Here is a 54,986-nt window from a genome sequence, read left to right as displayed (position 1 = left end):
AACGCTTGCGCTTCCGAACCCGACGAATGACACTACCCATCTACGGCTCCTTTCGTCTGCGCCTGATGGACGCTTCGCAACGCCATCAAAGCACAGAGGTTGGAGCCGTTTCAATTTCCAACTAAGAATCGCACACCTTCGAGTACTGGGCGGGCGCGCGAAAGTTCCGGTATACGGCGCGTGGTCTTGTGGAGTTAGATGCCGCCGGGAAGGTCCTCGTGACGCAGGTTCCAATGGCGCCAAAGGTCGTGCGAGGCGAACGGGTGGTGTGCAGCGATTGCCGTAATCTTCCTCGGCGAGTCAAGGTCTGGATAACTCTCAATGCCGCAGGGATAATGCAGACGAGTGAATTCCCGGAGGATGTGCCGCTTGAGAGAGAGGTTGCCATGGCTGTCTACGAGGGGCTCCAGGCGTGGCGGTTCGAGCCGGATTCCACGTCGAGGGGACGACGTGGACCGTATGAGATTGAGGTGGAAGTAGTTGGGAAGAGGTAGGCTGGGTAGAGTGTACCGTGATGGTGTCCACCTGACACCCGCCCCGGATTCGGGATTCTGCTACAAGTACCGACTGGCACAGTCGGGCCGGCGTCGAGTCCAGGCGTAGGCCAAGAGAGAGCCGGAGGCGGAAACCCGCCTCCGGCATTAGCTTACGAGATCGAATGAACCATCGCAGGGATCACCCCGGCCCCGGACGGCTGGTTCCGCGGCCCTACATGGGCTTGAACTCCACCTTTCCGAGCGTCAGCAGGTCCTTCTCGATCTCCGCGCGCTTGCCCACCACCACCAGCAGCGGGCTGTCGCAGAAGTAGGTCTTCATCACCCTGAGGACGTCGGCGGAGCTGGTGGATCCCACCCTCTCCTGGAAGCCGTCCACCCACTTCGGGTCCAGCCCGTAGAACTCGATGCCGCCGATCACCCCGGCCAGGCGCTCCGGGGCCTCGATGCGCAGCGGGAACAGGCCGTTGGTGTAGTTGCGCCCGCGCCCCAGCTCCTCGGTGCCGAGCGGCACCTCGCGCATGTCCTTGAGGATCCCGAAGATGATGTTGAGCGTCTCGAGGGTGGACTTGTTCTTGGTGTTCACCGACACGTACGCGGCTCCGGCGTCCTTGTACCACGCCTCGCGGCTGTGCGGGCTGTACGAAAGTCCGCGGCGCACGCGGATTTCCGTGACCAGCCGGGAGGTGAAGCCGCCACCCAGGATGGCGTCGGCCACCTGCACCGGGTAGTAGTCCGGGCTCCTGCGCGGCGCTCCCAGGCAGCCGATGCGGATCTCGCTCTGCACCGCGTCCGGTTTGTCCACCAGCACGATGCGCAGGCCCTGCCGCGCGGGCGGCACGGCCCCCGCGACCGGCGCGGCCGCCTCGCCGCGCTCCCAGCCGGCCAGCGCACGCGTGACCAGCTGCTCGGCCTGCGCCGCCTCGATGTCGCCCACCACCGCCAGGATGGCGTTGTTGGGGAGATAGTGCCGGCGGTGGAACAGCCTCACGTCATCCGCCGTGAGCCCCTTCACCGACGCCTCGGTGCCCTCGAGCGGGTGCGCGTACGGGTGCGAGCCGAACAGCTCCGCGAAGAACAGGCGGTCGGCCATCTCGCCGGGCTGATCCTTGAGCTGCGCCAGGCGGCCCACGACCTCGCTGCGCGCGCGGTCGAACTCGGGGGGCGCGAACGCGGGCCGGGTCACCACCTCGCCGAACAGCGCCAGGCCCTGGTCCAGGTTGCGCTTGAGCACTTCCATGTCCACCGTGGACTGGTCGCGGTCGGCGCCGGTCTCCAGGCGCGCGCCCAGGAAGTCCACGTCGCCGGCGACCTGCGCGGCGGTGCGGGTGGCGGTGCCGCGCTTGAGCAGCGTCGCCGTCAGGTCGGCCAGGCCTTCCTTCCCGGAGGGGTCCGCGGTGGAACCGGACTTCACCACCAGGTGCAGCTGCACCAGGGGCAAACGGTGGTCGGGCATCACCAGCAGCACCAGGCCGTTGGGCAACACCCGCCGCTCGTAGGCGGGCAGTTTCAGCGGGCCGGCCGGGGCGAGCGCGGGGAACAGGAGCAGGCCCAGGAGGGCGAGCCGCGGGGCGAAGCAAACGGTGTTGCGCATGTCCCCTCCTAGCGGGCCGGCGCCGCGGCGGTTTCGGTCGGGATGAACGTGACCACCGTGCGGCGCAGCGGGTTGAAGTACCTGGCCGCGACGCGCTGCACGTCGGCGGCGGTGACGGCGCGGTAGCGGTCCATCATGGTGTTGACCAGCTTCCAGTCGCCCAGCATCAGCTGGTAGTTGCCCAGCACGAGGGCGCGGCCCTCGGTGGTCTTGAGCTCGCGCACCAGGTGCGCCTCCAGGCCGTTCTTGGCGGCCTCCAGCTCGCGCGCGGCGACCGGGATGCGCGCCAGCGTGTCCAGCTGCGCGTACAGCAGCTTCTCCACGTCGGCGGGGGCCTTGTCGGGCTTCACCGTGGCGGTGAGCACCAGCAGGCCGGGGTCCTTCATCCACTCGAAGTTCGCGCCGGCGTCCAGGCAGGTCTGCGAGCCGGCCACCAGCGAGCGGTACAGGCGCGAGCTCTCGCCGCGCGCCACGATGTACTCGAGCACGTCCAGCGCGGGCATGTCCGGGTCGGTGGCGGAGGGGCCCTTGTAGCCCACGTACACCAGCGGCACCTCGCCCTCCTTGCGGATCTCGGCCCGGCGCTCGCCCATCTGCTCGGGCTCGGGCGTGGGGATGCGCTTGGGCGGGTCGGAGGCCTTCAGCACCCCGAGGTATTTCTCCACCAGCGGGAGCACCTTCTGGCTGTCGAAATCGCCCGAGAGCACCACGGTGCAGTTGTTGGGTGCGTAGTAGGTGTGGAAGTACTCGCGGCAGGACTGCACCTTCATGCTGTCCAGGTCCGCCATCCACCCGATCACGTCCCAGTGATACGAGTGGGCGTTGAAGGCGGTGGCCCACAGCTGCTCCTCGCACGGCCCCTCGGTGGTGTTGTCCACCCGGAAGCGCCGCTCCTCGCGCACCACGCCCAGCTCGTGGTCCATGGATGCCTGCGTGAGGTTGAGGTCGCGCATGCGGTCCTGCTCCAGGTCCAGGACGGTCTCGAGCGCGCTGCTGGGGAAGTCCTCGTAGTAGGCGGTCATGTCGCGGCCGGTGAAGGCGTTGCTGTAGCCGCCGTTGCCCTCGAGGGTGCGGTCGAACATCTCGGGGCCGTACTTCTTCGCACCGTTGAACATCATGTGCTCGAAGAGGTGCGAGATCCCGGTGATGCCCTGCACCTCGTTGCGGCTGCCGACGTGGAAGAACACGAAGTAGGTCATCACCGGCAGGGTGTGATCCTCGACCAGCAGCAGCTGCATGCCGTTGGCCAGACGGTGCTCCTTGACGTCGAGGCGCTGCGCGCCGGCCGGGACGGCCAGCAGCAGCGCCAGCAGCGGAATCATCCACGGCGAGTGTCGCCGCATGCGGGATCCTCCCATTCCATAGGGGGTGCCATTGCGAATGCGGCCGCCGGCGGGGTGGCCGGCGGCCGCTCGGCCGAAACGACGCCGGGCCCGGACGGGGCCCGACGGTGAGTCCGGATGCTGCGGATCGGTCCTACCGCCCCCCGCGCCGGGCCGCCGCGGCCTTCTTGAGGTTGCGGCGACGCTTCCAGCGCTGGCGGATGCGGGTCTTGCGGACGCGCTGCTTGCTCTTGCCCAAAATGCCTCCTGGTGGATGGCCGGATTGTGGCCGGATCTGCATGCACCTTAGGCGGGTGGGGGCGGGAGGTCAAGGCGACCCCGGGGGGCATTCCCAGCCGTCCGCGGGCTGCTACACTGTCGCGGATCCGCGCCGCCCACCCTGGAACCCGGCCGCCCGACCCCGGAGGATCGCCGTGCCCACGCAGCCCAAGCACCCCCTTACCGTCGAGGACCTGTGGGCCATGCCCCGGGTGGCTCCCCCGGCGGTGTCTCCCGACGGCGCGAAGCTGGTCGTGCCGGTCACTACCTACGACATGGAGAAGAACCAGGGCCGCACCCGCCTGTGGTCGCTGCCGGCCGGCGGCGGAGCGCCGCGCGCGCTCACCGCCGACGACTCCAGCAGTCGCGAGCCCGCGCTGAGCCCGGACGGGACCCGCCTCGCGTTCGTGCGCGCGAGGGACAAGGAACCTGCGCAACTCCACGTGATGCCCCTGGACGGAGGCGAGGCCGAGAAGCTCACCGACCTGCCTCTGGGCTGCTTCGACCCGAAGTGGTTCCCGGACGGCCGGCGCGTGGCGCTGGTTGTGCCGCTGCTGCGAGAGGCCCCCACACCCGCGGGCACGCGGGAGCTGGCCGCGAAGCGCGAGGCGGAGCCGGTGAAGGCCCACGTCACCGAGGATCGAATGTGCCGCTACTGGGACCGCTGGCTCACCGACGGCGAGGTGCCGCACATCTTCGTGCTCGACACCGTCACCCGCGAGCTGCGCGACCTGACCCCCGACAACACCCGCTGGTTCGACCTGATGGACCCGGCCGGGCAGTACGACATCTCGCCCGACGGCTCGGAGATCGCCTTCTCCGCGGATTCGAGCCCCGCGCCGCACACGCTGATGAACTGGGACATCTTCACCGTTCCGGTCACCGGCGGGCCGGTGCGCAACCTGACCGCGGGCAACCCGGGGCACGACCTGCGGCCGCGCTACAGCCCCGACGGCCGCTGGATCCTGTACGGGATGCAGACGCTCCTGACCTTCTATGCCGACCGCGTGCGCCTGGCGCTGTGCGACCGGCGGAGCGGCGCGCACGCGGTGCTCACCGAGGCCTGGGACCGCTCCGCCGGCGGCTGGGAGTGGAGCCGCGACAGTCGCTCGATCGTGTTCCACGCGGAGGATCGGGGAGTGACGGCGCTGTACGAGATCCGCGTGGGCGCGGCGGCCGCGGGCGCGGAAGCCGCCCCGGCCACGCCCGTAGAGCTGCACCGCGGGGGGCACGTCGCGGGCATCTCGGTGTCCGAGGGCGCCATCCACTTCGTGCAGGACACGCTCCACGCGCCGCCCGAAGCGGCCGCGTGCGATCGCGACGGCGCGAACTTCCGCTGGGTGAGCGGCTTCAACCGCGACGTGCTGGCGAAGCTGGACCTCGGCGAATCGCGCGTGATGGAGTTCCAGGGCAGCGAGGGCCACCCGGTGCAGATGATCCTGGTGCTGCCGCCGGGCTTCGACCCGAAGAGGAAGTACCCGCTGGTGCACATGATCCACGGCGGCCCGCACGCGATCTTCGGCGACCAGTTCCACTTCCGGTGGAACCCGCACGCCTTCGCCGCGCCCGGCCACGTGGTGGCGCTGGTCAACTTCCACGGCTCCACGTCGTGGGGGCAGGAGTTCGCGCAGTGCATCCAGGGGGCGTGGGGCGACCGCCCGTTCCGCGACATCATGCTGGCCACCGACGTGCTGGAGAAGCTGCCCTTCGTGGACCGGGCCCGCATGGCCGCCACCGGGGGATCCTACGGCGGCTACCTGGTGAGCTGGATCGCCGGGCACACCGATCGCTTCGCCTGCCTGGTGAATCACGCCGGCGTGTCCGACACCCAGACCCAGTTCGCCAGCGACGAGACCGTGGACGATCCCGCCTCCCTGGGCGGGGCCCCCTGGGAGAACCTGGAGGGCCTGGACCGCTGGAACCCCGTGCGCCACGCCGCGGACTTCAGGACGCCGATGCTGGTGCTGCACGGCATGCGCGACTACCGCGTGCCGCACGCCCAGGCGCTGTCCATCTACGCCGCCTACAAGGCGCAGGGGCTCGAGGCCCGGCTGGTGGTGCTGCCGGACGAGGGCCACTGGATCCTGAAGCCCAGGAACTCGCGCTTCTGGTTCGGGGAAGTGCTGGGGTGGCTGGGGAGGTATCTCAAGTAGGGGAGATGGGGAACCGCGCGGGGGGCGCACGCAGGCGCGCCCCCCGCGGAAGCTAGGATTTCTGCACCACCACCGCCGTCCCGTACGCGATCACCTCGGTCACGCCGGAGAGCACTTCCGTGGCGTCGTAGCTCACGCCGATCACCGCGTTGGCGCCCAGTTGGTCCGCGTGCTGGATCATCAGCTCGTAGGCGTCCTTGCGCGTGCTCTCGCAGAGCTCGGTGAACAGCGTGATGTTCCCGCCGAAGATCGTCTGGATTCCAGCGCCGATGGTCCCGAACACGGAACGCGAGCGCACGATGATGCCGCGCACCACGCCCAGGTGGCGCTGCACGCGGTAGCCGTCGAGAAACGGGGCGGTGGTGACCATCGTGTGGTCCATGGGTCCTCCTCTGGGGGTGCGGGACAGGGCCGGCGCAAACTTCGCTCTTGGATTCCGTACCGGGAGTATGAAAGAATTGTCGCACAATTCACCCGCAGTCGCCCATCGGTGTTCGTCCGCACCGGCCAAGACGGCCGCCCTGGAGGTCGAGATGAACCGATCGAGGATCCTTGGCTGGGCCATGCTTGCCTACGCCGCGCTCACGTCGCGCACGCTCTTCCGCCTCGCCGCCGCCCTCGGCGCTCCCGACACGCACGACACCTGGCCGCTGTCCCTGGACGCCCTGCTGTGGGGGCTGATGGTGGTGGGCGGGCTGGGCCTGGTCCTGGACCGCGGGTGGAGCCGATGGGTGGCGATCTTCGCCAGTGCGTGCTCGCTGCTGAGCCTGGTGGCGGGCGTGATGGTGTCCGTCAACATGCAGTCCAAGTTCGGGATGCAACCGCTGATGCTGCGCTCCTCGCTGGTGTGGGCCATCGCGGGCTCGCTGCCGCTGCTGGTGTTCCTGGTGGCTTCGTGGAAGGTGCGCGTGGGGCCGCCGACCGCGGCGATGGTGGCGCGCGAAGGTGGCGGGCCGATCACCGACGACCGCCGCCAGCGCCTGGACATGGCCTACGGCTGCTTCCTGTTCCTGGACGCGGTGATCCTCTTCTTCTACGTCGTGTACAAGCTCACCGCCTTCCACAAGCCGGGCGACGACATGACCCCCATGATGGCGATCTTCGTGCTGGTGCCGGCCGCGTTCGGCGCGGCGCTCACGGCGGTGCTGATCTCGCTGATGATGTGGCGGGAGCGGACCCTGCCGCTGCTGGCGGTGGCCACCTTGGCGGTGCTGTTCCTGGTGGCGGGCCTCGTGGCGCGCGACACCGGGTACGTACGCGGGCCGGCGGTGGACACCGCCCTCCTGCTCTACCTGGCGGGCTCGGGCCTGCTGGCGGCGCGGTGGTTCCTGGGGTCGCGGCGAAGGCAGGTGTAGGCAGTCATCGGGCGGCCGCCTCTCATTACAGCGTGTTCCCCTGTTCCGGGCCTACTTCGCCAGCGCCGGCTCCTGCTTGCGCGCGGCCATGTTCCACAGGTGGGAGCCGAAGCGCTCCACGGTGGCCTTCGCCAGCGTCTCACGGTGGTCGGGGTGGGCGATCTCGATCAGCGCCCGGGCCCGCTGGTGCATATTCTTGCCGTACAGGTTGGCGACGCCGTACTCGGTCGCCACGTAGTGCACGTGCGCCCGGGTGGTCACCACGCCGGCGCCCTGCTTCAGGAACGGCACCAGGCGGCTCTCGCCCCGGCTGGTCGTGGACGGCAGCGCGATGATCGGTTTGCCGCCCTCGGACAGCGAGGCGCCGCGCACGAAGTCCATCTGGCCGCCCACGCCGGAATACTGGCGCGTGCCGATGGAGTCCGCGCACACCTGGCCGGTGAGGTCCACTTCGATGCAGCTGTTGATGGCGGTCACCTTGGGGTTGCGCCGGATCACCGAGGTGTCGTTCACGTAGGCGATGTCGAGCATGGTGACGATCGGGTTGTCGTCGATGAAGTCGTACAGCCGCTTGGTGCCCATCACGAACCCGGCCACGATCTTGCCCGGGTGGACCTTCTTGTCCTCGCCGGTAACCACGCCCTTCTCCACCAGCTGGATCAGCCCGTCGGAGAACATCTCGGTGTGGATGCCCAGGCGCTTGTGGTTGGTCAGCTCGCTCAGGACCGCGTCGGGGATGGCTCCGATGCCCATCTGCAGCGTGGCGCCGTCCTCCACCAGCTCGGCCACGTGCCGTCCCACGGCGCGCTCCACGTCCCCGATCGGGGGCAGGGCCACCTCGGGCAGGGGGTCGTCCACCTCCACGGCGGTGTCAATCTCGGAGATGTGCAGGAAGCTGTCGCCGTGGGTGCGCGGCATCTGCGGATTGACCTGCGCCACCACGTGGCGGGCCACCTGCACCGCGGCGCGGGCCACGTCCACCGACACGCCCAGGGAGCAGTAGCCGTGGCGGTCGGGCGGCGAGACCTGGATCAGCGCCACGTCCAGGGGCAGGATGCCCTTGCGGAACAGCGCCGGCACCTCGCTCAGGAAGTTCGGCACGTAGTCGGCGCGGCCCTCGTGCAGGGCCTTGCGCACGTTGGCGCCCACGAACAGGGCGTTGACGAAGAAACTGTCGGCCACCTCGGGCGCCGCGTAGGGCGCCGTGGCCTCGGTGTGCAGGTGCACGATCTCGACGTCGCGCAGCTCGGGCGCGCGGGCCGTCATGGCGTCAATGAGTCGCTGCGGCGCTGCGGCGACGCTGTGCACGAAGACGCGGTCACCGGACTGGATGACCGAGACGGCCTCTTGCGGTGTGACGAATTTTGTCATGGCTCGGGAGACTTTCTCTTCGAATGTAGACGCTTCACCGGGATGACGCGGGCCTTGTGCAGCGAAGCAAGTTCAACAGCGAGGCGGCCCCACAGCCTCCACCCAACCCCAGACCTCAGAGTAGCACAGAACTCGCCGTGGGTGCAGGGTGCCGGTTCTCACGACTTCCTCACCCGCACAACACCGCGCCGCCGTTGACGTTGATGACCTCCCCGGTCATGAACTGGCACAGGCCCGACACCGTGAACAGCACCGCCGCCGCAACATCCTCGGGCCGGCCCACGCGGCCCAGGGGGATGGTGGCGGTGACCTTCTTGCGCAACGCGCCGCGAAGGCCCGGGGCGGCCATGTCCGTCTCCACCCAGCCGGGCGCCACGCAGTTCACGTGGATGTTCCACGGCGCCAGTTCCGTGCTCAGCGACTTGGTCATGCTGATCACCGCGCCCTTGGAGGCCGCGTAGTGCGAGTGGTTGGCCTCGCCGCGCTGGCCGGCGGTGGAGGAGATGAACACGATCTGGCCGCTGCGGCGCCGCTTCATGCCGGGCACGGCCGCGCGGCACAGGTAGAAGCCCGAGTCCAGGTTGGCGCGCATGGTGTCCCGCCACACGGCGTCGCTCATGCGGTCCACGGCGCCCTCGGTCCAGATCCCCGAGTTGAGCACCAGGATGTCGAGGCGGCCCCACTTCTTGAGCGTGGTCTGGACCAGGTCCTCGCACGCGGAGCGTTCACCCAGGTCTCCGCGCAGCGCGACGGCCTCGCCGCCGGTGCCGCGGATCTCGTCCACCAGCTCCTTGGCGCCGCGGGTGTCGCGATGGTAGCCGAACGCCACGCGCGCGCCGGCGCGCGCCAGCAGCGCCGCGGAGGCACGGCCGATGCCGCGGGAACCGCCGGTCACGACGGCCACGCGGCCGTCCAGGTGCATGGTGACTCCCTTGGGCCGGTCCATCCCCGTCATCGCTCACCTCCCAGGTTGTATGCGCATGTGCCCTCGCGGGCTCGATCGGCGTCGAGTATCCCCGGGGGGGCGGTTGGGCGCAAGCGGGCTGCGGCGCAGTGTGGAAGCGCGGTTGCAGCGGGCTGTGGCGGGCTGCAGCGCCGCGCCGCGCCCGCCTTGCCGCCCTCCGGGCTGCATGATAAATTGGCTCCGATCAACCCCGCTTCCCCTCTCCCTGTCCCGCGAATCGGAGGAATCCGTCCCATGCGTCCAGAGTTCCAGAACGAGCCCTTCACCGACTTCTCGCGCCCGGAGGCGGTGGCCGCCCAGGAGACCGCGCTGAAGCTGGTCGAGTCCAAGCTGGGGCGCACGTATCCGCTGGTCCTGGGGGGCCGCCGCATCACCGGGGGTCCCACGTTTGACTCGCTCAACCCGTCGAACCCGAAGCAGGTCATCGGCAAGTTCACCCAGGCCACGGTCGAGCAGGCGCGTGAGGCGGTGGGCGAGGCGGCCAGGGCGTTCGAGTCGTGGCGGTTCATGCCATGGAAGGAGCGCGCCTCGGTGCTGTTCCGGGTGGCGGGCCTGATGCGGCGCCACCGCTTCGAACTGAACGCGTGGATGATCCTGGAGGTGGGCAAGAGCTGGCCCGAGGCCGACGGCGACACCGCCGAGGCCATTGATTTCTGCGAGTTCTACGCGCGCGAGGCGCTGCGCTACGGTGGTCCCCAGCCGATCACCCACGTCCCCGGCGAGGCCAACGAACTGGAGTACATTCCGCTGGGTGTGATCGCCGTGATCCCGCCGTGGAACTTCCCGTGCGCCATCCTGGCCGGCATGACCGGCGCGGCGATCGTCAGCGGCAACGCGGTGGTGCTCAAGCCCTCGAGCGACGCGCCGGGCATCGCGTGGCGGACCTTCGAGCTGTTCGAGGAGGCCGGCGTGCCCGCGGGGGTGCTCAACTTCCTCACCGGCGGGGGCGCCACGGTGGGCAACACCATCGTGGAGGATGTCCGCACGCGCGCCATCTCCTTCACCGGCTCGCGCGAGGTGGGCCTGCACATCAACGAGCTGGCCGCGAAGGCCCCCGGGGGCCAGAAGTGGATCAAGCGCGTGGTGGCGGAGATGGGTGGCAAGGACTTCATCCTGGTGGACCGCGAGGCAGACCTCGAGGCGGCCGCGACCGGCGTGTGCTCCGCGGCGTTCGGCTTCCAGGGCCAGAAGTGCTCGGCCTGCTCGCGCGCCATCGTGCACCAGGATGTGTACGACGAGTTCCTCAAGCTGCTGGTGCCCAGGGTGCAGGCGCTGAAGCAGGGCGACGTGCGCGACCGGAGCTTCAACCTGGGGCCGGTGGTCAACGCCAAGGCCGAGAAGTCCATCCTGGCCTACATCGAGGCGGGCAAGAAGGACGGGCGGCTGCTGTACGGCGGCGCCAAGGCGGCGGGCGAGGGCTACTTCATCCAGCCCACCGTGATCGCCGACATCCCGGCGGGCTCGAAGATCGAGCAGGAGGAGATCTTCGGGCCGGTGCTGGCGGTGATCAAGGCGCGCGACTTCGACCACGGCGTGGAAATCGCCAACGGCACCGATTACGGCCTGACCGGCTCGGTGTACTCGCGCAATCGCGCCACGCTGGCGAAGGGCCGCCAGCTCTGTCACGTGGGCAACCTGTACCTGAACCGGCGCTGCACCGGGGCCCTGGTGGGGGTGCATCCCTTCGGCGGGTTCAACATGTCGGGCACCGACAGCAAGGCCGGCGGGCGGGATTACCTGCTGCTGTTCCTGCAGGCCAAGTCGATCAGCGAGTCGGTCTAGCGCCGGCTCCGCCGCCAGGCGGGGGGCGCACCGGGCCCCGGGCATCGGCGGGGCGGGAGACACTCATGGATACCTTCCTCGTGCCCGACGGGCGCGGGGGCTGCGGGCAGCTCGCGCAAGCGGGCTGCCCGATTCGCCCCTGGCACCGCGTGTACGCGCCGGCGGCCGGCGAGGGCACCTCGCTCGCATGGGCCTCCCCGGGACTGGGACTGGAGATGGACGGTCGCGAGATGTGGCTGCCCGAGGACGAGGCCGGCCTTGCGATCTCGGCGGCCCGCTTCGGAGGCTTCGACGAGGACCCGCTCCCGCGCTGGCGCTGGCGCGTGGGGGAGACGCTCATCGAGGCCATCCTGGCACCCCAGCACGGCGAGCCGGCGGTGGCGCTGCGGGTGTGCGTCTCCGGTGCCCGCCCGGGCACGCGGCTGCTGTTCCGTCCCGCATTCACGCCGTGGGGACCGGTCGCCGGGCAGCCGGCTGCCGGGGCGCCGCCGGCCGTCACAGGGGAACTGCCGGTGGCCGCGCCGGAGCCCGCGATGGGAATCGTGGCCGGCGAGGCGCCGGGCAGCCTGCAGGCCTGGCGCACCGGCGACCGCGCTCGATTCGAGGTGCTGCACCCCGAGGCGAAACGCGTGCGCGGGCCGGCCTGGGACCGGCGGCACCATGGATCCGGCTGGTGGTTCCGGCCCGGGGGCCTGGCGCTGGCGCTGCCCCCCGGGGAGTCCACGCGGGATTTCCGCGTGGGGCTCGATTGCGCCGCGCCCGCGGAGGCGGCGGAAATCCTGGAAACCGGAGCGCGCAGGATCGCCGCAGTGCCGCGCGCGCCGGGGCTCGACTCCCCGGCAGCCGGGGCGCTGTCGCGCGCGCTGGACCGCTACCGCATCCGTCCGCGCGGCCGCGGCTTCGCCCTCCTTGACCGCCTGCCCGCCGATGGTCCCCCGGATCCTGGCGCGGTATGGCGGTCGCTGCCGGGGACGCTGCTGGCCTTCGGGATGCTGGACGAGGCCCGGGAGGTGCTGCGCGCGGGGGCGGACCCCGCGGCGGCCGTGCGCGGGCCCGCGGATTCAAAGCGCTCCGGCGCCGACGAGCCCTCCTGGGAGTGGGTGCTCGCGGGTCACCATTTCGCGCAGGTGGCGGGTGACCTGGGATTCGTGCGCTCGGAACTGTGGCCATCGTGGATGCGGCTGGCCCGCGGTGTGGCGGCCCCGGAGCCCGGGCCTTCCGGGGCCGGCTCCCTTCGCCTGGCATCCGCGCGTCATGCCGCGCTGCGCGCCATGGCCGCATGGGCGCCCCTCCTGGAACAGGAAGCGGACGCGGGGGCCCTGGGACACGCGGTGGAAATGGCCGCGAGCGCCGCGCGGGCCCACTACGATCCGCTGCGCGCCGCGCTGACCGAACGCCTGGGAGCGGGCCCCGATGCCAGGCTCACCGCCGCGGGCCTGCTGGCGCTCGACGCGCCGTTTCCGTTCCTGGATCCCGCGGAGGAGAAAGGCGTGCTCGGTAGCGCGCGCGAACTGCTCTGGACCCCCGCGGGCATCCGTGTGGTGGAGCCGCCGGGCGCCCCCGGCCCGGGGGACGTTCCCCTGGCGCTGCCCGCGCTCCTGGGGCCGTGGCTGCGGGCGGAACGACGCCTGGGAGCGGACCGCGGCGCCCTCGACGCCCGGCTCGAAGCTGCCCGCACCTTCGCGGTCGGGGCTCTCGCCGGGCCGGTACGCGGTCACGTCTGCCCGGTGCGCCAGGCGGAGGCTCCGCACGCCCCGGCCGCGTCGCTCGATTCGGACGAGGTGGAGCGCGCCGACCTGGAAGCGGACACGGCGACGCTTTCGATCTGCGCCTGAGGCCGGAAAGAGGCCCCCGGCCGGGCCGCAAGGCGGAGCGGATCGCCAGGCCGACATCGGGCGGACGGCCCGCCGCCCGAGGACCGATCCCCTGGTCCCTTCTCCAATCCCCCGCGAAACCCAATTGACAAGCGAGAAGAAATCCATTAGATTTAGTGCAGTTCGGATGAGAGACGTCAACCAAGGTGGATCAGGTTGTCAAAGCACGAAATTGCTATGAGTTAGCGATTCGCGCCCGAGGGTTGATCGGCGACTTTTCCCCCTTGACAGAACGGGCGCGCTGAGTATACTTAAGTCGTATTGCTCAGAAGAATTACCTTGGTTATCGTGCAGTCTGATCCGACGCCTTGAGTTCCCCCCTGGGCGGACCAGCATTGTTATTGGCACCCCTCGGTCAGAATTGTGCATCCAAGGGACTGATTCGGCCGCAAGGCCGGAGAGCGACTCCCGAAGGATCACGAAGAAGATGGGGCTACCTTTGTGGGGGGTAGTCAGGCGGCGCCGGCCTTGGGCTGGCGCAGTGCGGCAGCACCCTCTGCTTAGATTACCGGAGGTTCGGATGAGGAAGTTTGTCACTATTGCGGCACTGCTCGTGGTGGCGCTCATGGCCCCGATGGCCGCGTTCGCCCAGGAAGAGGCACACTACGAGGGCTACACCCGGTTCACCAACCCGAGCCTGCCCGGCACCGTGATCAACGGCCGCGGCCTGGTGACGGCGCTGTATCCGCCGCTGGTCAGCGCGTTCTCCACGCACGAGTACACCTGGGAAATGCTGGGACTCACCTCGCTGGGCTCGGTGCTGCGGGACTCGGTGTACACCACCACCTACTCGGTGGCGGGCTCGTCGTTCAGCATCTACGAAGACCCCAGCTTCGACGCCAGCGCGGGCTTCTACAACTGCCCGTCCACCGCGCCGGACGCCGCGTTCAACAACGGCGTGCTCTACCTGCGGGGTCACTTCACTTCGTTCAGGACCACGTTCGACATTCACTATGACGTCTACGGCCAGGGCACGTTCACCGCGCAGCTGAACTGGGACACCGGATCGCACATCGGCGATCTCCCGCCGGCCCGGCGCGGTGCCTGGACCTTCGGCGGAAGCACGGTCAGCAGCTATGCCTGCATCCCGCCGACCTATGACCAGCAGATGACGGGTCGCATCTTCCAGCTCACCACGCCGGTCAGCAAGACCACGTGGGGCCAGGTCCGTCGCCTGTACCAGTAGCATCCGGATCCCACGAATTTCGGACCTCCGGGTCCCGCGGCTGCCGCCGCGGGACCCGTTTTCTTCCCCCGCGGCTCCCTGGGATCCCCATCTGCTCCCCATTCGGGGTCAAGATGCCCTAACCCACGGAATAATATAATACTTGCTATTGATGACTTTTACTTGCAATTTCCCATCGCGTGCGCTATCATGCTGATTGCGCTGGACCCGGCACCCCGTGGGTCCGAGCGGCCCCGGGTGCCACGCGCGACGCGAGGAATGGCTCCCACGATGTGGGCGATGGGTGACGGGTCCGATCCCGCACCGCGGCGCTTCCCCAACGCCGCTTGCTCCCCACGGGATCCCCCGGCGCCGGGGTCGAGTTGGACCGTCCAGCAGATTCCACCGTGTGGAACACGGAAGGAGGGGTTGCGCACGCGAGGTCGCGGCCCCGAACGCACGAGCCTTGAGACTCCCGAAGGGAGGCCCCCATGCTGCGTACCGCCACCCTGTTTCTGATCCTGCTGCTGGCACTCGTTGTGGCTGCGCCGGTGCTGGCCCAGGAAGAAGCCCACTTCGAGGGCTTCACCCGCAACACCAACCCGAACATCGCCGGCACCGTGATCAACGGCCGAGGGCTGGTGACGGCCCTGTATGCTCCGCTGACCTCGAACTTCGTGGCCAACGAGTACACCTGGGAGATCCTGGGCCTGACCTCACAGGGCTCCGTGCTGCGGGACTCCGTGTACTACACCACCTACTCGGTCATCGGCTCGACGTTCTCCATCTACGAGGACCCGGCCCAGGATGCCCGTCCGACGTACTATTTCTGTCCGACCACGAACCCGGACGGGGTGTACAACAACGGCGCGGTCTATCTGCGCGGCCATTTCACCCAGTACTCGACCACCTTCGACATCCACGCCGACAGCTACGGCGTGGGCACGTTCCAGGGCATGGTGAACTGGGACAGCGGCACGCACCTGTTCGAGCTGCCGCCGGGGCGGCGCGGCTCGTGGCAGTTCGGCGGCAGCACCACCAGCTCGTACGCGTGCATCCCGGCGAGCTACGAGCAGGCGCTGACCGGCCGGATCTTCCAGGTGACCACGCCCGTGCGGAACAGCACCTGGGGTCAGGTCCGCCGGCTGTATCACTAGTCCACGATCCCCGATCCCGCGAGCGGGCCCCGCGGAGCACCGCGGGGCCCTTCGCATGTGTGCCGGGAACCGGGCGCGCCCGCCACTGCTACCCCGGCATTCGCGCATCCCCTATACTGGGGCGGTTCGCGACCCTCATCCTGCCCCGCACCGTGCCGGCCGCCCAACCACCGGAGACATCATGCCCGCGTTCACCGGCAGCGACTTCTACGACATGGACTCGCTCCTCACCGAGGAGGAGCGGATGGTCCGCGACTCGGTCCGCCAGTTCGTCGAGGACCGGGTGACCCCCATCATCGAGGCCCACTACGAGGCGGCCACCTTCCCGGCCGAGCTGGTGGGGGAGATGGCCGCGCTGGGCCTGTTCGGCGCCACGCTGCCGGCGGAGTACGACTGCGCGGGCCTGGGTGCGGTGGCCTACGGGCTGGCCATGCAGGAACTGGAGCGCGGCGACAGCGGGCTGCGCAGCTTCGCCTCGGTGCAGGGCGCCCTGGTGATGTATCCCATCTTCGCCTACGGCACCGAGGAGCAGCGCCGGAAGTACCTTCCGCGCATGGCGCGCGGAGAGCTGATCGGTTGCTTCGGCCTCACCGAGCCGGACTTCGGCTCGAATCCGGCCGGCATGGTCACGCGCGCCCGCGAGACGCGCGAGGGCTGGCTGCTGAACGGCGCCAAGATGTGGATCACAAACGGTACCGTCGCCGACGTGGCGGTGGTGTGGGCCAAGACCGAGGGCGATCACGTCCAGGGCTTCCTGGTGGAGAAGGGCACGCCGGGCTTCAGCGCGCCGGAGCAGAAGCGCAAGCACTCGCTGCGCGCCTCGGTGACCTCCGAGCTGGTGTTCCAGGACTGCCTGGTGCCGCGGGAAAACGTGCTGCCGGGGGCGAAGGGGTTGCGTGCGGCGCTGGGCTGCCTGTCCCAGGCGCGCTACGGCATCGCATGGGGCGCACTGGGCTCGGCGATGGCGTGCTTCGCGGCGGCGGTGGACTACTCGAAGACCCGGGTGCAGTTCGACCGTCCCATCGGCGGCTTCCAGCTGGTGCAGGCGAAGCTTGCCGACATGGTGACCGAGATCACCAAGGGCCAGCTGCTGTGCCTGCAGCTGGGGAGGCTCAAGGAACAGGGCCGCGAGAGCTTCGCGCAGGTCTCGATGGCCAAGCGCAACAACGTGGCGGCCGCCCTGGATATCGCGCGCGCCGCGAGGGACATCCTGGGCGCCAACGGCATCACGGCCGAATACCCGGTGATGCGCCACATGTGCAACCTCGAGTCGGTGAAGACCTACGAGGGCACGCACAGCATCCATACCCTGATCCTGGGTGAGGCCGTCACCGGGATCCCGGCCTATCGCTGAGACGATGACCCCCGCGCCGCGATCGATTTCCCCGGCAACTCATCTCGCGCCGGCCACGCCGCCAGCCGTATCGCCGGCCGCGCCGGCGCTCGCGGCCCTGGCGCTGTGTCTCGCGTGGGCCGTTCCCGCCGCGGGCGCCCCCGCGGCAGTCGCCGCCGCACGGCCGGCCGCCACACCCGCCGCCGACCGGGCCGCGGTCGCCCCAGTCGCCGATCCCCTCCCGCCCATCCTGGTCAGCCAGCGCGCGGCGCGCGCCTCCGGCCTGCGCGTGGGCGACGTGGTGCGCGTGAGCCCCGACCCGGGCCTCCGCGACGCGAGGCTGGCGCGCGTCGCCGGCATCATGCCGCTCAAGGCGGATCCCGTGGACGTGGGTCGCGGCACGCTCTGGGTGAAGATGCGCCTGAGCGACCTGGCCGCGGTGCAGGACCGGCCCGACGACGTGGACGAGATCATCCTCAAGACCCGCACGCCGGCGGACGCGGGCCTGGTCCGCGACCGGCTGAACAGCCTCGGAACCGGATACCGCGCCTACACCAGCGAGGAGCTCGCCCGCCGCACCACGCAGACCTTCGAGGTCATCTCGCTGTTCCACCGCGCGATCAGCATCATCACGCTGGTGGCGGGTGCGGTGTTCCTGCTGGCCATCCTGGTGTTCAAGGCGGAGGAGCGGCGCCGCGAGCTGGGCGCGCTGCGCCTGATCGGGGTGCACCGGCGCAGCCTGGTGCTGTTCCTGTGCGCCGAGGCGCTGGGCATCTCGCTGGTCGGCAGCGCCGTGGGGCTGGTGCTGGGGCGTGTCACTGTGGCGGCGCTCAACGCGTACTATCAGCGCTTCTATGACACCACGCTGGTGTTCGCCGCGCTCACCCCCCTGGTGGCGTGGGAATCGGTGCTGCTGGGCGTGGGCTTCGGGCTGGCCGCCGGGCTGGTGGTGGCGCTGCGCGTGGTGCGCGTGCCGCCGCTGAAGTTGCTGGGAAGGTGACGATGTTGACCCCCATGTTCGAGGCGACGGTCGCCCTTTCCAGACCCCGCGGGGCCTGCCCGTGATCGGCTTCCTGGCCGTGCGCAACCTGGTCCGCAGCCGCTCGCGCACGCTGCTGCTGTGGCTGGGCATCTCGGTGAGCGGCGCGCTGCTCTACGACATGGTGATGCTCTCGGGCGGGCTGGAGGCCAGCTTCCACTCCATCCTCAAGGAGATGAACTTCGACCTGCGTCTCACGCCCCGCGGCGTGCTGCCGTTCTCGGCCGGTGCCGTGCTGCGGGACGGCACGCGGGTGCTGGCCGTGGTGCGCTCCGATCCGCGCGTGGAGAAGACGCTGGGGTTCTTCGGCACCACGCTCTACATGCGCCGGGCGGGCGCCCTCCGGGGGGAGCCGGTCTCGACATTCGCCACCGCCGCCACGGGTGTCACCCCCGAGCTGTTCCGGGTGCGGGCCGGCCGGGCCGACTCCGTGACCGCGCGCACCTCGGTGCTGTTGAACCGGCATCTGGCCGCGCAACTGGGGGTCGGTGTCGGGGACACGGTGGAGGTGTCCGGCCCGCGGGACTCCGAGGTGCAGCGCGCCGCGCGCACGGCGCGGCTGCCCGTGGCGGCGCTGGGGGACTTCCGCTTCGACACCTCGCACCAGAACAGTTGCATCGTGCCCATGAACGTGGCGCTGGACCTGCGCGGCGCGCGCGAGGAGGACCCGCTCTCGCTGGTCACGGTGAACCTGCGGCGCGCCTCGGACGCCGACGCCGTGGCGCGCGACCTGCGCGCCCGGCTGCCGGAGGCGGAGGTGTACCGGGTGGACGACCTGGTGCGGAGGGTGCACGGACAGCTCAGCTACTTCACGCAGTTCTCCGCCATCCTGGGTGCGCTGAGCTTCGCGGTGGCGTGGCTGCTCATCTCCACGCTGCTGGTGCTGTCCCTCAACGACCGGCTGGGGGAGATGGCGGTGCTGCGCGCTCTGGGGATCCGTCCCGTGCGGCTGGTGTGGATGCTGCTCGCCGAGAGCCTGCTGTTCGTGGCTGTGAGCGTGCCCTCGGGACTGGTGTTGGGACTGGTCACCTCGCGATTCCTCGACCGGCTGTTGCTGAGCGGTCCGGGCCTTCCGGCGGACCTGCACTTCTTCGTCGCCACCCCCGCGGCCACGTGGCAGACCGTGGCCCTGCTGTTCCTGGCCGGGGTGCTGGGGGCGCTGGTTCCCATGACGCGCGTGGCGCGCCTGCCGATCTCCGCCACGCTGCACGAGGCCGTGACGTGAACGATTCCCCCGCCCGCGCGGGTGCCGTTCCGCTCCTGGAGGCCCGCCACCTGGCTCGCGACTACCCCGCGCCCGGGGGAACCGTGCACGCCCTGCGCGACGTGTCGCTCACCGTGGCGCGCGGCGAGTTCGTGGCCGTGACCGGCCCGTCCGGATGCGGCAAGTCCACCTTGCTGCACCTGCTGGGCCTGGTGGACCAGCCCACCTCGGGCGAGGTGTTCCTGGATGGACGCAAGGTCTCCGCGCTGAGTGATTCAGAACGCTCGGAACTGCGGCTGCGGCGCGTCGGGTTCGTGTTCCAGAGGTTCTACCTGCTGCCCATGCTGACCGCCGAGGAAAACGTGTGGCTGCCCATGATGGAGGCGGGGATGCGCTCCGCCGCCCGCCTGGAGCGGGCACGCGAGTTACTGCGCTACGTGGGCCTGGAGGAGCGCGGCCGTCACCGGCCCGCTCACCTCTCCGGCGGAGAGATGCAGCGCGTGGCGGTGGCCCGTGCCCTGGCCAACCGCCCGGAGGTGCTCCTGGGCGACGAGCCCACCGGCGAGCTGGATGCCGCCAACAGCGAGCAGATCGGAACGCTGCTGCGCAAGCTGGCGCATGACGGCACCGCTGTGGTGGTGGTGACGCACAACCCCGAGATCTCCGCGTTGGCGGACCGGGTGGTGAAGCTCCGCGACGGGCGGGAGGCGGGGTGAGGTCCATCCCGCGCGCCGGAGCGCCGACGCCCGCGGTGCCTGCCGTCCGCCACTCGCGCGGACCGGTGGCGCCGTGCTGAAGCTCCTCTTCCGCAGCCTCCTCGAGCGGCCGCGCCGCACCGCGCTGTTCCTGCTGGGCTACGCGATCGGGGTGAGCGTGGTGGCGACGCTGCTCTCGGTGGGCGAGGCGGTGCTGCGCGAGGCCCGCGACAAGGACCTGCTGGGTGGCGGGGACGTGATCCTGCTGCCCGCGGGCATTGACGTCGAGGCGCTCAAGGTGGGCGGAGCCACCGCGCTCTTCTACAAGATCGGCGGGCTGCGCTTCATCACCCGCAGCGTGCTCACCAGTCCGCGGGTGGCGCCGCACATCGCCGCGGTGTCGCCGCGCATCGTGGGCGGCCAGTTGTATCTCGAGGCCCGCGGGAGGATCACGCCGGTGCTGGCCATCGGCACGGTGCCCTCTCGCGAGCGGGAGGTGCTGCCGGGCTGGTCCTGGCCCGATTCGTTCGCCGATTCCCCGGAGGACCGCCGCCTGCTCGACCCCACGCCCGCCGAAGCGCTGGCCGACATGGACCGCTTCCACGCTCCGCCGGAGCGGGCGTTGGAGCGCCGCTGGGTGGAGTGGCACTACTTCGAGGTGTTCGAGCCCGCCAGCGGCCGGTTCGCGTATCTCTCATTCCAGGCGCTGGGGGACTGGCGCAGCGGGCGCGCCATGGGCCTGGCGTCGGTGCAACTGGGGGATTCCACGGGGCGCGTCGAGCGCTCCGCGGTGCCGGTGCCCGGTGCGCGGGTGCGGCCGTCGCTGGCGAGCCCCGATCTCGACCTCGGCGCGGCGCGGGTCACGCTCGAGGGCCGGCGCTACCGCGTGAGCTTCCGCACCCCGAAGGCCCGCGGGGAAGTGGTCTTCACCCCGGGCCCGGGCCAGGGATTCACCACCGGGGAGATGCGCGGCGACTCCGGATTCGTCACCGGCTACTCGGTGCCGTTCGTGCGCGGCACGGCCACCGGAGAAATCCGCGGCCGCGGCGGCGCGTGGCGCTTCGCGGACGCCCGCGGCTACCACGACCACAACTGGGGCGTGTGGCGCAACGTGTCGTGGAACTGGGGCAAGTTCGCGAGCGACACGCTCTCGCTGGTCTACGGACAGATCACCGAGGCCGGACAGCGCCAGCCGGGCTTTGCGGTGCTCTTCGGGCCCACGGGCATGATCGGGCTGTTCCGCCCGGAGAGCGTCGAGGTGGTGCCGGGCCGGGTGCGCGTGCCGACGCCGATGGGCACCACGGCCCGCCCGGACTTCGTGCGCCTGCGCGCCACCTCCGGCGAGCGCGACACGCTGAGCATGGACATCGAGGTGCGCAGCGCGGTGGCCACGCCCATGCCCGTTGATCGGGATCTCTCGCTGGCCAGCCTGGCGGCCGCCTCGCACGCGTTCGTGCAGCTGCGCGGCCACTACCGTGTTCATGCTATCCTGGACGGCAAATCCTTCCGGGCGGAAGGCCCGGGACCGCTGGAAACGTACGCGCCGATCCTGCGGCGCTAGCCGCACCATCCTGTTCGGAGGGCACCCGGATGCGCCGCACTCTCGGCATCGCGCTGCTGGCCGTCGCGCTGACGGCCGGCGCCAGTCTCGCCGCTCCCCGCCCGCCCGCCGCGGGCTCCACCGCGCTCTCCATGAGCGAGGACTTCCCGCAGCCCGACTCCGCGCAGATCCTGAAATCCGTGCGCCGGCTGGCTTCGGAGGACTTCGCGGGCCGCCGCACGGGGGACCCCGGCTGCGCGGCGGCCGCGGCGTGGATCGCGGCGCGCTTCGCCGAATACGGCCTCACTCCCCTGGGCGATAGTGGCACCTACCTCCAGAGCTTCGAGGCCACCGTGGGCGTGCGCGACGGAGGGCACAACCGGCTGGCCACCCGAGGGCCGGGCGGGTCGCGAACCTGGCTGCCCGACTCCGACTTCACCGCCCTGGGCTTCTCCGAGAACGATTCGCTGGCCGACGTTCCGGTGGTGTTCGTGGGCTACGGTGTCACCGCCGATGAGAAGGGCTACGACGACTACGCCGGCGTGGACGTGAAGGGGAAGGTGGCGCTCTTCCTGCGCTACCTGCCCGCCGACGAGGACTCCACCGCACCCTTCGGTCCCTCCGGCCGCTCCCGCTACGCCGACCTGCGCTACAAGGCCAGCAACGCGTTCAATCATGGGGCCCGCGCCGCCGTCGCGGTGCTGGGCCCGGCCAGTCACAAGGACGCACCGGACGTGGCGCTGCCGCTGCGCTCCGACCAGGGCGTGGGCGGCGGGCACATTCCGGTGCTGAGCGTGCGGCGCGAGGTGGCGGAGGAGCTGCTCAGGACGGCGGCCACGAACATGAAGGACCTTCGGCCGGACAGCACGGGGAGCCTGCTGGGGGCTCTACAGGGCCGGATTGACACTGCGCGCAAGCCCGGCCCGGTGGCGCTGGAAGGCCCGGCCGTCTCCCTCGCCACCGACCTGCTCCGCGACCGCCGCCGGGTGGCCAACGTGGCCGGCGTGCTGCACGGCGAAGACGCGGCGCTGCGCGACGAGTGCGTGGTGATCGGCGCCCATTACGACCACCTCGGAATGGGCGGGCCCGGCTCGCTGGAGCCAGACCGAAAGGCGATTCACTTCGGCGCCGACGACAACGCCTCCGGCACCGCCGGGGTGCTGGAACTGGCGCGATGCTTCAGCGGGGCAGGAACCAAGCCGAAGCGCAACGTGGTGTTCGTGTGCTTCGTGGGCGAAGAGGAGGGCCTTTTCGGCTCGGGGCACTTCGTGAACCACTCGCCGGTGCCCATCGAGAAGATCTCCGCCATGATCAACATGGACATGATCGGCCGGCTCAAGGACGACAAAGTGTTCATCGCCGGCGCGGGCACTTCGCCACTGTTCCCCGGACTGCTGGCGGAGGCGGCGAAGGCGCGCGGCATCGTGAGCAGCCCGCAGGCCAGCGGCTACGGGCCCAGCGACCACACCTCCTTCTACGCCAAGGACCGCCCGGTGCTGTTCTTCTTCAGCGGCGCGCACACCGACTACCACAAGCCCTCCGACACCTGGGACAAGATCAACGCCCCCGGCGAAGCGAAGGTGCTGGCCATGGTGAGCGACGTGGCACGCGCGCTGTGTGCGCGCGACAGCGCCATCGCCTTCACCAAGGTACTGGCGGACAGCTCCCGCGGCGGGGGTGGGGAGGGCTACGGCGGAGGCGGCTATGGCCCGTACCTGGGCACCGTGCCGGACTTCGGCGAGAACCCCGAAGTGAAGGGCGTGCTGCTCTCCGGCGTGCGCGAAGGCAGCCCCGCGGAGAAGGCCGGAATCCTGGGCAAGGACGTGATCGTCAAGTTCGACGGCAAGGTGGTCGGCAACCTGCAGGACTACTTCTACGCGCTGAGCGCCAGGAAGCCCGGCGACGTGGTGAAGGTGGAGTTGATGCGCGCGGGCCAGCCCGTGACCATCACCGTGACGCTGGGCAAGCGTCCCGGGAAGTAGGAGAGCGCCCATGGCCGCGCGCCGCCGCACCGTCCCCACCGTCGAGGATTTCCTGAGATTGCGCGACGGGTACCTGGCCGACATTGACGCGGCCGGCATGCTCGGCGTGGAGGAATTGCGCGAGCGGCGCCGCAAGGCCTACTTCGACCTGCTGGAGAGGGTCCCCATGCGCCTGCGGCGCGCGCTGCAGGACCAGGTGATGTGGTCGTGCTTCGGCATCCGCCCGCCCAAGCTTCCGGCGGTGCTGCGCAGGATCCAGCACGCCGTTGACGAGCGCCTGTGCCTGGACGCCGACTACTTCTCGGCCTACACCCGCACCCGGCGCCAGCGCATCCTGCACCCGCATCGCATCCTGTGCGCGCCGCTGGCGGACTACCTGTTCGCGCGCGATCCGAAGCGGCCCGAGCTCACCACCTACCGCGTGGACCGCATCCTCGGCTTCGAGGTGACGGCGGAGCACTTCAAGCGCTCCCCGCACATCGAGTGGGAGGACTACATCCGCCCCGACCTCTTCGCGCGCCAGGAACTCGCCTTCAATCTGCGCATGCGCTTCCGCGGAAAGGCCGCGGCCGAGGTGAAGCGCAACCGCGCGCGGTTCAAGGGCGCCCGGGCCCAGGCCGACGGCAGCGTCACCCACGTCTTCCGCGCCGCCAGCGACGCCTACTACATCCACCAGGCGCTCACTCTGTGGCGCTGGGACGCCGAGGTGCTTTCGCCCGAGACGTCCGCGGAGGCCTTCCGCACAGCCGTGAAGGCGCTTCCGGAGCCGCCGCCGAAGGACTTCGTGAAGTGGTCGCGCACGCTGGAATAGAGCGTCCGCGCAGTCCGAAGTACTGATTTCCCTCAGGAATACAGTCTCATTCGCGGGACCGTTGCTCCCGATGGCGTAGGCTATCGGGGTTGGGCAGGCATTCATGCCTGCCCGCGAGCAAAGGAGCCCCCATGGCCCACGACATCCAGCCCTTCCACTCCGCGCTCGACTACCTGGTGAGCCTCTCGCAGGTGATCGGGGCCCGCCGGGAGTCGGCGGGCGCGTGCGAGGCGCTGCGCCTGCACCGCGAGCGGGAGGTCCTCGGCCTTACCTCGGGGATCTCCCACGAGCGCGGCCCGCTGGGGCTGGCGGACAACTGCGGCCTCAACATCCTCGAGGTCCGCATCCTGGCGTACTTGTTCCTCTCCGAAGGCACATGTCCCCGCGTTCCGGTGTTCCTGGACGTGGAGGAGATGTGTCGGCTCATCGCGGACGGGGACGAAGCGCGAAGGCTCGCCACGTTCCTGGAGCCGGACGAGGTGTTGCTCGCCAGCGGCTGCGTGATGCGGATCCGAGTGGGGGAGAGGTGGATGGTGGCGTTGACGGACTCGGGGCGGGAGGCGTTCGTGAGCGGGGAGGTGGCGGTGGGAAGTCCCCTGGAGAGAGCGATGTCAGCGACGACAGTGCCTCAGACCCACTCCGACCGATGGTGACTGATCATCGCTGGCCCATGTTAAAATGTATCCCGACAATCCGGTCTACTGTACGGCAATTCCGTTCCTCATGAGCGAGTGTGGCATGGATCGCGCGAGAGCCTCGGGTGTCGCCAAGGGAATGCTCAGACGCCTCCGCAGAGGCAAGGTGATCATCCTGTACGTGCCCGAATCGCCCGTCCAGTCTGAAATCCCGAAGATGTACGTTCCCGAAGTCGGAAGGTTCGTGCCAGTCTACCAGTGGTAAGGTAAGCAGCGGGACCTGTGCCGAATGCGTGGAGTTGAGCGCGTCCCCGCTCTCTCCTCACCCATTAACCGAAAACCCCCCGTCCACCACCACGCTCTGCCCCACGATCCATCCGGCTTCCTCGCCGCACAGCATCGCCACGGTCCGGGCAATGTCCTCGGGGGTGCCGAGGCGGCCCATCGGGGTGCGGCGCAGGTTGTCCTGCAGCAGCGCCTCGCGGTCCTGGAAGCGCTTGAGCGAGTCGGTGTCCACCATGCCGGCGTGCACGCAGTTCACTAAGACCTTGTGGGGCGCGAACTCCACCGCCAGGAAGCGGACCAGCGACTCGATGGCCGCCTTGGCGGAGCCCAGGGCGGCGTAGTTGGGGATGTAGCGCACCGCGCCCATGCTGGAGATGGCCACGATCCGTCCGCCCTGGCCGTGCTTCTTCATCAGCTTCAGAGAGAGCTGGCCGGCCTGCATCAGGGAACGCACGTTCACTTCCATGGTGCGGTCCCAGTCGGCCAGGGTCAGCTCTTCGAGGGGCTTCATCACTCCCATGGCGGCGTTGGCCACGTAGAAGTCCAGGCGCCCGAGCTTCTCCTCGAGGTTCTTGAACATCTGTTCCACGTGCTCGGGATTGCCCACGTTGCCGCGCAGCAGGGCCACCCGGACCCCGTAGGACTCCAACTCCTTCTGAGCGTTCTGGGCGTGGGTGCGGTTGGTGAAGAACGAGATGGCCACGTCCGCGCCGCGACGGGCAAACTCCCGGGCGGTCGCCAGCCCGATGCCCCGGGTGCCCCCGGTGACGAAGGCGACCTTGCCCGCGAAGGGTTTCACAGCACTACCTCCAGTTATGTAATTCGAAAGGCGGCCAGCCTCAGGTGCCGGGAGATTGCCGTACCGGGGCGGGGGCGTCAAGTCAGCTATTTCCAATTGGCCCTTGACGTTGGAGCGGAGCCGGAGGATGATGGCGCGGTTGGCCGGCCGAGTTTTGTGCCCTGTAAGGAGCCTGCGATGCCCTACGTGATCACCGAACCCTGTCTCGGGGTGACTGATAAGTCCTGCGTGGAGGTCTGCCCGGTGGACTGCATTCACCCCGGGGAGAACCAGCTGTTCATCAACCCGGACGAGTGCATCGAGTGCGCGGCCTGCGAGCCGGCCTGCCCGGTGAACGCGATCTTTCTGGACGTGGATGTGCCCGACAAGTGGAAGGACTTCATCCAGAAGAACGCGGACTTCTATCAGAAGAAGCCGCAGCCTTAGATCGTCGTCAGGAACGCTGAAACACCCCGGTCGCGGAGGATCCAAGGATGGACCTTTTCCCCAGGGATGCGGGTTTCGAGCCGAAGCAGCCGGACAAGGAAGTGAGACGACGTCCCGAAGCGGTGCCGTGCGACATCTGCGGCTCGCCCATGCAGGAGCACCACTGCAAGCTGGTGTGCCACTCCTGCGGGTTCATGCGGGACTGCTCGGATCCATAGCGGGGCGGCCGCGGGGCCGCCCCGGGTTCGTTCACGGAGGCGCCATGCCCTCGCACGTCCTCGAGCCGCGCATCGCCGAATACCTGCTCCGCCTCGCGCAGCACGATCACCCGCTGCTGCGCGAGATGGAGGCCGTGGCCGCGGAGAAGAAGTTCCCCATCGTGGGCCCCGAGTGCGGTCGCGTGCTGTTCCAGGTGGCGCGCATGACCGGCGCGAAACGGGTGTTCGAGATGGGCTCGGGCTACGGCTACTCCACGCTGTGGTTCGCCCTGGCGCTGCCGCCCGACGGGCGCGTGTTCCACACCGACGGCGACGTGAACAACACCGAGAAGGCGCGCGAGTACCTGGCCCGCGCCGGCCTCGCCGACCGCGTGGCGTTCAAGACCGGCGACGCGCGCGAGGTGCTGCGCCGCACCCCCGGCGAGTTCGACGTGATCTTCGTGGACGTGGACAAGGAGCAGTACCCGGAGAGCTACGACCTGGTGCGGGAGCGGGTGCGGGTGGGCGGGGCGGTGCTGATCCACAACACGCTGTGGTCGGGGCGCGTCGCGGACCCGTCCATCACCGACGAGAAGACCACCGTGGGCGTGCGCGAGTACCTGCGCCGGATGTGGGCGGACCCGAACTTCACTTCCAGCCTGCTGCCGCTGGACGACGGGCTGGGGCTGAGCGTGCGGACCCGCTAGGCCGCCAGCGCCCGGCTCCTGCAGTGCGATTCGGCCAGACCGCGAGTTCTGGGGCCGGAATCGCGGTGGCTAGGCCGCCAGCGCCCGGGCCATCACCTCGGCCAGTTCCGCGGGGCGGTAGGGCTTCTGGATGAATCCGGCCAGCCGGTCCTCGGTGAACCCGCGGGCCACGTCCTGGGCGGCGTAGCCGGTGGCCAGGACCACCCGCACGTCCGGCCGGAGCCTGCGGAGTTCGTGGAAGGTCTCGCGGCCGTCCATCTCGGGCATGGTGAGGTCCAGCAGCACCCCGTCGATCGCCCCTGCCTGGGCCCGGAATGTCTCCACCGCCTCCCGGCCGTTGGCTGCCAGGAACACGCGGTAGCCCAGGGCCTCCAGTGCCATCTGCCCGCTCAACCGTATGGACTCCTCGTCGTCCACCACCAGGATGGTCCGGTGCGCGGGTTCGCCCGGCGTCGCCGGCCGGGAGTCCTCCACCGTCGCCACATCCCCGCCGCACGCGGGCAGGTACACCCGGAACGTGGTGCCCTCGCCCGGGCGGCTCTCCACGTGCACCGCGCCGTCGTGCGCGTGCACAATGCCCTGCACCGCCGCCAGGCCCAGTCCGCGCCCGGTGAACTTGGTGCTGAAGAACGGGTCGAAGATGCGCTCCAGGGTGGCCGCGTCCATGCCCCGGCCGGAGTCTGACACTTCCAGGACCACGTACACGCCTTCGCGCAGCTTGTCCGCGAGCCCCGCCGCCTCGAGAGCCGCCCGGCCGCAATCCTGCCGGTGCGTGGCCACCGAGATCACCCCCGGATCGCCCTCCAGGGCCTCCGAGGCGTTGAGGATCAGGTTCATCATCACCTGGCCCAGTTGCGCGCCGTCGCCCAGAACCGCGGGCAGGTCCTCTCCCAACTCCAGGCGGAACGTGGCCTTCTTCGACACCGACACGTCCAGGATCCCGGCCAGCTCGCGGGCGGTCGCGCTGACGTCCAGGGGGCGCTTGACGATCGTGCCGCCGCCCGCGTAGGCCAGCATCTGCCGGCACAGGCCCGCCGCGCGCTGCGAGGCGGCGATGACCTCCCGCAGGTGGTCGTGAGTCCGGGTGGACGGAGCGGTGGTGGCCGCGGCCATGTCGGCGTTGCACAGGATCGTGGTCAGCAGGTTGTTGAAGTCGTGCGCGATGCCGCCGGCCAGCACACCCAGGCTCTCGAGCTTCTGGGTCTTGAGCATCTGCGTCTCGATCCGCCGGCGCTCCTCCTCGGCCCTGCGGCGCGAGGTGACGTCGCGGAAGCTCCACACCCGCCCGGCGATCTCGCCGTCGCGCATCAGCGGGCAGGAGTAGCGCTCGAACACGCGCTCGTCTCGGAAGTGGATGGTGTCGAAGTCGGGCTCGGCGCTGGCGTACAGCTCCTCGACCCGCGCCACGAACGCGGCCGGGTCCTTCAGGTCGTCCCCTACGCGGGAGAGCAGCTCCGCGTCCGCCACCCGCGCCTTGTTGGCGAGGATGGTGCGCGGGATGCGCCACATATCCAGGAAGCGGGAGTTGACGCTGGTGACGAAGCGGTCCCGGTCCACCACCAGGATGCCGTCGGCGGTGGCCTCCAGCGTGGCGCGCAGCAGGGCCTCGCTCTCGCACAGCGCGGCGTGCGTGCGCATGCGCTCCATCTCGGCGGCGGTGCGCGTGGAGAAGACCTGCATCACCGCCTCCGCGCGCGCGGGTTGCGCCAGCGGCCGGCGGAACAGCGCCACCATAATCCCCTGGGGGGTGTCGTGGGAGTCGAACAGCGGCACGCCCACGTAGCCCTCGACGCCGATCTCGCGCAGCAACGTGTCCGCGGGGAACAGGTCGGCGACTCCGGAGGCGTAGGAGCAGACCTTCTTGCCGACCACGGTCTCGCAGGGGGAGCCGGCCAGCTCGTAGGTCATGTCCTCGAGGTGCTGGCCGTCCGCGAACAGCGACAGCGTGCGCACCCGGGCCGGAGATCCGGGGATCAGCTCGCCCACGAGCGCGAAGTCCGCCTGGATGGCTCGGGCGAGGCTCGACACCAGGGTGCGGAAGAAACCGGCCCCTGTCTCGAAGGTCATGCCTTCCGAGATGGCGTGGAACGCCTCGGTGGCCCAGCCACCCTGCTCCAGCTCGGCCCGGGTGCGGCGAAGCTCGTCGATCTGCGAAGACAGGTCCAGGGACGATTCGGACGGAAGGGTCGGATCCCTATGCATGCTGCGGGCTCCAGGGGCGCGCGGGTGCGCGAGGAGTCTGGGCGTGCGGCCCGATTCGGGGAGGCGCCCGGAAGCAACCCCCCCTCGGCCCCGGGGGCGGGGGGCGGTCGGCCGCAGGGACCGTCCCCGGGGGAGTTTACGGCCCCCGCTCGAGGGATCTTAACATCGACAAGACCGGCTGCCAGGTGTCGTCGAGGGCGATGAAGGCCAGGTCTCCCACGGGCGGCAGGTCACCCAGGAACACCGGGTGATTGCGCGTCTCGGAGTAGAATTCACTTCGGAAGGCCGGCTTCCACGCGGAGCGCTCCTGCTCCTTCTTCGCGTGCGTCAGCAGCTCGGGCAGCTTCCACGTGCCCACCTTCTCCTTCCAGTTCTTCTCGATGGTCCTGGCCTTTTCGGGCTCCGTCTTCTTCAATTCGGGTGCGTACAGCGCATACGAGTCCACGTCGTCGCGTGGCACGTACTGGGTGTAGATGGTGCGCGCCTCGGCGCGCGCGGTGGACGCGTCGCGTTCCAGGATCGCGCCGTCGCCGGTGTCCAGCGCCTCGACGTCGCAGCCCACGGAGACCGTGCGGTGCCGCAGCAGCACCTCCATGAGGTCCTCGACGAAGCGGTCCGAAGTGGCGCCCGACTCGTCCCGGAAAGTCTCGTGCCGCGCCACCGGCTGGCGGAAGCTGTCGTTGTTGGTGGTGGCATCCACGCTGTGGAACCTGCCGCAGATCACCACGTCGGCGCCCAGCTTGCGCCCGATACGCACCGCCTCCTCGCGGCTCAGGTGGCTCAGGCTGGATACCGGGACCTGCTGATAGACCTGCTCGCGGTCTATCAGCACCGTGAACCGGAAATCCTTCTGGGTGATGCGGCGCACCACCTCGCCGTACACGCGGTCCGAGATCTCCATGGACAGCCCGCGCACGTCCGTCTCGTTGGCGAAGGGCAGCAGCGCCACGTGAGAGACCGCGTTGTTGTAGGCCTGCCGGATCAGCGACTCCACGTCGCGGAAGCCCGGGAAGATGTCCCGGGCCACCAGGAAGTCGTCGTAGGCCTTGCGCGGCCGGCGGTCAGCCAGCTCGGCCGTCCCGCGCCGGTAGTAGATGTCGGCGGCGCCCCCGCGGATGGCGCGCTCGTCGCGGGCGAAGTCGTTGTCGGTGGGCAGGCTCACGCGGTACTCGGAGAGCTCGCGGCGGAAGGCGTCCAGGTCGCGGCAGCGCAGGCCGGCGCTCAGCGTGTCGGCTGAGGCCAGTGTGGTGATCTCGCGGCGCCAGCCTTCCATGAGCTTCGCCGCCGCGGCGGTCATGGCCTGGTGGGCGCGCTCGCCGGCGGGCTCCTTGTCGAGTGCCTTGCGGGCCTTCTCGTACGCCGTGTTGGCGTCCCCGCCCGCGAGAGCCTCCTCGCTCTGGCGGGTGAGCTTCTCGGGGCTGGCGCACGCCAGTCCCAGCAGGCAGACCATCAGCAGGGCGACTCGAAACGCGGAGCGGCGCATGGAATTCTCCTCCGGGTGACGGCGGCTCGGGGGTCACGGGGCCGGGGCCCCCGGCGCATTATAGACCGCGGGATGGGCATGGGCGAGACGTCACATGGGCGAGACGTCACATGGGCAAGACGTCGCTTGACCGGGATGTCGCTTGACTGGGACTTGCCGGCGCGCCAGACTTCCGGGACCCGCCATCCCCGCGTGGCCAACGCACATCCCCCGCACCCGGTTCCCGGCACCCCCGGCCCCACTTCGTCGTCCCCCGTTCCGAGGCACCTTCGTGTCCTTCACACCTGGTCGGCCCGCCGGCTTCCCGCCGGTGGGGGGCGCATCCGCGCGTGGCGCGCGGCTGCGGGTCGTGTTCCTGTTCCTGGCCCTCGCTGGTCTTGTCCGGTCCCCTGTCTTCCGGGCGCGCGCGGCCCATGCGGGTCCCGTGGTTCGCGACTCGGATCGCGTGGTCTTCGTCGAAGGGGAGAAGGCGGGGGGTGGGCGCGAGCGCATCTTCCTGCCGCTGCCGCCGCGCGGGCGCGGCTTGCCTCCGGCCCCGCCCGGCATGCCGGCCCTGCCCGGGACCGGACCGCAGATCACCGGGGTGTTCCCCGGCACGATCGGCAGCGCGGGCGACGAGACGCTGCGAGTCACCATCCGGGGCGCGAACTTCGGCGACGCCCCCGGCCGCGTCCGCTTCCCCGATTGGTTCGCGCGCCTGGACGGGCGCGTGCGGGCCTGGAGCGACACCGTGATCGTGGCCGAGCCGCCGGTGCCGGATGTCGCCATGCAGATCGAGGTCACGTCAGGCCCGGTGGAGGTGGTGGACCGGGAGGGGCGCTCGAGCCTGCTCAACGACGGCTGCGCCGACTACTCGTGCCGCCCCGCGAGCTGGCTCGAGGTGGTCTACAACTACCCGCACTGCCGCTGGCGGGACGAGTCGGTGCCGGTGTTCTTCCACGTGAACCCGGAGGGCCTGCCTCCCGGGTGCGGAGTGGACGCCGTGCGCCGCGGCGCGGAGGGCTGGAACTCCGTGGCCGGATCGCGCTTCTCCTTTCGCTACGCGGGGGAGAGCCCGGCGCGGCCGGGGGTGCTGGACGGCGTGAACGTGTTCGGCCCGTTGAACCCGTGGCCGTTCAGCGCCACGTGGGTGGCAGCCACTCTCTGCTTCGCGCACCACGAGGGAGATTCGCTGGTGCTGGACGAGTGCGACACCGGCTTCAACACCATGGGATTCCAGTACGTGTGCGAGCCGCGGCTCCCGTCGAGCTCCGCCGACGTGCAGACGGTCACCCTCCACGAGGCGGGCCACTGGCTACGCCTGCGCCACGTGAACACCGACGCCGAAATCCTCCAGGTGGCGCAACTGCTGGGACGGCGGCGGCCATGGTTGGGCCCGGGCGACCGCGCGGGAGCCTGCCACGTGTACCCTTCGTGGGGCAGCGCTCGCCTGGAACCTCCGGGCGGCTGGATGTGTCCGGCGGGCGATGCCGACACCGCGCGCTTCACCCTCACCGCGCTGGATCGCGAAGGCGCCCCGCAGGCGGGCGTGCCCGCGGAGAGCGTGTGGGTCGAGCTGACCCCCGGGAGCCCGGGCGGGGGGGCGGCGCCCATCCGGGTCCCGGCGGCGGCCCCCACAGACTCCTCCGGCGGGGCTCGGGTGGCCCTGGCGCGCCTGGCCGGGCCAGGCCCGTGGCGGGCAGCCCGGGCCCGCGCAGGCGGCCACGAGCTGCTTCCCCTGCCGGCCGGGGAGCTCCGGAGTCTGGATCTTTCGGGGGACGGCCGGGTGGGGCCGGAGGACTGGGTTCTGGTCCAGCCGGGCGACTCCGGGGCCATGCGCGGGCCGGACTCCCTCACGTTCCTGGCCCATCGCGGGCACCGCACCGGGCCCGCCGGGAGCCCCACTCCGGGGCGGCCGAACCCGCGCATCGAGGTGTCGCCAACACCTTTCAATACAATGCTTTACATACTACTCGAGGAGTTTGAAGCCGGGCCCCTGAACGTGGACGTCCTGGACGTCTCCGGTGGGGTCGTGCGGCGGCTCTGGAGCGGGTCCGTGGGCGCGGGAAAGCGCCGCCTGGCCTGGGATGGGCGGACCGGGGCCGGCCGTCCCGCGGCCTCCGGGATCTACCTGCTGCAGGTCAGGAGCGCCACGGGGACCCGCTACCGGAAGGTGGTCCGCATCCGGTCGGGGGGCTGACGCGGGGCACGGTTGCCAGCTTCCCGAACAGGTGATAATCTAGTTAGCAGAAAACTTGTCTCTGCCGAAATATCGGCGTATGTTTCAGGTGTCGGCGGACCGCGGGGCGAGCGCTCCCGGGTTCCCCGAGCGGAGGTGTTCCGTGAAGTCCTGGGTCCTGGTTGCGTGCGTGGCCGCGATGTTGTGCGCCGCATCGTCAGGCATGGCCATCACGTCGAATGTTGCCATCCGGTCCAACGGGTTCTCGCCCGCCGTGGACACCGTGAACGTGCATGACGTGGTGCGCTGGACGAACCAGGATGCGAGCCCCCACGCCATCACCTGCAGCGCCGCCGGCGAGGCATTCGACTCGGGGGACATGGCCGTGGGCGGGACCTACCAGCGCTCCTTCAACCGCGTGGGCACGTTCCGCTACCAGTGCTCCGCCCACGCCGGCATGCAGGGCACCATCGTGGTGATCTCGCAGAGCCCGGTCCAGAAGACCACCTGGGGCCACCTCAAGCAGCTGTTCCGCACCAAGGGCGTGGTGCCCGGACTGCGGATGCTCCTGCGCTGAACCAGTCGCGAAGCGCGAACACGAAGGGCGGGTTCCCGAGGGAGCCCGCCCTTCGTGTTGCCCGCACCGTCCGCCTACACCGTCCGCCACGCGCCGCCCGCCTACACCGTCAGGCCGTGCGCCTTCGCCAGCAGCTCCAGCGGATGGATCATCTTCACCGCCAGCTTCGCCTGCCGCGCGCCCTGCTGCATGAACAGCAGGCACCCGGGATTGGCCACCGCCACGCAGGCGGCGCCGGCGCGGCGGATGGTGTCCACCTTGCGTTCCAGCTGCCGCAGTGCCATGGCCGGCTGCGCCAGGTTGTAGATCCCGGCGCTGCCGCAGCAGAAGTCGCTGTCGTCCAGGTCGCGCACCACGTAGCCGGCGTCGCGCAGCAGCGTGCGCGGGGCGGAGCGCACCTTCTGCGCATGGGCCAGGTGGCAGGGGTCGTGCACGGCCACGACCTCGCCCGTGGGGCTGGACGGCTCCGGCAGCCCCAGCTCCGCCAGCACCTCCAGCGTATCGCGCGCCTTGCCGGCGAAGTGCCGCGCCCGTTCGGCCCACGCGGGGTCGTGCTCCAGCCAGTGTCCGTATTCACGCAGTGCCGCCCCGCACCCGGCGGCGCTGGTGACCACGAAGTCGGTGTCCCCGGCGGCCTCGAACGCCTCGATGTTGCGGCGCGCCAGCGCCAGCGCGTCGGCGCGGCGCCCCGCGTGCGCATGCAGCGCGCCGCAGCAGGTGTGCCGCTTCGGGATCACCACCTCCGCGCCGGCGCGCGCCAGCAGCGCCAGCGTGGCGCGGTTCACGCCCGGGAACAGCGGCCGGTTCACGCAGGTCACCAGGAAGGCCACCCGCGCGCGAGGCGGGTCGGTGGCCGCCGGGGTGCGCCGCGCCAGGCGCCGCGTGCCACCGGGCACGTCGGGCAGCAACGCCTCCGCGGCGCGCAGTCCCGGCGGGAGGGCGCGCGAGAGGCCCGACCCGCGCACCAGGGCGCGCAGCCCGGTGCCCTGGTACAGGCGCAGGGTGGCGGTGAGGGCGCCCATGCCGAACCCGCTGGGCAGGATCCGCCGCAGGGCGAAATCGAGCGCCCAGCGCCCCGGGCCGCGGCGCGGCACCCGGCGCTCCACCTGCGCGCGGGTGGCCTCCATCAACTCGCCGAAGGGGACGCCGGAGGGGCAGGCGGTCTCGCACGCGCGGCACACCAGGCACAGGTCCAGGTGCGCGCGGACCTCGGGTGCGGGCTCCACGCGCCCCTCGTGCAGCGCGCGCATCAGGTACAGCCGCCCGCGCGGCGAGTCGGCCTCCAGCTTCAATTCGCGGTACGTGGGGCAGGCCTGCAGGCACAGCCCGCAGTGGACACACCCGCGCAGCTTCGCGCCGTCGGGCGCGCCGTCGGCGTCGAACCAGCCGGTGGGGGTACTCATGTGTCGAACGGCATCCGGCCGGGAGCCAGCACCCCGCGGGGATCGAACGTGGTCTTGAACGTGCGCATCAGCTCCGCGGGCGCGGCGGGCCCGTGCCACAGGGGACCGCGCACCTTCACCGGCAGCGGCGCGTCCACCAGCTGCGCGGCGGCCTCGTGGCCTTCCAGGTCCGCGCGCACCCGGTCCCAGGCGTGGGCCAGGGCGTCATGCGAGTTGCCCACCGCGCGCACGTGGATGTGCCCGGCTCCCGCGTGGGCGTGCACGTGCACCGAGAGCCCCGCGCCCAGTGCCCCGCCCTTCCACCTCGCGCACAGCCGGGTCACGTCGGAGGGCAGCACCGAGATCATCGCGCGGAAGCGCCCCCGCCCGTCCGGCGCGGGGGAGGAGCCTTCCGGCGCGCCCAGCTCCGAGACCGCGGCCCAGAATGTCTCCGAGTAGCCGCCCTCCAACACCGTGGGCTTCGCCGCGCCGGCCAGCTCCGCGGCCGTCTCCAGGTGCGCCTCCACCATGTCCGGCTCGCCCTCCACCAGCGCCGCCACCGTCCACGCGCGCTCGTCGGTGGACACGCGCCACGGCAAGCTGCCGCCGCGGGCGTCGGCGGCGCGGGTGCACTCGCCGTCCAGCAGGGCCAGCGCGCCCAGTTCCAGGCGCGCCCCGAGCAGCTTCTCGATCAGCGCCCCGGCCTCGTCCGCGGTCTGCGCCCGGTGGATCAGGGTGCGGTGCGCGGCGGGCACCGCCGACAGGCGCACGTGCGCCTCGGCGATCACGGCCAGCGTCCCGTACGAGCCGGTGTAGAGCCGGTGGAGGTCGTAGCCCGCCACGTTCTTCACCACGCGGCCGCCGGCGTGGTGGACGGTGCCGTCGGCCAGCACCGCGGTCATGCCCAGCACCTTGTCGCGCGGCGCCCCGCAGGAGATCCGCCGGGGGCCGGCCCGCGCGGTGGCCAGCACGCCGCCCAGCGTGGCGCGCCCGAATCCCGGTGGATCCAGCGCCAGCCACTGGCGGTGCGGGAGCAGCCGGGCCTGCAGGTCCTGGAAACGGGTTCCGGCCCTCACGCTGGCGGTCAGATCGTCGGGGTCGTAGCGGGTGATGCCCGCCAGGCGGTCCGTGAGCAGCACGGCGTCGTAGCGCCGCGGCGGCAGGCCGACCTCCGCGAAGGTGCCCGCGCCGCGCACCACCACCGCTGCGCCGGCCTGGTGCAGTGCCCGAAGGGCCGCGGAGAGCTCCTCGACCGTTCCGGGCCGCACCGCCAGCGTGGGGCGCATGCCGTCCACGGCGTAGGCCGAGGCGGCCTCGCCGAACAGGACGTCGGCCTCGCCCAGCAGGCGGCCCAGGTCGCCGGCCAGGCCGGGAGTGATGGGGGAGGTCACGGCCGGCCGCCGCGCAGTTCGCACGCGGGGCGCGACCGATCCATGCGCCCGCCAGAGTGCGGCCCCCGCGCGGCGCGCGTCAGATCCACGCGCCCTCCACCGCGGCCAGCCTCTTCACTTCTCCGCAGCCCTTCCCGGAGGGGAACACCTTGCCGGGGTTGCACAGGTTGCGCGGGTTGAAGATGCGCCGCACGCGGTCCATCAGTTCCAGGTCCTCGTCGGTGAACAGCAGCGGCATGAGGTCGCGCTTCTCGTGGCCGATGCCGTGCTCGCCGCTGATGGTCCCGCCCAGCTCGATGCACATCTTGAGAATCTCGTGCGAGGCCTCGATGGCGCGGGCCGTCTCCGCGGGATCCTCCGCGTCGAAGAGGATGTTAGGGTGCAGGTTGCCGTCGCCCGCGTGGAACACGTTGGCGCAGCGCACCCCCAGGCGGGCGCTGATCCCGGCAATGCGGCGCAGCGCCTCCAGGATGCGGCTGCGCGGGACCACGCCGTCCATCACGTGCATGCCGCTGCTGATCCGGCCGAACGCGCCGAACGCGGACTTGCGCGCCTTCCACAGCTGGGCGCGCTCCTCCTCGGTGCGCGCCTCGCGGATCTCGCGCGGTCCGTGGGCGCGCGCGATCTCCAGGGCGCGCTCCTTGAGGGCGGGCATGCCGGCGCGCGGTCCGTCCAGCTCCACCAGCAGCGCGGCGCCGGCGTCCAGCGGCAGGCCCACACGCGCGAACGGCTCGATGGCATGGATGGTGAGCCGGTCCATCATCTCCAGCGCCGCGGGCAGGATCCCGGCGGCGATGATGGCGCTGACGCAGCGGCTGGCGTCGTCGATGTCGTCGAAGATGGCCAGGAAGGTGCGCACCGTCTCGGGCACCGGCAGGAGGCGGACCACGATCTCGGTGACCACCCCGAACGTGCCTTCGGAGCCCACCACGAGGCCGGCCAGGTCGTAGCCGGGGGCGTCCGCCACGCGGCCGCCCAGCTTGAGGATCGAGCCGTCGGGGCGCACCAGCACCACGCCCAGGACGTGGTTGGTGGTCACGCCGTACTTGAGACAGTGCGGACCGCCGGCGTTGGTGGCGACGTTGCCGCCCACGGTGCAGGTCTGCTGGCTGGCGGGATCGGGCGCGTACAGCAGGCGCTCCGGCGCGGTGGTCTTCGAAAGCCCCAGGTTCACCACGCCCGGCTGCACCACCGCGGTGCGGTGGACGGCGTCCACGTCCAGCACCCGGTCCATGCGCGCCAGCGAGAGCACCACGCCGCCGCACTCCGGCACGCAGCCGCCGGTGAGCCCGGTGCCTGCGCCGCGCGGCACGAACGGGATTCCCTCGCGGTCGCAGAGCTTCACCACGTCGGCCACCTGCACCGTGTCGGCGGGCAGCACCACCCAGTCGGGGCGGGCCTTCTCCACCACCAGCGCGTCGGCGTCGTAGACCAGGAGGTCGGCGGGATGGTGCAGCACCCAGCGCTCCCCCACGAGCGTGGCAAGCTCGCGGGTGATCGCGTCGCGGTCCACGCGGTCGCGCCAGGAACTGTCAGGGGGCGGGGCGGTGAAGGGCATGGGTTCTCCGGCTTCGGGCCATGGAACCCGCCCATAGTACGCCCCCCGCTGCGCACGCGAAAGACTCGGCACGGGGGCCACGTGTGGGGGCAGCGCACAGCGGTCCATGTGGAGTCCGGCGCGGAGTCCCTCGCCGGGCCCCGAGCAGCTTACCGAAGCAACACGATACGTCGGGTCGTGGTCAGGGAGCGTGTCTCGAGACGGAGGAAATAGACCCCGGACGGCACGGCCGAGCCCTGCGGACCCACACCGTCCCATTCGATGCGGGCAGCCAGCACTGGGCCGTCGCTCGAAAGCCGGCGAACGAGCTTGCCGTCGACCGAGTACACATTCAGGCGGTAGGGCGAGGGCTCGGCCTGGCTCAGGGCGAATCGCATCGGCGCGCGCGAGGGATTGCCGCTGAGCACCACGAAGCCGGCCTGCTCTCCGCCGGCCCACTTGAAGGTCGAGGAGTAGGTCCAGCTCATACCCTGGCGTAATCCCACGCGGTAGTAGTAGGTATGTCCGGGAAGCGCCGTGGGGTCGTCCTGGCTGAAATGGTGCTCGCCTCCCGCGATGTCGATCTCGGCTCCGATCGGCAGAAACGGCCCGAGGGAATGCTCGGCACGGAAGAGCTGGAAGCGACCCGAGCCCTCGGGATAGGCGTCCCAGGTCACCCGCACGCCCAGGCCCCCGGCCTGCACGACGGTGAGTGCGCCAAAGGTGGTCGCGGTGACCAGGGGGTAGGGGAACGCCTGGGCGTAGAGGAAGTCAGGGGTATCCGGGCCCCATGGCCACTGTGCGCCCACCCACCCGCAGATCCAAGTGTTGGATCCGGAGCGATCCACGAGAGGGGGAGAGCTGGCGGCGAAGTCCTGGGCTATCACTAGTCCACCCGGCGGATAGAGCACGTCCGGTGTGGCGTCTGCCGCGAAGTGATAGGCCCGAATGTCGGGACGGTACCACCAGTCAGGTTCGGTCACCGGGACGACTCCACCCGAGCCGTCCACCGCCAGTGCCGGGACGTAGCCCACGGAGGAAATGAGCATCCCGGCAGAAGCCCAGCCAGGAGCGGGCTGAAGATTGCCCGAAACGTGCTGCAGGGCCGCCTGGGTGTAGGTGCCGGCATAGATGAACCAGGAGACGTACGAGCCTCCCGCCCCGTCTGCGGCCAGGGAGAAGGGCGGTCTGGTCGTGGGCGTGGAGCAGAGCGCCCGTCCGTCCGTCGGGACCAGCGGCGACATGGACCCATCCGGCAGGAGGTGCTGCCCGTACAACGCCGAATTGTAGCCGGAGGTCGTGCGCCCGTCGATCCAGGCCGCGATGGCCCCGCCATCCCCCGAGGAGCACAACTGGACGGCCTGCTGCTTGCCCGGTGCCTTGCACACGGGCACACCGCCGTTCGTCCACAGGCCTAGCCCCTCGGCAGTCACCCGCTGGGCGTAGATGTCGTAATTGGTGCCGTGCCAGGTGGTGTTGCGGTTGTCGGACCAGGCGATGATCGCACCGCCCGCGCCATCGCTCACCATCTCGGGCGCCACCTGGTAGTTGACCGCCTGGCCGATGGGATTCCCATCTGCGAGCCAGCCGGGTGCGACCGAGCCGTCGGCGCGGATGTGCTGGGCGTAGATGTCCGAGGAGAAGGACCACCGCTCATCCTGCCAGGCCACGAGGAGCCCACCGACCCCATCTGAGATCAGAACGGGGTTGTCCTGCCCCACGCTGCCACAGGAGGCCACGACTCCCGAGTCCGGCCATCCGACGGGGTGCGAGCCGTCAGGGCGGATGTGCTGGACGATGACATTGCCGAAGGGCTGGTAACGGCTGTCGGTCCAGGCGATCAGGACGCCTCCCTGACCATCTGGTGCGAGGGCCATCCCGGCCGCCATGGAGGCATCGGTGCCAATGGGGCTCACGGGCTTGCCGTTCACCGGCCAGCCGGGGCCAATCTCTCCCTTCGACGTGAAGTATTGGAGGTAAACTGTTTCGGGGGTTCCAGCCGTGGACTGGTGCCGCCCGTCGAACCACGCGAAGTACGCCCCGCCAGCCCCATCACCAACCATGCAAGGCTCCGAAGGCCTGGACAGGCTGTCCCCGCAGACTATGGTGCTTTGCCGTGGATCGCTGGACCACGCAGCCAAGCAGGGCGCGGTCCATGCAATCGACGCCAGCGCAACCCAGAGGATCAGTCTCCTGCACGGCGGACTGCGGAGCATTGCGATACCCCCAAGGACGCAGACGCAATCAAACAGGCCCGCACCCAAGAATACCACAAGATCGGGCCTCGCGCACCCAGCCCGTGCCCTGGGTGCCCCACCCGGGCCCACGACGCCTTCCACTTCGTTGTAGCCCGCGCGTGATACTTGTGTACCATTGCATTAATACTGTCTTGCAGTGAATACTCCGCTCCGCGACGGCCATCGATCACCTCCACACCTCGCAATCGCCCTCGATGTGCCTACCAACCCAGCTTTCCTCGCCGCCGCCAAGACCCTGCAGCCCTCTGGCTCTCTGTGTGAAACCGGCGGATCTGCCTGACTCCCCTGCATCCATCCCGCCTGCCACTACGACCCCGCATTGGAGGCATCCATGCACGCTCCCGGACGCACGCATGCACTCACGCAGCTACTCCCTCTGATGGTGCTCGTTGCGGCATTGATCTTCGTGGGCACCCCGGTTCCAGCCTTCGCGGAACAACTTCGGTATGCCCTATCTCCGGGATACGCGGGCCCCCCTGCCGACGCCACCCATAGCCTGTGCGAAGCGATGATCGCTGTCAGCCGGACGCACGCGTGCTATGTCACGCCGCACCAGTTCTCGATCCGCCGTCGGCTGACGGATTGGGGCGCCGTGTCGGACACGACCGACAGCCTGCTGATCGGATCCCTGTGCCGGGCCTCCGCCAGCGCCCCGGTCAATGATGGGCTCCTCTCGACTTTCCGTGGGAGCCGCGGCCTGACTTGACGTGTTGAGGTGCCCTGGTTCATCCATGACCTTTCTTCTCCTACCAAGAGAGGGAGGTCAGAGGGATGAACCAGGAGCAGGGCGATTGTGTCGCGACGTACCTTGGCTTGCAAGGGTTTGGCGTGGTCTCGGTGGAGCGTTCCCGGCATCCGGTTCGGGGGCCGGTGAAGGTGGTGCGGGTTGTGCGGCGCTCGGGAGAGCATGAGTGCCCGGAGTGCGGGCGGCGGCACGCAGCGGGCTTGTTCACGGAGGCAGCGCCGATCCGGCTGCGGGACTGCTCGATCGGGGATCTGGAGACGTACCTGGAGGTTCGGCCGATGCGCCTGGCCTGCTGCGGCGGGACCCGGGTTGAGCGGTTGCCCTTTGCGATGCCGGGCTTTCGCATGACGCGGCGCTTCTTCGAGCGGATCGCGGCCCTGTGCACGCGGCTGCCGGTCGAGGCGGTGGCGCAGATGGCCAAGCACTCGTGGGCGACGGTGGCACGGGTGGACGGTCGAGCCATCGAGCTGGCGCTGGGGGATCGCACGGGAGCCCTGGCGGATCTGCGCTGGATCGGGGTGGACGAAGTCTCGCGCACCGGAGGCCGGGTGTACTTCACCATCGTGACGGACCTGAAGAGCGGGCGGGTGGTCTGGATCGGCGACGGCAAGGGGCGCCGGGGGCTCTTGCCGTTCCTGCGCGCCTTGGGAGCCAAGGGTCGCCGGCGGATCCAAGGCGTGGTGAGCGACCTCGGCTACCAGTCGATCGTCGCCAGCCGCCTGCCGCGGGCGGTGCACATCCTCGACCGCTTCCACATCGTCCAGTGGGTGAACGAGGCCCTGACCCGGCTGCGGCGGCGGCTGTTCTCGGGAGCGCCCCGCGAGGAACTCGGGCGCACGCTCAAGGTGAAGAAGTGGCTGCTCCTTTCGGCCCGGGAGAGCCTCGAGCACAAGGACAAGCTGCTGCTCAAGGAGCTCATGGAGCTCAACCAGCCGCTCTACCAGGCGTACCTGCTCAAGGAGCAGTTGCGCGGCATCCTGCGCCATCCCTGGACGTACTTCGGCGTGCTCCGCGGCCGCCTGCATGAGTGGATCGTGGCCGCCCTCGGCAGCGGCCTGGGCGAGTTCGAGAAGGTCGCCCTGCGACTCGCCCAGCACCTCGATGCGGTGATCGCTGGCAGCCAGCAAAGATCGCGGCGCTGCGCTTCCAGGCCCGCGGCTACCGCGACGCCGAGTACTTCAAGCTCAAGATCTTCCAGCGCTGCTCGCTGCCAGACAACCCATGGGCGAAAATCGTGCTATGAGCTCACGGAATTCTGAGAGGAGCCCGAAAAGACCGTCCAGCGGTTCCGTGTGACGCGAGGGCTGCCCTTCATTCGCGTGGGCGGGCTAATTCGATACCTGCGCAGCGACATCCTCCGATGGTTGGCGGCAAGGAGGGAGCTGTAGGAACTGGGGATGTTGAAGGCGCTGAGCGACCCCCGTCCAGCTTGGGCGCTCATTCGGCAGTGGGCCGGGATCGACGCGGCGGTGGCGGTGCGAGAGGTTCAGATCAAGCGGTTGGAGCGGCTCGTGTGTGATGCTGCATACGCGTTGCAGTAGGCCGGTTGGGCGCGGTGGAGGAGTTGAGATGAAGGGTTCCATCCGGCTCTCACGAGACCAAGTGAGGCGTGCCATCCGGCTCTGTATTCGCAACGCAAGAGGGCTGAAGGCGGATGCCGAATTCCTGTTTGAGGCGCGCAGATGGAGGTACGTTCCGATCCTGTGGCAGGCTTCTTTGGAGGAGGTCGGCAAAGCGGCGATGCTGTGGGACAAATCTTCCTTTGGCCTGCAAGATTTGACGCTTTCGTTTCGTGACGAGCGAGACCACCCGGGAAAGGCCCATTGGGCGATCAAACAAGCGTCGCTGGGAGTCAACCAGGCTGTTGCGCACATGATGCGGTACGGGACAGACGAGCGAGGAAGGAGAATCGCACGCTCGAAGCGGGTTGAGGAGCTTCGCAGGCTTCGGCGGGCGCTCAAACGAGGGCACGAGATTCGGCTGCAGAGCGCATATGTTGGCTTCGATCCGCGCACGGGCCAGCCAAGAGTTGGTCATCGGTTGAAGTTCATGGGGCTGAGAGTGCGATTTGGCGTACTGGAGAGACTCACAGACGATCTCGACGATGAGGTCCGCGTTCTTGGACCTAGAATACTGCGGATAGTTCGCGAGGGTAGAGACGGCCCGGCGTGGAAGGACTACATTCGATTGATGGCGGTATCCGAGAAGCGTCGCGAAGCAGCGAGACGCCGACGCCCTAAGACGGAGAGTGATAAGGAAGCAATACGGAGGGCTACCGAGTGGATTCGAAAGAAGTACCCGCAGCTGTAAGGGTTGTGCGCCTTTGGTCATCATAGGCCGAGCATCTTATCTGAGGCCGCGAGGTCCATCCCGCCTTGCTTGACACTGCTGCATCCCTCGGCAAGACTTGGTGACGTTTGTGACCCGTGGAGAGGGAGGGCACCGCCATCCGTAGCGAGACCGACAGACCTGACAGGAGGCTGCCTGCTACCTCACCTCCCCAGGGACCCGATCCACTAGACGGCGATCAGCGGCACAATCCCCGGCTCCACGATAGGGAGCAAGTGGCGCTTCTGCGAAGGGGAGGATGGGAACCAGTGGCTGGAGGGGGCAGAAGACCGTCGGTCGAGCGGGCATGCCTAACCGGCCGCGGGACATATCCACGCATGAGCCTGGAGGGCTTTCACGTCGTTCGATATGAGCCCAGGTGGGTCGCGTGAAGCTTATCCGAAACACAGGCACGGATCGCGTCATCGACCTGATCCGCACGACGCTTGGACTCGGGAACCAGCTCGATGTCGTGACGCCAGTCTTGTCCTTGTTTGCCTTCGCTGGGCTGCTCCGCGAAGTTGAGGCACTTGGGCGATGCCGCTTGCTGTTGCCACCAGACAATGCAGCGCTCGCGTTCTTGGGAACGGACGCCGACCGTGCGGCACGCAATCAGCTCCAGACTCGCTGGCTCGCGAAGTGCTTGATTCGCTGGCTTGAGCGCAAGGTTGAAATACGCCACGCCGCCGGACCCGTGCCTCAGGGGGCCTTTGTCGTCCGCGATGGCGATTCCCTGCCCCTTCACGCTCTCCTCGGCTCGCTGGCTTTCAGCACAGATGGTCTCGGGCTTACGCCGGGAAATCCGCTGAGCCTGATCCAGGCGTCCGAAACACCCGAGGAGGCCCGCCTGCTCAGCCAGTGGTTCGATGCCCAGTGGTCTGGTCTTGTCGACGACCCTGGTGCCAAGACCGCCTTTATCGATGCCTTGCAATCAATCGGTGGCCATCGCGACCCATTCCGCGTCTACACCCTCATGCTTTACCACCTCTTCCTCGAGCGCGGCGATGATCTCGACGAAGAGAGAATCGTCAAGTCGGCGACCGGGATACGCAATACGATCGTCTGGAAAAAGCTCTTCAAGTTCCAACGCGACGGCGTGGTCGGCGCGATCGACAAGCTGAACCGCTTCGGTGGTTGCATCATTGCCGACAGCGTCGGCCTTGGAAAGACATTTGAGGCGCTGGCGATCATCAAGTACCACGAGCTGCGCAACGATCGTGTTCTCGTGCTCTGCCCTAAGCGCCTGCGCGACAATTGGACGCTATACAAGGCCAACGACCGGCGCAACTTTCTGGCCCCCGACCGGCTTAACTACGATGTACTGAACCACACAGATCTGTCACGAAACGGCGGAATGTCTGGCGACATCGACCTTGCCAACGTCAACTGGGGCAACTACGACCTCGTCGTGATTGACGAGTCGCACAACTTCCGCAACAAGAAGACTCCGCGCGTAGGGAGCGAGACGCGCTACGACCGGCTAATGCGCCAGATTATCAGGGAGGGGGTCAGGACTCGCGTGCTGATGCTCTCGGCCACACCGGTCAACAACCGTCTGGCCGACCTTCGAAATCAGATCGCCTTTGCGACCGAGGGCGACGATGCCGCGCTGCTGGATCAGGGCATCGGCAGCATCGACAGCACCACGCGTCTGGCCCAGAAGCAGTTCAACCGCTGGCTGGATCTGATTGAAGAAGAGCGGACCCCCTCGCGCCTAATCGAGATGTTGGGCTTCGACTACTTCACCCTCCTTGATCTACTCACCATCGCCCGTTCCCGCAAGCACATCGAGAAGTACTACGGCATCGCCGAGACCGGCCGGTTCCCGGACCGATTGAAGCCAATCAACATCAAGGCCGACGTTGACCTCTCTGGCGAATTCCCCTCGATCCGGGAGATCAACCAGGAGATCCGCCGGTTGAACCTCGCGTCCTACGCCCCGCTGCGCTACGTGCTGCCGCACAAGCAGGCGGCGTATGACAGGAAGTACAGCACTGAGATCAAGGGTGGTACGGGCTTCTTCCGGCAGGCCGACCGCGAAGAGAGCCTGATCCACCTGCTTCGTGTGAATGTACTGAAGCGCATGGAGAGCGCGGTGCCGTCGTTCGCGTTGACCGTCCAGCGGCAGCTGCGCGACGTGGAGGCTACGCTCGCCCGCATCGAAGCCCACTCTGAGGAGTTGGAGGAGCTCGAGATCGAGGATGTGGATCTCGACGACCCCGCCTTCGAGAGCCTGCTCGTGGGCCGCAAGGTGAAGGTGCTACTCAAGGACGTGGACCTGATCCGCTGGAAGCAGGACCTGATCGAAGACCGCAACCGTTTGGCGACGCTACATGCTGCCGCGGCCCAAGTGAGCGCGGCGAGAGACGCAAAACTCGCCGCCTTGCGAGCGATGATCCAGGAGAAGTGCCACAGCCCGATCAACCAAGGCAACCGCAAGATCATTGTTTTCACGGCGTTTGCCGATACCGCCCGTTATCTCTATGGCGAGCTTGCGCCGTGGGCAAAGTCTACGCTCGGAGTCAAGAGCGCGTTAGTCACGGGCTCGGGCGGGAACCAGACCACCTTGGCCGGGCTGCGCAAGGACCTGGCGTCTATTCTCACCGCCTTCTCGCCTCGCTCCAAAGAGCGCCCGGAGGACTTCGCCGGTGAAGGCGAGCTTGACCTTCTCATCGCTACGGATTGCATTTCCGAAGGCCAGAATCTGCAGGACTGCGACTGGCTCATCAACTACGACATCCACTGGAACCCAGTGCGCATCATCCAGCGCTTTGGGCGCATCGACCGCATTGGCTCACCCAACACGCGCATCCAACTCGTTAACTTCTGGCCGAACATGGAGTTGGAGGAGTACATCAACCTCGAGCAGCGCGTGAGCGGTAGGATGGTACTGCTCGACATTTCAGCCACCGGTGAGGAGAACCTGATCGAGCAGGACTCGGGCGACCCTATGAACGATCTGGAGTACCGCCGGAAGCAGCTGCTCAGGCTCCAGGACGCGGTAATTGACTTGGAGGACCTCTCGACCGGCGTATCCATTGCCGACCTGACGCTCACCGACTTCCGTATCGACCTCGCGCAGTACTTCTCGGCTCACCCGGGGGTCCTAGAGGACCTGCCGCTTGGGACGTCCGCCGTGACGATGAGCAGCGAGGTAGAGATTCCGCCAGGGATCATCTTCTGCCTGCGGGCCGAAGGTGCCGCCGCCAAGCGCATCCCCGAGGCCGGCTACCCGCTCGGCGCCCACTACCTCGTGCACGTAGGGGAAGACGGTGTGGTGAAGCTACCCCACACACAGGCCAAACTGATCTTGGACCGGCTCAAGCGCCTTTGCCTGGGGCGTGACCTGCCCGACAGTGCTGCCTGCGCCCGCCTCGATAGGGCCACCAAACAGGGCGAGGATATGAGCGCCGCCCAGCGGCTACTCGCTGCCGCGGTGTCCTCTGTAATCGGTAGGAGCCAGGAGCGGGCCGTGGCCAGCCTCTTCACCCCCGGGGGCACGCACGCCATGCAGGGGGAGTTTGCGGGAAGCAATGAATTCGAAGTGCTGGCCTATCTGGTTGTGCTGCCCGAGGCCAGGGCATGAATGGCGACTCACTTATTGCCGCGCTCGACCTGCCGCCGGCAAGCCGAGTTGACCAACGAATTCCAAAGACGCTGTTGGTCGAAAACGGCGCCCCGACCTCCGCGGACAGGCGCCAGATCAACGAGGGTATTGAGGAGCTGCGCTGGCTGTACGCGCTCAAACCCACGACGGTCGGCGTGCCAGAGTATCGCGATGTGGAGCGGGAGTACTTGGAGATCGCCGTGCTGCGGCTCACACTGCGAGGGAGGGCCAGGGCGGCGCGGCTTGTGGAACTAGTGCACCGGGCGATCCCGTACCCCGTGCTGTTGCTGACGGAGCACGAAGGGCAGATCAGCCTCTCGGCCGCGCACGAGCGCTGGTCGCAAGGCGAGGCGGGTAGGACAGTCTTGGAGGACGAGGTCGTCGCTGCTGAGTGGGACGATGGCCGCGATGCGGGACTCTGGCCTGCGTTCCGCGATGCGCTCGCGCTCGGCCGGCAGCCGAGGGCTTCACTGTACGCGCTGTATCAGGGCTGGATCGACACCCTGCTTGCGCTCCATGCGGCTCGCGTGACTGGGACCTTCGCGGTTGCTGATAACGCTGAATGGGCTGCCGTCCGGCGTGTTGCCCTGCGAGAATGCGCGCGGCTGGAGGGAGAGATAGCCCGCCTCCGTGCCTCTGCCGCGAAGGAAGAGCAGATAGCGCGTCGAGTAGAACTGAACTTGGAACTCAAGCGCGTGGAAGTGGCCCAGGCTGCCGCTCGTGCTAACCTGTGAAGAACGAGGACAACATGCAGAAACTCACCGCCGCCGACCCTGAGACCAAATCGCCCGACTTCGCCGCCGAGAACCTCGCAGCGCTCCGGGCGCTGTTCCCGGAACTCGTCACCGAGGGGCCGGACGGAGCGGCCGTGAATCTGGACGTGCTCAAGCAACTTGTGGGCGACCAGACCGTCACGGATGCGGAAGAGAAATACGGCCTCAACTGGCATGGCAAGCGCCGCGCCCGCCAGCTCGCCCTGACCCCCTCTACCGGCACCCTGCGTCCCTGCCCGGCAGACAGCGTGGACTGGGATACAACGCGGAACCTGATAATCGAGGGCGACAACCTTGAGGTGCTGAAGCTCCTCCAGAAGAGCTACGCGGGGAAGGTTAAACTCATCTACATCGACCCACCATATAACACAGGCAAGGACTTCGTGTACCCGGACAACTTTCAGGACAGCATCAAGAACTACTTGGAGCTGACAGGGCAAGTGGAGGGTGGCGCGAAGAGCAGTACCAACACTGAGTCGAGCGGGCGGTTTCATACGAACTGGCTGAACATGATGTACCCACGGCTGAGGGTCGCACGGAGTCTGCTCCGCGACGATGGTGCCATCTTTGTCAGCATCGACGACGCGGAGATTGACAACCTCAAGAAGGTGGGCTGCGAAATCCTAGGAGAGGAGGCGTTCGTAGGCATCTTGCCAGTCCTCGTCAATCCTCGTGGGAGGCATCTGGACAAGTTCATCGCCAAGACTCATGACTATCTGGCGGTGTTCGTCAAGACTCCAGACGTCGATGGAAGCATCGAAGGCATGACGAAGGGCGAGGCCATGGTTGAGGAGTACGACAGGGAGGACGAGCGGGGAAAGTACCGAGCGCTGGGGCTACGCAACCGGAATCAGGCGTTCAACCCGCTGACACGTCCGAACTTGTTCTTCCCTCTGTACGTGAATCCCGATAACGGCCGAGTTGCCCTCACGAAGGATGCGGCTTTCAGAGAGGAGGTTCTTCCGGTTACCCGAGACGGCGTGGAAACATGTTGGACATGGGGTCGCGAGAAGGTTGACGCTGACAACGAACTTCTCTTCGCCGAAAGAGCAGAGGACGGTACGTGGCGCGTATTCCGTAAAGACTACTTGATTGATGCCAACGGCGAAGTGGCGGAGACACTCGCGAAGTCGTTGTGGCTAGACAAGGAATTCAACAACGACTACGGGCGGAAGTCGCTGAAGGAGCTTCTGGGCAGCCCCGTGCTCGACTTCCCAAAGTCTCCGTTTCTGATCGAACGAATCGTGACGATTGCGTCCAGGTCGTCAGACATCGTGATGGACTTCTTCGCAGGCGCCGGAACGACTGGGCATGCGGTGATGAGCCGAAACGCCGCTGACGGCGGGGCGCGTCGCTACATTTTGGTCCAACTGCCCGAACCACTGGACCCGGGCATCAAGGAACAGAAAGTTGCCGCCGAATTCTGCGACAAGCTGGGGAAGCCCAGAAACATCGCTGAGTTGACGAAAGAGCGTCTCCGGCGCGCGGCAAGGAAGGTTAAAGACGAGAACCCAATGTTCGCGGGCGACCTGGGCTTCCGCGTCTTCACGCTTGACTCCAGCAACATCCGTGCGTGGGGGCCGGACCGAGACGATCTCGACAAGACGCTGCTGGACTCCGTGGAGCACCTGAAGCTCGGCCGCACTGAGGCGGACGTGCTCTACGAGGTTCTCCTCAAGCTCGGCCTCGACCTCTGCGTGCCGATCGAAAGGCGCGTGGTCGCCGGGAAGGATGTGCATGCCGTAGGGGCCGGCGTTCTGATCGCCTGCCTTGACGAACGGATCGAGCGCGGCGACGTCGAAGCGCTGGCGCAAGGCATCGTTGACTGGCACCGGGCACTGGCGCCGGCCGGGGACACGACCTGCGTCTTCCGCGACAGCGCCTTTGCCGACGACGTCGCCAAGACGAATCTAGCTGCAATCCTCGAGCAGCACGGCATCGCAAACGTGCGTAGCCTGTGAGGGAGGCCGCGCAATGAAACTTCACTTCGAACCCAACCTTGACTACCAGCACCAGGCTATCGAGGCGGTTTGCGAGCTATTCCGCGGACAGGAAGTATGCCGCACTGAGTTCACCGTTACCCGTGATCCGGCAGATGCCCAAACGCGACTGGGCTTCGCTCAGAACGACCTCGGCATCGGCAACCGCCTGACCCTGCTTGATGACGAGCTGTTGGAGAGCCTGAAGGACATCCAGGTCCGAAACGGGCTAGCCCCTGCCGAGGCGCTCGTCTCCGGTGACTTCACCGTCGAGATGGAGACCGGTACCGGCAAGACCTATGTGTACCTGCGGACGATCTTCGAGCTCAACCGGCGCTTCGGATTCACCAAGTTCGTTATCGTGGTCCCCTCGATCGCGATTAAGGAAGGCGTCTACAAGTCGCTCCAGATCACTGAGGACCACTTCAAGGGCCTATATGCCGGCGTGCCCTACGACTACTTCCTCTACGACTCGGCCAAGCTCGGGCAGGTCCGCAACTTCGCTACCAGCGCTCAGATCCAGGTCATGGTGGTAACGGTTGGCGCCATCAACAAGAAGGACGTCAACAACCTCTACAAGGACAGCGAGAAGACCGGCGGCGAGAAGCCGATTGAGCTGATCAAGGCCACCCGGCCGATCGTCATCGTGGATGAGCCGCAGAGTGTGGACGGGGGACTCTCTGGCGCCGGCAAGCAGGCACTCGACGCCATGAATCCACTCTGCACGCTGCGCTACTCGGCCACCCACGTGGACAAGCATCACATGGTCTACCGACTCGACGCAGTGGACGCTTACGAGCGCCGTCTCGTAAAGCAAATCGAGGTCGCGGCGGCGACCGTGGAAGATGCCCACAATCGTTCCTATGTGCGCCTGATCTCGGTGAGCAACCGGCGCGGCAGTATAGGCGCCATGGTCGAGCTGGACGTTCAGACCGCCACGGGCGCGCAGCGGCGCCAGGTCACGGTGCAGGATGGCGACGACCTGGAGCAGACGACCAAGCGCGCGGTCTATGCGGACTGCCGAGTCGGGGAGATCCGCGTCGCCAAGGGCGACGAGTTCATGGAACTGCGTGTGCCTGGTGGGGAGCAATTCTTGCGCCCCGGGCAGGCTTGGGGCGACGTAGACCCGCTCGCCGTGCAGCGCGAAATGATCCGACGGACGATCAAGGAGCACCTCGACAAGGAGAAGCGGCTGCGGCCGCAGGGCATTAAGGTGCTGTCGCTCTTCTTCATCGACGAGGTGGCCCGCTACCGGCAATACGACGGCGACGGCAACCCCGTGAAGGGTGAGTACGCCCGGCTTTTCGAGGAGGAGTATCGGCGGCTGGCGAACCACCCAGATTACCGGACGCTCTTTGCGGAGGTAGACCTGAGCCGCGCCGCCGAGGAGGTCCACGACGGGTACTTCTCGGTGGACAAGAGGTCGAAGCGAGTCGTTGACACAGAGGAAGGAAACCAGGCTGGGCGCGAGGCTGCGGAGCAGGCATACAACCTGATCATGAAGGACAAGGAGAAACTTCTGTCCTTCGAGACGCCTCTCAAGTTCATCTTTTCCCACTCGGCGCTAAGGGAAGGCTGGGATAGCCCCAACGTCTTCCAGATCTGTTCCCTGCGAAACGTGCGGACAGAGCGCGAACGGCGCCAGACCATCGGCCGCGGGCTGCGATTGTGCGTCAACCAGGAAGGCCAGCGGCTGCGTGGGTTCGAGGTCAACACCCTCACGGTGGTGGCGACGGAGAGCTACGAACAGTTCGCTGAAAACCTGCAGAAGGAGATCGAGGAGGAGACCGGCATTCGATTCGGCATCGTCGAGCCGCATCAGTTTGCCATCGTCACGGTGACGGCCGAAGATGGCAGCACGTCGCCGCTAGGCGTCGAGCCGTCGAAGGAGCTATGGGATCACCTGAAGGCACAGGGTTACATTGATGCGAGGGGTAGGGTGCAGGACGCCCTGCGGAGTGCCCTCAAGAGCGACGAAGTGAAGCTCCCGGGGGCGCTAGAAGCCCAGGCATTCCAAATCAACCAGATACTCCGCAAGCTCGCTGGCCGCCTTGAGATCAAGAACGCTGACGAGCGCCGGCAGGTGCGCCCACGTCAGGTGATCCTCCACAGCCCTGAGTTCAAAGCGCTCTGGGATCGAATCAAGCACAAAACCACATATCGGGTGGATTTCGACAACGAGAAGCTCATCGAGAGTTGCGTTAGCGCGATGCGCGATGCGCCCCCAATTCCGAAAACGCGTCTTCAGTGGCGCAAGGCTGACCTAGCGATAGGCAAGGCTGGGGTGGAGGCGGCCGAGCGAGAGGGAGCACAGACCGTGTTGCTCGACGAAACCGACATCGAGCTGCCGGACCTGCTAACCCAGCTCCAGGACCGCACGCAGCTTACTCGCCGCACGATTCACCGCGTGCTGACGGGCAGTGGTCGGCTCGACGACTTCAAGCGCAATCCGCAGGCCTTCATCGAACTGGCCGCCGAGGCCATTTGCCGCCGCAAGCGCCTTGCCATTGTGGACGGCATCAAGTACCAGCGCCTCGGCGAGGAGTATTACTATGCCCAGGAGCTCTTTGAGCAGGAGGAGCTGACTGGCTACCTCAGGAACATGCTCACGGACGTCCGCAAGTCCGTTTACGAGCAGGTGGTCTACGACTCGGGCACGGAAGCGGAGTTCGCCGATGGCCTCGAGAAGAACGAGGCGATCAAAGTCTACGCCAAGCTGCCGGGGTGGTTCACTGTTCCCACCCCTCTGGGCCCCTACAACCCCGACTGGGCGGTGCTCGTCCAGAAGGACGATGAGGTACGGCTGTACTTGGTGGTTGAGACGAAGAGCACTCTCTTCTTCGAGGATCTGCGGGGCAAAGAAGGGGCGAAGATCACGTGTGGCAAAGCGCATTTCAAGGCCCTGGAGGTGCGCGAGACCCCAGCGCAGTACATTGTGGCGCGCTCGGTGGACGATATTCTTGCTCGCCAGTAGCCAACGCAGCGGATGGAGCTTCCGTTCTGCGAGCCTGGCGCGGATGACGCCAACCCGTGCTGAAGTCCTGAAATGTGGGGTCGGGTCTTTCTACGATCGTCAGGCGCCCACAGCCGAACTGGCGGTCTTCACGCAAAGAGCTCTCCGGAGAACCCGGAGCGGTTCAACTGAGGTCCGTGAGTTGATCAGAGGGCTCCTTGGTCGCCTGAGATCCGCGTGGCGCCGCCTGCTGATGCTCGTGGTCGCCGAGCTTGAGACCGGCGACACCCGTGACGTTGGTTGCTGGAGTGTTCGTGGGAGGCGATGTGACTCTTGGAGACAAGAACGAGGAACACTCGGAGATCTACTTGCAGTACTTCGAAGCTGCAAGCGCAATGATGCTGCGAGTCGACGGAGAATATGGGAGGCTCTCGCTCGCATTCGAAGACCTATTCGGCTTCTACTGGAAGACGATGGCGTGGTTCGATGGCAAGCCGTGGGGCGCTTACCCGCAGTTTCGGAAGGTCATTCTCCTGTTCTACGTGCGCGGCCTCTCTGCGGCATTCTCCGCGGCTGATCTCGCTTTCAAGTCTGCCTACACGGAATGCTACGCGGTCCTTCGCACGACGTACGAGTCGCTCGTTCGTGTGATCCTGATTGCTGAACGACCCGGCGAATTGTCACATGGGATGAGCCCAGGCCTAAACATGCAAGCGGCCGATCGGGAGGCCGGCCTGAACCTGTACCGCAGCGTCTACCGCCTTCTATCGGCTCACTCGCACTCGCACATAGTTGATGTCGTCGGTGACCTTGAGAGGCTCTACAGGAGACGTGCGGAGGGCATTGCGCTCGGGCGTGAATTCGACGAGGCTCGTTTTACTGGGACTCTCAACATGACCATGTACTTCATGTGGGGATTTCTGTTTCTGGCTCCTAGCGTGTTTCCTCAACTTAGAGGCGATGACGTGTGGATGCGAGAACACGAGCAGATGATAGGCACAGTCGGCAGGACATTTGCCGAGCATCCGAAGCCATTTTGGCGGCGCGCATATTCGAGCATTGTGCCCATCCCGGCTAGGATTGTAGCCGCGGGCGAGTCATAGAGGTTGTTGACCGGCTCGGGAGTTCTCCGAGGCGGAATCTGCTAGAAAGGGGCCCGCAGAAGTTCAGCACGTCGTTCAGAGTCTGGCCGGATGCTCCGGCGGTGGGGAGGGGACGGGGCGAGGGACCGGGTGAGCACTAGCCAGCGAATGGGAATGGACTACCGCACGGTGGGTTCCGCTGAGGTGACATGAACGTCGAGGCATCGGTGATCGGTCGGTTAGTCCGGCGGCATTCGAGAAGGCCTGGGCGACGTAGATAGCATGGGCAAGTCGTCTGCGAAAGCGGGGCAGGGCCAGTGGCGCGCGATGCGAGGATGGCAAGTGGAGCTATGGGGAGTGGTCCAATGGCTAGTTGAGCGCGTCCAGCGGTCTATCTATGGAAAGGGCCGGGGAGTGAAGATCACCAGAGCCACTCATGAGACCGTCGAAGCCAACTGTGAGAATTGCGGCGGGCGGAATGTCTACAATCGACTGGACGACCTGAAGACCATCCAGCCCATCTGCGGAAGGTCGGTGCCCTGCGAGCACTGCGGCCAGGCCTTTTGGATCAGCGGGGACTGGGTGAATGAAAGCTACGACAAGATACTCGAGCAGGCGGCGGTCAAGCTCCGAGAGAAGCAGCATGCGGACGCGATCACGGGCGCTGCGCAAGCGGTGGAGCACTTCTTGCCATGTGCAATGCAAGCCGTGCTCGTGTTGGAGCCATGGGCTCGCGGTGAGATCACAGACCCCCAGGTCGCTAACGAGCTAATCCGAGAACTCGACACTGCGATAGCAAGATACCCATTCAAGAGGCTTCGGCTTGCGGCGATCTACGCCTTTCTAGAGGCGCCGTTTCATTCGAGTGCCGAGGTACGCGTGTTCCTTGCGCGTCTCGATTCGATGGTCGGAGGCAAGTTCCCCAAGCAGAAGCTTGCAGCTCTCCCAAACGTCAAGCTCAGGGAGGGTCTCGAAGAGCTGCGAACGACCAGGGTTCATGAGAAGTGGAATCCGATCCGACACCGCGCTCACCGGACTCTAGGGACGTTCGCCAAGGACCGTCTTGAGGAGGCAGGACGTCTCATCAGCGGAATCAAGGCGGGTGCCGGGCTACAGCCTGCGATCATGTACTGGAACAAGCAGGTCAAGTACTAGGTCCCGTGTGCTGGCTTCAGGAACGGAGTGTTCAGGGCTGTTTCCAGCACCTTATCTTGCGGCGGAGGTTGCCGGAAGCAAGCCCATTCTTAGTTGGAATTCTCCACGGCTCCATCGTGTGATCACGCGGCCTCTTCCAGCCGCTTGGACTGCTGCTTGATGTTCAGGGCGCGGGCGAGTGCGCTGACCAACTGCGGGAGATGCCGATGGCCC

40 protein-coding genes are annotated in these 54,986 nt (G+C 68.1%); 28 read left to right on the top strand and 12 right to left on the bottom strand.

Annotated elements, in window-relative coordinates; genetic code table 11:
- Positions 1 to 708: 708 nt before the first annotated feature.
- Together HZB25_10655 and HZB25_10650 are read right to left on the bottom strand one after the other, a co-directional pair.
- Positions 709 to 2,088: an insulinase family protein gene (locus HZB25_10655; protein ID MBI5837695.1), complete on the bottom strand. Its 1,380-nt coding sequence runs from the start codon at positions 2,086 to 2,088 to the stop codon at positions 709 to 711.
- An 8-nt stretch (positions 2,089 to 2,096) separates the two neighbouring features.
- Entirely contained in the window at positions 2,097 to 3,431 is a 1,335-nt protein-coding gene (locus HZB25_10650; GenBank protein MBI5837694.1) for an insulinase family protein, read from the bottom strand.
- Between the two features lie 413 nt (positions 3,432 to 3,844).
- Here HZB25_10650 and HZB25_10645 point away from each other — a divergent pair, with 413 nt between their 5' ends.
- The gene (locus HZB25_10645) at positions 3,845 to 5,842 is read left to right on the top strand and encodes a S9 family peptidase (protein ID MBI5837693.1); all 1,998 of its coding nucleotides are present in this window, start codon (positions 3,845 to 3,847) and stop codon (positions 5,840 to 5,842) included.
- A 52-nt stretch (positions 5,843 to 5,894) separates the two neighbouring features.
- Here the strand turns inward: HZB25_10645 and HZB25_10640 are convergent, their stop codons facing one another.
- The gene (locus HZB25_10640) at positions 5,895 to 6,224 is read right to left on the bottom strand and encodes a YbjQ family protein (GenBank protein ID MBI5837692.1); all 330 of its coding nucleotides are present in this window, start codon (positions 6,222 to 6,224) and stop codon (positions 5,895 to 5,897) included.
- A 151-nt stretch (positions 6,225 to 6,375) separates the two neighbouring features.
- Here HZB25_10640 and HZB25_10635 point away from each other — a divergent pair, with 151 nt between their 5' ends.
- Positions 6,376 to 7,197, top strand: a complete 822-nt coding sequence (locus tag HZB25_10635; protein MBI5837691.1) for a hypothetical protein — start codon at positions 6,376 to 6,378, stop codon at positions 7,195 to 7,197.
- A gap of 51 nt (positions 7,198 to 7,248) precedes the next feature.
- Here HZB25_10635 and HZB25_10630 read toward each other — a convergent pair whose 3' ends face one another.
- Positions 7,249 to 8,568 (bottom strand): acetyl-CoA hydrolase/transferase family protein, encoded by a 1,320-nt coding sequence (locus tag HZB25_10630; GenBank protein MBI5837690.1) that lies wholly within the window; start codon positions 8,566 to 8,568, stop codon positions 7,249 to 7,251.
- Positions 8,569 to 8,737: 169 nt separating this feature from the next.
- The gene (gene fabG, locus HZB25_10625; GenBank protein ID MBI5837689.1) at positions 8,738 to 9,514 is read right to left on the bottom strand and encodes a 3-oxoacyl-ACP reductase FabG; all 777 of its coding nucleotides are present in this window, start codon (positions 9,512 to 9,514) and stop codon (positions 8,738 to 8,740) included.
- Between the two features lie 252 nt (positions 9,515 to 9,766).
- On the opposite strand from fabG, the gene pruA reads away from it, so the two are divergent.
- From pruA to HZB25_10565, 12 genes are all read left to right on the top strand, one after another.
- On the top strand, positions 9,767 to 11,314 hold the full coding sequence (gene pruA, locus HZB25_10620; protein MBI5837688.1) for an L-glutamate gamma-semialdehyde dehydrogenase: 1,548 nt from the start codon (positions 9,767 to 9,769) through the stop codon (positions 11,312 to 11,314).
- Between the two features lie 65 nt (positions 11,315 to 11,379).
- Complete coding sequence (locus HZB25_10615) at positions 11,380 to 13,149, top strand: glycogen debranching enzyme N-terminal domain-containing protein (protein ID MBI5837687.1); 1,770 nt, start codon at positions 11,380 to 11,382, stop codon at positions 13,147 to 13,149.
- Between the two features lie 559 nt (positions 13,150 to 13,708).
- Entirely contained in the window at positions 13,709 to 14,374 is a 666-nt protein-coding gene (locus HZB25_10610) for a hypothetical protein (protein MBI5837686.1), read from the top strand.
- A 470-nt stretch (positions 14,375 to 14,844) separates the two neighbouring features.
- Entirely contained in the window at positions 14,845 to 15,510 is a 666-nt protein-coding gene (locus HZB25_10605) for a hypothetical protein (GenBank protein MBI5837685.1), read from the top strand.
- Positions 15,511 to 15,691: 181 nt separating this feature from the next.
- Positions 15,692 to 16,864 carry an acyl-CoA dehydrogenase family protein gene (locus tag HZB25_10600; GenBank protein ID MBI5837684.1) on the top strand — a complete coding sequence of 391 codons (1,173 nt, stop codon included), beginning with the start codon at positions 15,692 to 15,694 and terminating at the stop codon, positions 16,862 to 16,864.
- 4 nt (positions 16,865 to 16,868) lie between these two features.
- Entirely contained in the window at positions 16,869 to 17,843 is a 975-nt protein-coding gene (locus HZB25_10595; GenBank protein MBI5837683.1) for an ABC transporter permease, read from the top strand.
- A 61-nt stretch (positions 17,844 to 17,904) separates the two neighbouring features.
- Positions 17,905 to 19,107, top strand: coding sequence for an FtsX-like permease family protein (locus HZB25_10590; protein MBI5837682.1), 1,203 nt, complete (start codon positions 17,905 to 17,907; stop codon positions 19,105 to 19,107).
- Between the two features lie 92 nt (positions 19,108 to 19,199).
- The gene (locus HZB25_10585; GenBank protein ID MBI5837681.1) at positions 19,200 to 19,802 is read left to right on the top strand and encodes an ABC transporter ATP-binding protein; all 603 of its coding nucleotides are present in this window, start codon (positions 19,200 to 19,202) and stop codon (positions 19,800 to 19,802) included.
- 73 nt (positions 19,803 to 19,875) lie between these two features.
- Entirely contained in the window at positions 19,876 to 21,342 is a 1,467-nt protein-coding gene (locus HZB25_10580) for a hypothetical protein (GenBank protein ID MBI5837680.1), read from the top strand.
- 29 nt (positions 21,343 to 21,371) lie between these two features.
- Positions 21,372 to 23,303 (top strand): M20/M25/M40 family metallo-hydrolase, encoded by a 1,932-nt coding sequence (locus HZB25_10575; protein ID MBI5837679.1) that lies wholly within the window; start codon positions 21,372 to 21,374, stop codon positions 23,301 to 23,303.
- 10 nt (positions 23,304 to 23,313) lie between these two features.
- Positions 23,314 to 24,114, top strand: a complete 801-nt coding sequence (locus tag HZB25_10570) for a WYL domain-containing protein (GenBank protein ID MBI5837678.1) — start codon at positions 23,314 to 23,316, stop codon at positions 24,112 to 24,114.
- A 131-nt stretch (positions 24,115 to 24,245) separates the two neighbouring features.
- A complete protein-coding gene (locus tag HZB25_10565; protein ID MBI5837677.1) occupies positions 24,246 to 24,767 on the top strand; it encodes a hypothetical protein in 522 nt (173 codons plus the stop codon).
- Between the two features lie 304 nt (positions 24,768 to 25,071).
- On the opposite strand, the gene HZB25_10560 is transcribed toward HZB25_10565, so the two are convergent.
- Positions 25,072 to 25,833 carry an SDR family oxidoreductase gene (locus tag HZB25_10560; protein ID MBI5837676.1) on the bottom strand — a complete coding sequence of 254 codons (762 nt, stop codon included), beginning with the start codon at positions 25,831 to 25,833 and terminating at the stop codon, positions 25,072 to 25,074.
- Positions 25,834 to 26,010: 177 nt separating this feature from the next.
- Here HZB25_10560 and HZB25_10555 point away from each other — a divergent pair, with 177 nt between their 5' ends.
- The 3 genes from HZB25_10555 to HZB25_10545 are packed head-to-tail and all read left to right on the top strand — an operon-like array spanning position 26,011 to position 27,163.
- Positions 26,011 to 26,259, top strand: coding sequence for a 4Fe-4S binding protein (locus HZB25_10555; protein ID MBI5837675.1), 249 nt, complete (start codon positions 26,011 to 26,013; stop codon positions 26,257 to 26,259).
- Positions 26,260 to 26,306: 47 nt separating this feature from the next.
- On the top strand, positions 26,307 to 26,477 hold the full coding sequence (locus HZB25_10550; protein ID MBI5837674.1) for a hypothetical protein: 171 nt from the start codon (positions 26,307 to 26,309) through the stop codon (positions 26,475 to 26,477).
- A gap of 44 nt (positions 26,478 to 26,521) precedes the next feature.
- Positions 26,522 to 27,163, top strand: coding sequence for an O-methyltransferase (locus HZB25_10545; GenBank protein MBI5837673.1), 642 nt, complete (start codon positions 26,522 to 26,524; stop codon positions 27,161 to 27,163).
- Between the two features lie 69 nt (positions 27,164 to 27,232).
- Here HZB25_10545 and HZB25_10540 read toward each other — a convergent pair whose 3' ends face one another.
- Positions 27,233 to 29,365 carry a response regulator gene (locus tag HZB25_10540; protein ID MBI5837672.1) on the bottom strand — a complete coding sequence of 711 codons (2,133 nt, stop codon included), beginning with the start codon at positions 29,363 to 29,365 and terminating at the stop codon, positions 27,233 to 27,235.
- Positions 29,366 to 29,501: 136 nt separating this feature from the next.
- The gene (locus HZB25_10535) at positions 29,502 to 30,848 is read right to left on the bottom strand and encodes a hypothetical protein (GenBank protein ID MBI5837671.1); all 1,347 of its coding nucleotides are present in this window, start codon (positions 30,846 to 30,848) and stop codon (positions 29,502 to 29,504) included.
- A 424-nt stretch (positions 30,849 to 31,272) separates the two neighbouring features.
- On the opposite strand from HZB25_10535, the gene HZB25_10530 reads away from it, so the two are divergent.
- Positions 31,273 to 33,027 carry a hypothetical protein gene (locus HZB25_10530; GenBank protein MBI5837670.1) on the top strand — a complete coding sequence of 585 codons (1,755 nt, stop codon included), beginning with the start codon at positions 31,273 to 31,275 and terminating at the stop codon, positions 33,025 to 33,027.
- 142 nt (positions 33,028 to 33,169) lie between these two features.
- The gene (locus tag HZB25_10525; protein ID MBI5837669.1) at positions 33,170 to 33,583 is read left to right on the top strand and encodes a hypothetical protein; all 414 of its coding nucleotides are present in this window, start codon (positions 33,170 to 33,172) and stop codon (positions 33,581 to 33,583) included.
- Between the two features lie 101 nt (positions 33,584 to 33,684).
- Here the strand turns inward: HZB25_10525 and HZB25_10520 are convergent, their stop codons facing one another.
- The 4 genes from HZB25_10520 to HZB25_10505 form a co-directional block, all read right to left on the bottom strand.
- Positions 33,685 to 34,986 (bottom strand): 4Fe-4S dicluster domain-containing protein, encoded by a 1,302-nt coding sequence (locus HZB25_10520; protein ID MBI5837668.1) that lies wholly within the window; start codon positions 34,984 to 34,986, stop codon positions 33,685 to 33,687.
- The gene (locus HZB25_10515) at positions 34,983 to 36,356 is read right to left on the bottom strand and encodes an FAD-binding oxidoreductase (protein ID MBI5837667.1); all 1,374 of its coding nucleotides are present in this window, start codon (positions 36,354 to 36,356) and stop codon (positions 34,983 to 34,985) included. The genes HZB25_10520 and HZB25_10515 overlap by 4 nt, the downstream gene beginning before the upstream one ends.
- 79 nt (positions 36,357 to 36,435) lie before the next feature.
- Positions 36,436 to 37,914, bottom strand: a complete 1,479-nt coding sequence (locus tag HZB25_10510) for an FAD-binding protein (GenBank protein MBI5837666.1) — start codon at positions 37,912 to 37,914, stop codon at positions 36,436 to 36,438.
- A 149-nt stretch (positions 37,915 to 38,063) separates the two neighbouring features.
- Positions 38,064 to 39,956, bottom strand: a complete 1,893-nt coding sequence (locus tag HZB25_10505; GenBank protein ID MBI5837665.1) for a T9SS type A sorting domain-containing protein — start codon at positions 39,954 to 39,956, stop codon at positions 38,064 to 38,066.
- Between the two features lie 966 nt (positions 39,957 to 40,922).
- Between HZB25_10505 and HZB25_10500 the strand changes: the two genes are divergently transcribed.
- The 9 genes from HZB25_10500 to HZB25_10460 all read left to right on the top strand — a co-directional run bounded on the left by HZB25_10500 (position 40,923) and on the right by HZB25_10460 (position 54,773).
- On the top strand, positions 40,923 to 42,155 hold the full coding sequence (locus tag HZB25_10500) for an ISL3 family transposase (GenBank protein ID MBI5837664.1): 1,233 nt from the start codon (positions 40,923 to 40,925) through the stop codon (positions 42,153 to 42,155).
- A 33-nt stretch (positions 42,156 to 42,188) separates the two neighbouring features.
- Positions 42,189 to 42,284: a hypothetical protein gene (locus tag HZB25_10495; protein MBI5837663.1), complete on the top strand. Its 96-nt coding sequence runs from the start codon at positions 42,189 to 42,191 to the stop codon at positions 42,282 to 42,284.
- Between the two features lie 181 nt (positions 42,285 to 42,465).
- Positions 42,466 to 43,206: an AbiV family abortive infection protein gene (locus HZB25_10490; GenBank protein MBI5837662.1), complete on the top strand. Its 741-nt coding sequence runs from the start codon at positions 42,466 to 42,468 to the stop codon at positions 43,204 to 43,206.
- A 406-nt stretch (positions 43,207 to 43,612) separates the two neighbouring features.
- Complete coding sequence (locus HZB25_10485) at positions 43,613 to 46,810, top strand: helicase (protein ID MBI5837661.1); 3,198 nt, start codon at positions 43,613 to 43,615, stop codon at positions 46,808 to 46,810.
- Positions 46,807 to 47,565, top strand: a complete 759-nt coding sequence (locus HZB25_10480; GenBank protein MBI5837660.1) for a DUF4391 domain-containing protein — start codon at positions 46,807 to 46,809, stop codon at positions 47,563 to 47,565. Before HZB25_10485 ends, HZB25_10480 begins: the two co-directional genes overlap by 4 nt.
- Positions 47,566 to 47,579: 14 nt before the next feature.
- Complete coding sequence (locus HZB25_10475; protein ID MBI5837659.1) at positions 47,580 to 49,565, top strand: site-specific DNA-methyltransferase; 1,986 nt, start codon at positions 47,580 to 47,582, stop codon at positions 49,563 to 49,565.
- A gap of 13 nt (positions 49,566 to 49,578) precedes the next feature.
- The gene (locus tag HZB25_10470) at positions 49,579 to 52,557 is read left to right on the top strand and encodes a DEAD/DEAH box helicase family protein (GenBank protein ID MBI5837658.1); all 2,979 of its coding nucleotides are present in this window, start codon (positions 49,579 to 49,581) and stop codon (positions 52,555 to 52,557) included.
- Positions 52,558 to 52,850: 293 nt separating this feature from the next.
- Positions 52,851 to 53,639, top strand: a complete 789-nt coding sequence (locus HZB25_10465) for a hypothetical protein (protein MBI5837657.1) — start codon at positions 52,851 to 52,853, stop codon at positions 53,637 to 53,639.
- A 393-nt stretch (positions 53,640 to 54,032) separates the two neighbouring features.
- On the top strand, positions 54,033 to 54,773 hold the full coding sequence (locus HZB25_10460) for a hypothetical protein (GenBank protein MBI5837656.1): 741 nt from the start codon (positions 54,033 to 54,035) through the stop codon (positions 54,771 to 54,773).
- Positions 54,774 to 54,986 lie beyond the last annotated feature (213 nt).

This window comes from Candidatus Eisenbacteria bacterium (assembly GCA_016235265.1).
Taxonomy (GTDB): domain Bacteria; phylum Eisenbacteria; class RBG-16-71-46; order RBG-16-71-46; family JACRLI01; genus JACRLI01.
Note: the sequence above shows the minus strand (reverse complement) of the source record. Positions and strands in the feature narration are given on the sequence as shown.

What these genes read in the sequence shown, in the direction of transcription:
- HZB25_10540 (MBI5837672.1), bottom strand. Translation starts at nt 29,365, where the DNA reads ATGCATAGGGATCCGACCCTTCCGTCCGAATCGTCCCTGGACCTGTCT.
- HZB25_10510 (MBI5837666.1), bottom strand. Translation starts at nt 37,914, where the DNA reads ATGCCCTTCACCGCCCCGCCCCCTGACAGTTCCTGGCGCGACCGCGTG.
- HZB25_10610 (MBI5837686.1), top strand. Translation starts at nt 13,709, where the DNA reads ATGAGGAAGTTTGTCACTATTGCGGCACTGCTCGTGGTGGCGCTCATG.
- pruA (MBI5837688.1), top strand. Translation starts at nt 9,767, where the DNA reads ATGCGTCCAGAGTTCCAGAACGAGCCCTTCACCGACTTCTCGCGCCCG.
- HZB25_10545 (MBI5837673.1), top strand. Translation starts at nt 26,522, where the DNA reads ATGCCCTCGCACGTCCTCGAGCCGCGCATCGCCGAATACCTGCTCCGC.
- HZB25_10605 (MBI5837685.1), top strand. Translation starts at nt 14,845, where the DNA reads ATGCTGCGTACCGCCACCCTGTTTCTGATCCTGCTGCTGGCACTCGTT.
- HZB25_10635 (MBI5837691.1), top strand. Translation starts at nt 6,376, where the DNA reads ATGAACCGATCGAGGATCCTTGGCTGGGCCATGCTTGCCTACGCCGCG.
- HZB25_10490 (MBI5837662.1), top strand. Translation starts at nt 42,466, where the DNA reads ATGAAGGGTTCCATCCGGCTCTCACGAGACCAAGTGAGGCGTGCCATC.
- HZB25_10565 (MBI5837677.1), top strand. Translation starts at nt 24,246, where the DNA reads ATGGCCCACGACATCCAGCCCTTCCACTCCGCGCTCGACTACCTGGTG.
- HZB25_10470 (MBI5837658.1), top strand. Translation starts at nt 49,579, where the DNA reads ATGAAACTTCACTTCGAACCCAACCTTGACTACCAGCACCAGGCTATC.
- HZB25_10550 (MBI5837674.1), top strand. Translation starts at nt 26,307, where the DNA reads ATGGACCTTTTCCCCAGGGATGCGGGTTTCGAGCCGAAGCAGCCGGAC.
- HZB25_10570 (MBI5837678.1), top strand. Translation starts at nt 23,314, where the DNA reads ATGGCCGCGCGCCGCCGCACCGTCCCCACCGTCGAGGATTTCCTGAGA.
- HZB25_10630 (MBI5837690.1), bottom strand. Translation starts at nt 8,568, where the DNA reads ATGACAAAATTCGTCACACCGCAAGAGGCCGTCTCGGTCATCCAGTCC.
- HZB25_10650 (MBI5837694.1), bottom strand. Translation starts at nt 3,431, where the DNA reads ATGCGGCGACACTCGCCGTGGATGATTCCGCTGCTGGCGCTGCTGCTG.
- fabG (MBI5837689.1), bottom strand. Translation starts at nt 9,514, where the DNA reads ATGGACCGGCCCAAGGGAGTCACCATGCACCTGGACGGCCGCGTGGCC.
- HZB25_10500 (MBI5837664.1), top strand. Translation starts at nt 40,923, where the DNA reads ATGAACCAGGAGCAGGGCGATTGTGTCGCGACGTACCTTGGCTTGCAA.
- HZB25_10475 (MBI5837659.1), top strand. Translation starts at nt 47,580, where the DNA reads ATGCAGAAACTCACCGCCGCCGACCCTGAGACCAAATCGCCCGACTTC.
- HZB25_10655 (MBI5837695.1), bottom strand. Translation starts at nt 2,088, where the DNA reads ATGCGCAACACCGTTTGCTTCGCCCCGCGGCTCGCCCTCCTGGGCCTG.
- HZB25_10505 (MBI5837665.1), bottom strand. Translation starts at nt 39,956, where the DNA reads ATGGTTGGTGATGGGGCTGGCGGGGCGTACTTCGCGTGGTTCGACGGG.
- HZB25_10520 (MBI5837668.1), bottom strand. Translation starts at nt 34,986, where the DNA reads ATGAGTACCCCCACCGGCTGGTTCGACGCCGACGGCGCGCCCGACGGC.
- HZB25_10615 (MBI5837687.1), top strand. Translation starts at nt 11,380, where the DNA reads ATGGATACCTTCCTCGTGCCCGACGGGCGCGGGGGCTGCGGGCAGCTC.
- HZB25_10555 (MBI5837675.1), top strand. Translation starts at nt 26,011, where the DNA reads ATGCCCTACGTGATCACCGAACCCTGTCTCGGGGTGACTGATAAGTCC.
- HZB25_10575 (MBI5837679.1), top strand. Translation starts at nt 21,372, where the DNA reads ATGCGCCGCACTCTCGGCATCGCGCTGCTGGCCGTCGCGCTGACGGCC.
- HZB25_10595 (MBI5837683.1), top strand. Translation starts at nt 16,869, where the DNA reads ATGACCCCCGCGCCGCGATCGATTTCCCCGGCAACTCATCTCGCGCCG.
- HZB25_10640 (MBI5837692.1), bottom strand. Translation starts at nt 6,224, where the DNA reads ATGGACCACACGATGGTCACCACCGCCCCGTTTCTCGACGGCTACCGC.
- HZB25_10535 (MBI5837671.1), bottom strand. Translation starts at nt 30,848, where the DNA reads ATGCGCCGCTCCGCGTTTCGAGTCGCCCTGCTGATGGTCTGCCTGCTG.
- HZB25_10600 (MBI5837684.1), top strand. Translation starts at nt 15,692, where the DNA reads ATGCCCGCGTTCACCGGCAGCGACTTCTACGACATGGACTCGCTCCTC.
- HZB25_10480 (MBI5837660.1), top strand. Translation starts at nt 46,807, where the DNA reads ATGAATGGCGACTCACTTATTGCCGCGCTCGACCTGCCGCCGGCAAGC.